The 57671-nt window shown below is 61.3% G+C and carries 43 protein-coding genes (2 of these 43 only partly in view); 20 read left to right on the forward strand and 23 right to left on the reverse strand.

From position 1 onward, the window contains the following. Positions 1 to 292: the final stretch of a class II fumarate hydratase gene (gene fumC / locus B9Z47_RS13315; protein ID WP_369912299.1), read on the forward strand. Its footprint begins 1127 nt before the window's first position; the window shows 292 of its 1419 coding nt (coding positions 1128–1419); its start codon lies beyond the left edge, outside the window; it ends in the stop codon at positions 290 to 292. On the opposite strand, the gene B9Z47_RS13320 is transcribed toward fumC, so the two are convergent. The 5 genes from B9Z47_RS13320 to B9Z47_RS13340 form a co-directional block, all read right to left on the reverse strand. Further along, a complete protein-coding gene (locus B9Z47_RS13320) occupies positions 293 to 676 on the reverse strand; it encodes a hypothetical protein (RefSeq protein WP_158271688.1) in 384 nt (127 codons plus the stop codon). It abuts the gene before it with no gap. Positions 677 to 761: 85 nt separating this feature from the next. Further along, positions 762 to 2006: an MFS transporter gene (locus B9Z47_RS13325; RefSeq protein ID WP_108331723.1), complete on the reverse strand. Its 1245-nt coding sequence runs from the start codon at positions 2004 to 2006 to the stop codon at positions 762 to 764. 230 nt (positions 2007 to 2236) lie between these two features. Beyond that, positions 2237 to 4207 carry a molecular chaperone HtpG gene (gene htpG, locus B9Z47_RS13330; protein WP_108331724.1) on the reverse strand — a complete coding sequence of 657 codons (1971 nt, stop codon included), beginning with the start codon at positions 4205 to 4207 and terminating at the stop codon, positions 2237 to 2239. Between the two features lie 211 nt (positions 4208 to 4418). Beyond that, positions 4419 to 5327, reverse strand: coding sequence for a pseudouridine synthase (locus B9Z47_RS13335; protein ID WP_108331725.1), 909 nt, complete (start codon positions 5325 to 5327; stop codon positions 4419 to 4421). 162 nt (positions 5328 to 5489) lie between these two features. Beyond that, complete coding sequence (locus B9Z47_RS13340; RefSeq protein ID WP_108331726.1) at positions 5490 to 6200, reverse strand: Crp/Fnr family transcriptional regulator; 711 nt, start codon at positions 6198 to 6200, stop codon at positions 5490 to 5492. A 170-nt stretch (positions 6201 to 6370) separates the two neighbouring features. On the opposite strand from B9Z47_RS13340, the gene B9Z47_RS13345 reads away from it, so the two are divergent. The 8 genes from B9Z47_RS13345 (at position 6371) to B9Z47_RS13380 (ending at position 15974) form a co-directional block, all read left to right on the forward strand. Next, positions 6371 to 8317 carry a long-chain fatty acid--CoA ligase gene (locus tag B9Z47_RS13345; protein ID WP_108331727.1) on the forward strand — a complete coding sequence of 649 codons (1947 nt, stop codon included), beginning with the start codon at positions 6371 to 6373 and terminating at the stop codon, positions 8315 to 8317. Then, a complete protein-coding gene (locus tag B9Z47_RS13350; protein WP_108331728.1) occupies positions 8314 to 9096 on the forward strand; it encodes an ABC transporter ATP-binding protein in 783 nt (260 codons plus the stop codon). The genes B9Z47_RS13345 and B9Z47_RS13350 overlap by 4 nt, the downstream gene beginning before the upstream one ends. A 12-nt stretch (positions 9097 to 9108) precedes the next feature. Continuing rightward, positions 9109 to 10038, forward strand: a complete 930-nt coding sequence (locus B9Z47_RS13355; protein ID WP_108331729.1) for a branched-chain amino acid ABC transporter permease — start codon at positions 9109 to 9111, stop codon at positions 10036 to 10038. 11 nt (positions 10039 to 10049) lie between these two features. Next, positions 10050 to 11126, forward strand: coding sequence for a branched-chain amino acid ABC transporter permease (locus B9Z47_RS13360; protein ID WP_108331730.1), 1077 nt, complete (start codon positions 10050 to 10052; stop codon positions 11124 to 11126). Between the two features lie 83 nt (positions 11127 to 11209). Beyond that, positions 11210 to 12547 (forward strand): ABC transporter substrate-binding protein, encoded by a 1338-nt coding sequence (locus B9Z47_RS13365; protein ID WP_108331731.1) that lies wholly within the window; start codon positions 11210 to 11212, stop codon positions 12545 to 12547. 137 nt (positions 12548 to 12684) lie between these two features. Further along, a complete protein-coding gene (locus B9Z47_RS13370) occupies positions 12685 to 13494 on the forward strand; it encodes an ABC transporter ATP-binding protein (RefSeq protein WP_108331773.1) in 810 nt (269 codons plus the stop codon). A gap of 53 nt (positions 13495 to 13547) precedes the next feature. After that, positions 13548 to 14804, forward strand: coding sequence for a phenylacetate--CoA ligase family protein (locus B9Z47_RS13375; protein WP_108331732.1), 1257 nt, complete (start codon positions 13548 to 13550; stop codon positions 14802 to 14804). Between the two features lie 183 nt (positions 14805 to 14987). Next, on the forward strand, positions 14988 to 15974 hold the full coding sequence (locus B9Z47_RS13380; RefSeq protein WP_108331733.1) for a tripartite tricarboxylate transporter substrate-binding protein: 987 nt from the start codon (positions 14988 to 14990) through the stop codon (positions 15972 to 15974). Between the two features lie 66 nt (positions 15975 to 16040). On the opposite strand, the gene B9Z47_RS13385 is transcribed toward B9Z47_RS13380, so the two are convergent. The 6 genes from B9Z47_RS13385 to B9Z47_RS13410 form a co-directional block, all read right to left on the reverse strand. Continuing rightward, positions 16041 to 17027, reverse strand: a complete 987-nt coding sequence (locus tag B9Z47_RS13385) for a glucokinase (RefSeq protein ID WP_108331734.1) — start codon at positions 17025 to 17027, stop codon at positions 16041 to 16043. A gap of 5 nt (positions 17028 to 17032) precedes the next feature. Continuing rightward, positions 17033 to 17461, reverse strand: coding sequence for a biopolymer transporter ExbD (locus B9Z47_RS13390; RefSeq protein ID WP_108331735.1), 429 nt, complete (start codon positions 17459 to 17461; stop codon positions 17033 to 17035). Positions 17462 to 17498: 37 nt separating this feature from the next. Next, positions 17499 to 17912: a biopolymer transporter ExbD gene (locus tag B9Z47_RS13395; protein ID WP_108331774.1), complete on the reverse strand. Its 414-nt coding sequence runs from the start codon at positions 17910 to 17912 to the stop codon at positions 17499 to 17501. 66 nt (positions 17913 to 17978) lie between these two features. Then, positions 17979 to 18785 (reverse strand): MotA/TolQ/ExbB proton channel family protein, encoded by an 807-nt coding sequence (locus tag B9Z47_RS13400; protein ID WP_108331736.1) that lies wholly within the window; start codon positions 18783 to 18785, stop codon positions 17979 to 17981. 72 nt (positions 18786 to 18857) lie between these two features. Further along, positions 18858 to 19520, reverse strand: a complete 663-nt coding sequence (locus B9Z47_RS13405; RefSeq protein ID WP_108331737.1) for an energy transducer TonB — start codon at positions 19518 to 19520, stop codon at positions 18858 to 18860. A 127-nt stretch (positions 19521 to 19647) separates the two neighbouring features. Next, positions 19648 to 21534, reverse strand: coding sequence for a glucokinase (locus B9Z47_RS13410; RefSeq protein WP_108331738.1), 1887 nt, complete (start codon positions 21532 to 21534; stop codon positions 19648 to 19650). A gap of 264 nt (positions 21535 to 21798) precedes the next feature. On the opposite strand from B9Z47_RS13410, the gene B9Z47_RS13415 reads away from it, so the two are divergent. The 4 genes from B9Z47_RS13415 (at position 21799) to B9Z47_RS13430 (ending at position 26585) form a co-directional block, all read left to right on the forward strand. Then, positions 21799 to 23196 carry an MATE family efflux transporter gene (locus B9Z47_RS13415; protein ID WP_108331739.1) on the forward strand — a complete coding sequence of 466 codons (1398 nt, stop codon included), beginning with the start codon at positions 21799 to 21801 and terminating at the stop codon, positions 23194 to 23196. A gap of 97 nt (positions 23197 to 23293) precedes the next feature. Next, entirely contained in the window at positions 23294 to 24532 is a 1239-nt protein-coding gene (locus B9Z47_RS13420; RefSeq protein ID WP_108331740.1) for a sensor histidine kinase, read from the forward strand. After that, positions 24520 to 25323 (forward strand): LytTR family DNA-binding domain-containing protein, encoded by an 804-nt coding sequence (locus B9Z47_RS13425; protein WP_233253797.1) that lies wholly within the window; start codon positions 24520 to 24522, stop codon positions 25321 to 25323. The genes B9Z47_RS13420 and B9Z47_RS13425 overlap by 13 nt, the downstream gene beginning before the upstream one ends. A gap of 62 nt (positions 25324 to 25385) precedes the next feature. Beyond that, on the forward strand, positions 25386 to 26585 hold the full coding sequence (locus tag B9Z47_RS13430) for a cation:proton antiporter (RefSeq protein ID WP_108331741.1): 1200 nt from the start codon (positions 25386 to 25388) through the stop codon (positions 26583 to 26585). Positions 26586 to 26741: 156 nt separating this feature from the next. Here the strand turns inward: B9Z47_RS13430 and B9Z47_RS13435 are convergent, their stop codons facing one another. The 8 genes from B9Z47_RS13435 to pulA all read right to left on the reverse strand — a co-directional run bounded on the left by B9Z47_RS13435 (position 26742) and on the right by pulA (position 38933). Next, positions 26742 to 28328, reverse strand: coding sequence for a glycoside hydrolase family 13 protein (locus B9Z47_RS13435; protein ID WP_108331742.1), 1587 nt, complete (start codon positions 28326 to 28328; stop codon positions 26742 to 26744). 127 nt (positions 28329 to 28455) lie between these two features. Continuing rightward, complete coding sequence (locus tag B9Z47_RS13440) at positions 28456 to 30174, reverse strand: alpha-glucosidase (protein WP_108331743.1); 1719 nt, start codon at positions 30172 to 30174, stop codon at positions 28456 to 28458. Between the two features lie 33 nt (positions 30175 to 30207). Beyond that, complete coding sequence (locus tag B9Z47_RS13445; RefSeq protein ID WP_108331744.1) at positions 30208 to 31353, reverse strand: ABC transporter ATP-binding protein; 1146 nt, start codon at positions 31351 to 31353, stop codon at positions 30208 to 30210. A gap of 39 nt (positions 31354 to 31392) precedes the next feature. Further along, a complete protein-coding gene (locus B9Z47_RS13450) occupies positions 31393 to 33033 on the reverse strand; it encodes an alpha-glucosidase family protein (protein WP_108331745.1) in 1641 nt (546 codons plus the stop codon). A gap of 22 nt (positions 33034 to 33055) precedes the next feature. Continuing rightward, entirely contained in the window at positions 33056 to 33892 is an 837-nt protein-coding gene (locus B9Z47_RS13455) for a carbohydrate ABC transporter permease (protein WP_108331746.1), read from the reverse strand. Beyond that, complete coding sequence (locus B9Z47_RS13460) at positions 33889 to 34803, reverse strand: carbohydrate ABC transporter permease (RefSeq protein ID WP_108331776.1); 915 nt, start codon at positions 34801 to 34803, stop codon at positions 33889 to 33891. Before B9Z47_RS13460 ends, B9Z47_RS13455 begins: the two co-directional genes overlap by 4 nt. Positions 34804 to 34809: 6 nt before the next feature. After that, positions 34810 to 36066, reverse strand: a complete 1257-nt coding sequence (locus B9Z47_RS13465; protein WP_108331747.1) for an ABC transporter substrate-binding protein — start codon at positions 36064 to 36066, stop codon at positions 34810 to 34812. A 5-nt stretch (positions 36067 to 36071) separates the two neighbouring features. Further along, positions 36072 to 38933, reverse strand: coding sequence for a pullulanase-type alpha-1,6-glucosidase (gene pulA / locus B9Z47_RS13470; protein ID WP_233253798.1), 2862 nt, complete (start codon positions 38931 to 38933; stop codon positions 36072 to 36074). A gap of 194 nt (positions 38934 to 39127) precedes the next feature. Between pulA and B9Z47_RS13475 the strand changes: the two genes are divergently transcribed. From B9Z47_RS13475 to B9Z47_RS13490, 4 genes are all read left to right on the forward strand, one after another. Continuing rightward, entirely contained in the window at positions 39128 to 40729 is a 1602-nt protein-coding gene (locus B9Z47_RS13475; protein WP_158271689.1) for an alpha-amylase family glycosyl hydrolase, read from the forward strand. Continuing rightward, positions 40729 to 43227, forward strand: a complete 2499-nt coding sequence (locus B9Z47_RS13480) for an alpha-amylase family glycosyl hydrolase (RefSeq protein ID WP_158271690.1) — start codon at positions 40729 to 40731, stop codon at positions 43225 to 43227. The genes B9Z47_RS13475 and B9Z47_RS13480 overlap by 1 nt, the downstream gene beginning before the upstream one ends. A gap of 171 nt (positions 43228 to 43398) precedes the next feature. Next, the gene (locus B9Z47_RS13485) at positions 43399 to 44625 is read left to right on the forward strand and encodes an alpha-amylase family glycosyl hydrolase (protein ID WP_233253799.1); all 1227 of its coding nucleotides are present in this window, start codon (positions 43399 to 43401) and stop codon (positions 44623 to 44625) included. Positions 44626 to 44702: 77 nt separating this feature from the next. Beyond that, positions 44703 to 45077 carry a VOC family protein gene (locus B9Z47_RS13490; protein ID WP_108331751.1) on the forward strand — a complete coding sequence of 125 codons (375 nt, stop codon included), beginning with the start codon at positions 44703 to 44705 and terminating at the stop codon, positions 45075 to 45077. 148 nt (positions 45078 to 45225) lie between these two features. On the opposite strand, the gene B9Z47_RS13495 is transcribed toward B9Z47_RS13490, so the two are convergent. The 3 genes from B9Z47_RS13495 to B9Z47_RS13505 form a co-directional block, all read right to left on the reverse strand. Further along, the gene (locus B9Z47_RS13495; protein ID WP_108331752.1) at positions 45226 to 47250 is read right to left on the reverse strand and encodes a prolyl oligopeptidase family serine peptidase; all 2025 of its coding nucleotides are present in this window, start codon (positions 47248 to 47250) and stop codon (positions 45226 to 45228) included. A gap of 61 nt (positions 47251 to 47311) precedes the next feature. Beyond that, the gene (locus tag B9Z47_RS13500) at positions 47312 to 48832 is read right to left on the reverse strand and encodes a tryptophan halogenase family protein (RefSeq protein ID WP_108331753.1); all 1521 of its coding nucleotides are present in this window, start codon (positions 48830 to 48832) and stop codon (positions 47312 to 47314) included. 84 nt (positions 48833 to 48916) lie between these two features. Further along, the gene (locus B9Z47_RS13505; protein ID WP_108331754.1) at positions 48917 to 51679 is read right to left on the reverse strand and encodes a TonB-dependent receptor; all 2763 of its coding nucleotides are present in this window, start codon (positions 51677 to 51679) and stop codon (positions 48917 to 48919) included. 371 nt (positions 51680 to 52050) lie between these two features. Between B9Z47_RS13505 and B9Z47_RS13510 the strand changes: the two genes are divergently transcribed. From B9Z47_RS13510 to gtfA, 3 genes are all read left to right on the forward strand, one after another. Then, positions 52051 to 53283, forward strand: coding sequence for a lipopolysaccharide assembly protein LapB (locus B9Z47_RS13510; protein WP_108331755.1), 1233 nt, complete (start codon positions 52051 to 52053; stop codon positions 53281 to 53283). 294 nt (positions 53284 to 53577) lie between these two features. Then, entirely contained in the window at positions 53578 to 54891 is a 1314-nt protein-coding gene (locus B9Z47_RS13515; RefSeq protein ID WP_108331756.1) for an MFS transporter, read from the forward strand. 52 nt (positions 54892 to 54943) lie between these two features. Continuing rightward, the gene (gene gtfA, locus B9Z47_RS13520) at positions 54944 to 56416 is read left to right on the forward strand and encodes a sucrose phosphorylase (RefSeq protein WP_108331757.1); all 1473 of its coding nucleotides are present in this window, start codon (positions 54944 to 54946) and stop codon (positions 56414 to 56416) included. Between the two features lie 192 nt (positions 56417 to 56608). Here the strand turns inward: gtfA and B9Z47_RS13525 are convergent, their stop codons facing one another. Further along, positions 56609 to 57671, reverse strand: partial view of a TonB-dependent siderophore receptor gene (locus B9Z47_RS13525; RefSeq protein ID WP_108331758.1) — the 3' portion only. 1229 nt of this gene lie beyond the right edge of the window; only the last 1063 of its 2292 coding nucleotides appear in the window; its start codon lies off the right edge, out of view — the gene reads right to left on this strand; the stop codon is at positions 56609 to 56611.

Below are 57671 nucleotides of genomic sequence, written 5' to 3' on the forward strand. Positions count from 1 at the left end.
GCGTTTGCTCAGCGATGGCATGCGCAGTTTTGAGCGCTATGGCGTGCAGGGCCTGCACGCCAACCCGCCACGCATCGCCGACAACCTGCACAAGTCGCTGATGCTGGTGACCGCCTTGGTGCCGCATGTGGGCCACGACCGTGCCGCTGAAATCGCCCAATGGGCTTTTCAGCATCAAAGCACGCTGACCGAGGCCGCAGTTTCATTGGGTTATGCCCGGCCGGAAGACCTGGCGCGCTGGCTTGACCCAGCGTCCATGCTGGGCGCGGCCAATGCCAGCGACTGGCCTTGATCAGGGCTTGGGTTTGGACTCGGGTTGCAATTGTTTTTGGGGGTCGTAAATCACCCCACCAACGCCCACACCGCCGCCCACATTCACGGGGCCGGATGTGCCCATGCCCACGCCAGCGCGTCCGGTGACTTGGCCTGCCCCGTTCACGCCCACACCGACGCCGACAGGCCCGGAATGCGCGTTGACCCCTGCGCTGATGCCGCCCGTGCCCACGTTGACGCCCAGCGACACCCCCGGCAGGATGGGCACGCCAATGTTCACACCCGCGCCGGTTTGTACGTTGGTGCAACCGAACAAGCCCACCAACAGGATCAACAGGCCCAAGCGTTGGGGCCAGCGTGTTTGCAAGGGGAAAGTCGAATGCAATGAGTTCATACGCAGCATTGAAACATTCTTTGCCAGGACGAGTGCAAGCAAATGTGTATGGCGCGCAGGCTCGGCCATGGGGCTCAGCCTGCGCTGAGCGGCCTCAAGCGCGAGCGGCTGCGCCGCGTTCAGCCTGACGCACCCGCCAGAACAACCAGCTGGCGATGCACAGGTTGAGAAAATTCCATGCGATGCCATTCAAAAAGGCGGCGTGGTAACTGCCCGTCATGTCAAACACCCAGCCCGACATCCACCCCCCCAAGGCCATGCCCAGCAAGGTCGCCATGATCACCGAGCCCACGCGGGCACCGGCCTCTTTGGGGTTGAAGTGTTCGCGGATGATGATGGCGTAGGCGGGCACGATGCCGCCTTGAAACAGGCCAAACATGGCCGAGACGATGTACAGCGGCACCATGCCGTCAAAGGGCAAAAACATCAGCAGCGCCACGCCTTGCAAAAACGAACCCAGCAGCAAAGTGCGGATGCCACCCATGCGGTCACTGATCACACCAAACACCAAACGGCTGACGATGCCGCTGGCCAGCATCAGCGAGAGCATTTCGGCTCCGCGTGCCGCGCCAAAACCCAGGTCGGTGCAATAGGCCACGATGTGAACCTGAGGCATGGACATGGCCACGCAACACGCCATGCCCGCCACAAACAGCAGGCCTTGGGCATGGGCGGGTTGCAGACCAAAGGGGCGGCTGCGGTCCACCTCCGGGGCATTGGCGTTGGCCGGGGTCAGGGTCACCAGCGGTGGGCGCTGGCGCATGCGTGTGGCCAGTAAAAACATGCCCACGCCGCAAAAAATGCCCAGCAAGATGTAGGTCTGACGCCAGCCCAAAGTCTCGACGCCGTGCTGAACAATCGGCGGCCAGATCGTGCCCGCGATGTAATTGCCGCTGGCGCAAATCGCCACCGCAATGCCCCGGCGGCGGTTCCACCACAAGGCGGTGTCGGCCATCAGGGGGGCAAAGGTCGACGAACTGCCCACCAGGCCCATCAAGCCGTGCGCCAGACCAAACGCCCAGATGCTGCCCGACATGCCCGCCCACACAAACCCACCGCACACGGCCAACGCGCCGACCCACAGCACCGGCATCAGGCCGTGCCGGTCGGCCAGGCGACCGGTGATGAGGCCACCCAGCCCCAGGCAGATCATCATCAAGGTGTAAGGCAGCGAGGCATCGGCCCGGCCCACGCCAAACTCGGTCTGCACCGCAGGCAGCACCACCGAGACGATGTACATGCTGCTGTTGCCCAGCACCACCAGCCCCAAGGTGGCCAGCAAGCGCCAGGCAGCCTGGCGGGAATCGATGAGGGCAGGGTCGGCGGGTTGGGTGTGCATTGCACCAATTTAGCGCATGGCCGGGCCAGGGCTTGTCTTGTGGGTTACTGGCATGGGTTGGCGTATTTTTTACGTATCCAAGTTTGAAACTTCGATCGGTAAGAAGCCAGGCCAGCAAAGGGTTTGCAGCGCATCAGAGACAACAAAGCCCCGCCAAACACAGGTCTGGCGGGGCTTCGGACGGGGCATGAATCCCGGATTGAGCCCGGGATGACACACACGGCTGACGATCAGCTCAGCAGCGCATTCACCCGCTTCACATAAGCCGCCGGGTCTGCCGGCAAGCCGCCTTCGGCCAGCAGGGCCTGGTCGAACAGGATGTGGGCCAGGTCGTGGAAGTGGACCGAGCCATCGAGCTTTTTGACCAACGCGTGCTCAGGGTTGACTTCGAGCACGGGCTTGACTTCAGGCGCTTGTTGACCGGCCTGCTTGAGCATCCGGGCCAGTTGCATGCTCATGCCGTCGTCGGTCACCACCAGGCAGGCGGGGCTGTCCACCAGGCGGCTGGTCACGCGCACGTCTTCGGCTTTGTCTTTGAGCGCTTCTTTCAGCTTGGCCAGCACGGGCTTGAAGGTTTCGGCCGCGTCTTCGGCGGCTTTCTTTTCTTCTTCGTCTTGCAGCTTGCCCAGGTCAAACGCGCCTTTGGCCACACTTTGCAGCGGGGTGCCGTCGAACTCGTGCACAAAGTTGAGCGCCCACTCGTCCACGCGGTCGGTCATCAGCAAGACTTCAATGCCTTTTTTCTTGAAGACTTCGAGCTGCGGGCTGTTCTTGGCGGCGGCCAGCGTGTCGGCGGTGATGTAGTAAATCGCGTCCTGGCCGTCCTTCATGCGGGCTTTGTAGTCCGCAAAGCTGACGCTCACGGTGTCGCTGGTGGTCGATGCAAAGCGAAGCAGTTTGGACAGGCGGTCTTTGTTGGCAAAGTCTTCGCCCAGGCCTTCTTTGAGCACCGCCCCGAATTCGGCGTAGAACTGGGTGTACTGGCCGATCTTGGCTTTGTCCTCGTCGCTTAAGACGTCCGTCACGCCATCGGCACCAGCCTCGGGGGCCTTGTCGTGTTTGGCCAAGTCTTCCAACATCGACAGCACACGCTTGGTGCAGCCTTCGCGGATGGCTTTCACGTCGCGGCTTTCTTGCAGCAGCTCGCGGCTCACGTTCAGCGGCAGGTCGGCCGAGTCCACCACGCCTTTGACAAAGCGCAGGTAGCTGGGCATCAGCGCTTCGGCTTCGTCCATGATGAACACGCGTTTGACGTAGAGCTTGATGCCTGCCTTCTTGTCGCGGTTCCACAGGTCTTGCGGGGCTTTTGATGGGATGTAGAGCAGTTGGGTGTATTCGGTGCTGCCTTCCACGCGGTTGTGCGTCCAGGTCAGCGGGGCTTCAAAGTCGCGGCTGATCTGTTTGTAAAAGTCGGCGTACTGCTCGTCGGTGATGTCTTTCTTGGGGCGGGTCCACAAGGCGCTGGCTTTGTTGATGGTTTCCCACTCGCCGGTCTTGACCATGCCGCCGGGTTGGCGGCCGGCTTCTTCGTTGCTCGGGTCGATCAGCTCGCCGTCTTGCCACTCTTCCTTTTCCATCAAGATGGGCAGGCTGATGTGGTCGGAGTATTTGCCGACGATCTCCTTGAGCTTCCATGTATTGGCGTACTCCAGCGCCTCTTCGCGCAGGTGCAGGATCACGCTGGTGCCGCGTTCGGCGCGGTTGATGGTCTCGACCTCAAAGTCGCCCGTGCCACCGCTGATCCAGCGCACACCTTCAGCCGCTGCTGCGCCCGCACGGCGGGTCTCGACGGTGATTTTTTCGGCCACGATGAAGCCCGAATAAAAGCCCACACCAAACTGGCCGATCAGCTGCGCGTCTGATTTTTGGTCGCCGCTCAGCTTGCTCATGAAGTCCTTGGTACCGCTCTTGGCAATCGTGCCCAAGTGGTCAATGGCTTCTTGCGCCGTCATGCCTATGCCGTTGTCGGTGATGGTCAGTGTTTTGGCGGCTTTGTCGAAGGACAGGCGCACCTGCAAGTCGGGCGCGTCTTCGTACAGGGTGGTGTTGTTGAGCGCTTCAAAGCGCAGTTTGTCGCAAGCGTCCGAGGCGTTGGAGATCAGCTCGCGCAAGAAAATTTCTTGGTTGGAATACAGCGAGTGGGTGACCAGGTGCAGCAGTTGCGCGACTTCGGCCTGAAAGGCATGGGTTTGTTTGCTCATAGCGGTTTCTAAAAGTTCAAGGGTCAAAAGGACAGATAACCAAAACGGTGTTCATCTGGGGGCAGGCGTTTGGAATTCAAGGGTCGCGGATGTGCTCGACAGGATCGCCTGGTTTTTGTGGGAGGCTGCCCCTGCGGCCGAATGCTTCAAGTGGGCGGGGCGCACATTCGCGAGCAGGGGCTCGCTCCCACAAGCCCAAACCCGTCGGGCGTCAGAACGACTCGTTGGGTCCCAAATACCGCCAAGTCCCCGCAGGCATTTGGCCCAGCTGCACGCCGCCCATGCGGATGCGTTTGAGGCCCACGACTTTCAGGCCCACTTGCTCGCACATGCGGCGAATCTGGCGCTTCTTGCCTTCGGTCAGCACAAAGCGCAACTGCTCGGGGTTTTGCCAGTCCACCTTCGCGGGCTTGAGCGGTTTGCCATCCAAGCTCAGGCCGTGGCGCAGGCGCTCCAGTTGTTCTTTGGGGAAGACGGCTTGCACGTTGGCGCTGACGCGGTCGAAGTCGCCAATGGTGGTCAGCTGCTGGGCCTTGCCGCCATAGGTGGCCGATGCCGCCGAGGCTGCAGCGGTGTTTTCGTGGCCGGTGTAGGCCACGCGCACCAGGTATTCCTTTTCCATCTCCGAGTCTTCGCCGATCAGCTGACGGGCCACGCGGCCGTCTTGCGTCAGCACCAAAAGACCTGTCGAATCAATGTCGAGCCGCCCGGCCGGGGCCAGGCCACGCAAGTGGGGCGGTGTGAAGCGCATCTTCGATGGATCACCCGCCCAGTGGCTGCGCGGGTTGATGAGCGTGATCGCGGGCTCGTGCCCGTCTTCGGCCTGACCGCTCACATAGCCCATGGGCTTGTGCAGCAGGATGGTCACTTGCCGGTCTTGCTGCTGCTCTGCGGCTTTGTCGATGGTGATGCGGTCCGACAAGCTGACCTGCTGGCCCATGCTGGCGGGCTGTCCGTTGACAAAGACCCAGCCTTGTTCGATCCAGGCGTCGGCTTCGCGGCGCGAGCACATGCGCAGCTCGGCCATGCGTTTGTTCAGGCGCGAGGTGCCGCTGGGTGCGGCCGTTTCGCCCTTGCCTTCGGGGCGGGGGGCGCGTTTGAATGCGGGGGGCTGGGTCATGGGTGTGTAGGGTCAAAAATGGGGCCAAATCGGCAATGACCTCATTTTCCCTCTTTTGTGGGAGGCCGCCCCTGCGGCCGAATGTTGAATGGGGCCAAGAGCTTTGAATCAGTGACCGTGGTGAACGAGCCTTCGCGAGCAGGGGCTCGCTCCCACAGGGGATTACTGAAATTGCTCGGTGCGCAGCCCCTGCAAGTCCAAAATTCGCAGGCCGCCGTACTCCACCCGAATGAGCTGACGCGCTTCGAGCACGCGCAGCGCTTCATTCACCCGTTGGCGCGACAGCCCCACCAAATAAGCCAGCTCTTGCTGGGTGATGCGCAGCACCTCGCCCACACCGGAAAACAGCACCGGGTTGAACAAGGTGGCCAAGTTGCGGGCCAGGCGCAGTTCGGGGTTGTTCATGCGGTCCAGCTCGCGGGCGGCGATGAACTGGCCCAAGCGTTCGTTGAGCTGGTTCATGATGAAGCGGTTGAAGCCCAGCGAGTGGTCGATCAGCCAATGAAAGGTGTCCACCGGCAAGCCCGCCACCACGCTGGCGCGCAGGGGCTGGATGTTGTAGCGGTAGGCCTCGCGCTTGAGCGCTGTGCCTTCGCCAAACCAGCCGCCCGGCGGTACGCCGGTGAAGGTCATGGTCTGGCCACTTTCGTTGTCGCTGCTCATCTTGAGCAGGCCCGAGATCACGCCGAACCAGTAGGTCACGGGACGGCCCACGCGGCAAACATAGTCGCCCACCTGCGGGTCGCTGACCACCAGTTGGGGAGCGATGCGGGTGCGCTCTTCGGGGGTCAGCAGCCCCCACCACGGGATCTCGTCCAGCTCGGCGGGGGTGGGGGAGCGTCGGCGCTGGTAAACGCTGGGTTCAAGGGCCATGGGTTGAAAGACAAGATGTCAGGAAGTGGTCAGTTGTGCTAGGGGTCTTCCCTGAATTGTCGTCGAAACGACAACTTGACGTCAAACTGGGCCATAGCATCCGTTCTCGAATCAAGACGCATCCGTGTGGGTGTGCCGTTTCAGTTCAAGTTTTGGAGACAGGTCCGGTCATGCAAACAACGTTTCCCCGATTGATGCTCAAGCATGCCGCAGAGCGCCCAAGCGCGCCTGCGTTGCGTGAAAAGGAATACGGCATTTGGCAAACCACGAACTGGGCGGACTTGGCCAGCTTGGTCGAGTCGGTGGCTTGCGGTTTGCACCAGGCGGGCTTGCAGCGTGGTGAGCACTTGATCGTGGTGGGTGCCAACCGCCCACGGCTTTACGCCACCATGCTGGCTGCGCAGTCACTGGGCGCGATCCCTGTGCCGCTGTACCAGGACGCTGCTGCCGCCGAATGCGTGTTCCCCATCACCAACGCCGAGGTGCGGTTTTGCGTGGTCGAAGACCAAGAGCAGGTCGACAAGATGCTGGAAGTGCGCGAAAAGTGCCCGCAGCTGACGCACATTTATTACGACGACCCACGCGGTCTGCGCAAGTACACCGAAGACGGTCTGGGCTCGCTCGAAGAGCTGATCGCTGCAGGCGCGGTGTTTGCCAAGCAGCACCCCCAATTTTTCTCTGAAGAAGTCGAAACAGCCCAATACACCGATGTGGCGGCGATGTTCTTCACCTCGGGCACCACGGGCAACCCCAAGGGCGTGGTGCACACGCATGGCTCTTTGACCGACCGTGCCGAAGCCGGTGCCGAATTTGACAAACTGACCAACGCGGAAGACGTGCTGGCCTACATGCCTCCGGCCTGGGTGGGGCAAAACATTTTCAGCTACGCGCAGTGGTTGGTCTGCGGCTATGTGGTCAATTGCCCCGAGTCGGCCGCCACGGTGACCATCGACCTGAAAGAAATTGGCCCCACCTATTACTTTGCGCCGCCCCGTGTGTTCGAGGGCATGCTCACCAGCGTGATGATCCGCATGGAAGATGCGGGTGTGTTCAAGCGCAAGATGTTCCACGCCTTCATGGACGTGGCCAAAAAAGTGGGCCCCGCCCTGATGGATGGCCAGTCCGTGGGCTTGGCGGACCGATTGATGTACGCGCTGGGCAACCTGATGGTCTATGGCCCGCTGCGCAACAACCTGGGTTTCAGCCGCGTGCGTGTGGCCTACACCGCGGGCGAGGCGATTGGCCCGGACCTGTTCACCTTCTTCCGCTCCATTGGCGTGAACATCAAGCAGCTGTATGGTTCGACAGAAACGGCTGTTTTCGTCTGCCTGCAGCCCGACAACGAAGCGCGCGCCGACACCGTGGGGGTGCCTTGCAAGGGCGTGGAGATCAAGGTGGCCGACAACGGCGAGATACTGGTCAAGTCGCCTGGTTTGCTCAAGGAGTATTACAAGAACCCGGCCGCTACCGCCGAGGTGCTCACGGCCGACGGCTGGTACCACACCAGTGATGCGGGCTTCATCGACTCGCATGGTCACCTCAAGATCATTGACCGCGTCAAAGACGTGGGCCGCATCCAGGGTGGCGCGAACGACGGTGCCATGTTTGCGCCCAAATACGTCGAAAACAAGCTCAAGTTTTTCCCGCACATCAAAGAAGTGGTGGCCTATGGCGACCAGCGCGAAAAAGTGTGCGTGATGATCAACATCGACTTTGACGCCGTGGGCAACTGGGCCGAGCGCCGCAACCTGCCTTATGCCGGTTACACCGATCTGGCGCAAAAGCCAGAGGTTTACCAACTCATCCAGGAGTGCGTGGAAAAGGTCAATGCCGATTTGGCCGAAGACGCCTTGCTGGCCGGTAGCCAAGTGTCACGCTTTTTGATCCTGCACAAAGAGCTGGATGCCGACGACGGCGAGTTGACCCGCACCAACAAAGTCCGTCGCGGCTTCATTGCCGACAAATACAAACCCCTGGTCGATGGCCTGTACGAAGGCAAAACCGAGCAGTTCATCGAGACGGTGGTGAAGTTTGAAGACGGTCGCAGCGGCAGCGTGAGCGCGACCTTGAAAATTTCCGACGCCAAGACATTCACACCCGTGAAGGCAGCAGCATGACCAAAAAAATAGGTGACGTCATCCTCGACGTCAAGAACATCAGTTTGCGATTCGGTGGCGTCAAGGCGCTGACCGACATCTCGTTCAATGTGCGTGAACACGAAGTGCGCGCCATCATCGGGCCCAACGGTGCTGGCAAGAGCTCGATGCTCAACTGCATCAACGGTGTCTACACGCCGCAAGAGGGCTCGATCACCTTCCGTGGCCAGACCTTTGACCACATGAACAGCCGCCAGGTGGCCGAGATGGGCATTGCCCGTACCTTCCAGAACCTGGCGCTGTTCAAAGGCATGAGCGTGATCGACAACATCATGACCGGCCGCAACCTGCGCATCAAAAGCAACCTGTTCATGCAGGCCTTGCGCCTTGGCCCCGCTCAACGCGAGGAAGAAGAGCACCGCGAATTCGTTGAACACATCATCGATTTTCTGGAAATCCAGGCCTTCCGCAAAACACCGGTGGGGCAACTGCCCTACGGCTTGCAAAAGCGCGTGGACTTGGGCCGAGCCTTGGCCATGGAGCCGCAAGTATTGTTGCTCGACGAGCCCATGGCCGGCATGAACATGGAAGAAAAGCAGGACATGTGCCGCTTTATCTTGGATGTGAACGACGAGTTCGGTTCGACCATCGTGCTGATCGAGCACGACATGGGCGTGGTGATGGATATTTCGGACCGTGTGGTGGTGCTGGACTACGGCAAAAAAATCGGCGACGGGACTCCCGAAGAAGTGCGCAACAACGAAGAAGTGATCAGTGCCTATCTGGGCACCAGTCACTAAGGAGAAAAAGACATGGCATTTTTCCTGGAAGCTCTTTTGGGCGGCCTCATGGCCGGCATGCTCTATGCGCTGGTGGCGCTCGGCTTTGTGTTGATTTTCAAGGCATCTGGCGTGTTCAATTTCGCGCAAGGCGCGATGGTTTTGTTTGCGGCTTTGGCCATGGCCCGGTTTTCCGAGTGGATTCCCGGCTGGTTGGGCATCGACGACAAATTTTTGGGCAATCTGATCGCCTTCGCGCTGTCAGCTGTTGTCATGTTCGCACTGGCTTGGCTGATCGAGCGCTTGGTGTTGCGTCACCTCGTCAACCAAGAAGGTGTAACTTTGCTCATGGCCACGCTGGGCATTACTTACTTTCTCGACGGCTTGGGCCAGACGATTTTTGGCAGTGACATTTACAAAATTGATGTGGGCATGCCCAAAGATCCGGTGTTCTTGTTTGACACGGTCTTTGAAGGTGGCGTGTTGGTCAACCTTGAAGACGTCTATGCCGCGTGCATTGCGGCTTTGTTGGTGGTGGTGTTGTCCTTGTTTTTCCAAAAAACCAGTACCGGTCGTGCCTTGCGTGCTGTGGCCGATGACCACCAGGCCGCCCAGTCGATCGGCATTCCACTCAACCGCATTTGGGTGATCGTCTGGTTTGTTGCGGGGCTGACGGCATTGGTGGCGGGCATCATCTGGGGCTCCAAGATGGGCGTGCAGTTTTCGCTGACCACTGTGGCTTTGCGCGCTTTGCCCGTGATCATTTTGGGCGGACTGACCTCGGTGCCTGGTGCCATCATTGGGGGGTTGATCATTGGTGTTGGCGAGAAGCTGTCGGAGGTTTATATCGGCCCCATGGTCGGCGGCGGTATTGAAATCTGGTTCGCTTACGTGCTTGCCTTGGTGTTCTTGCTGTTCCGTCCGCAAGGCTTGTTTGGCGAAAAAATCATTGACCGCGTGTAAGGAGAAAAAAGATGTTTTACAGAGAAAACGGTCAATTCAAAACTACATACCGCAAAGACCAGCAGATCTTTGCGATTGCGCAAGACCGGTGGGCCATTTTGGCGTTGGTCGCATTCGCATTCATTGGCGTGCCGTTCCTCGTCGATGAATACATGTTTCGGGCCATCCTGATTCCCTTTCTGATCTTGTCGCTGGCCGCTTTGGGTGTGAATATTTTGGTGGGCTATTGCGGACAGATCTCGTTGGGTTCGGGCGCATTCATGGCCGTGGGGGCTTACATGGCCTACAACACCTACATCCGGATTGAGGGCATGCCCCTGATCTTGGCCTTGCTCTCAGGTGGTTTTTTCGCCACCTTGGTCGGCATTTTCTTTGGTGTGCCGAGTTTGCGGGTCAAGGGCTTGTACTTGGCCGTGGCCACGTTGGCAGCACAGTTCTTTTGCGATTGGGCTTTCTTGCGTGTGGGTTGGTTCACCAACAACAACGCATCAGGGTCTGTGTCCGTGTCCAATTTGAACGTGATGGGCATCGGCATCAATACACCGCTGGAAAAATACCTTTTCTGCCTAGCTTTCTTGGTGGTCTTTGGGTTGCTGGCTAAAAACTTGGTGCGTTCGGCCATTGGCCGCGAGTGGATGGCCATTCGAGACATGGATGTGGCCGCAGCCGTGATCGGCATTCGGCCGGTGTACGCGAAGCTCAGCGCCTTTGCCGTGAGTTCTTTCATCGTCGGTGTGGCCGGTGGCCTGTGGGGCTTTGTGCACCTGGGTTCGTGGGAGCCAGCGGCTTTCTCCATTGACCGGTCGTTTCAGTTGTTGTTCATGGTCATCATCGGTGGCATGGGCTCCATCATGGGAAGCTTCTTTGGTGCGGCTTTCATCGTGGTCTTGCCGATTTTTCTCAACCAGTTCCTGCCCTGGGCGGGTGATCTGGTGGGTGTCAGTATCTCGACAGCTGCCGTCTCGCATACCGAGTTCATGATCTTTGGTGCCCTGATTGTGTGGTTCCTGATCGTGGAGCCTCATGGCCTGGCCAAATTGTGGTCGGTGGCCAAGCAAAAGCTTCGTCTGTGGCCCTTCCCGCACTGATGAATCAGCAATGCAGGGATGCTAAATTTTTTCAAAGTGTTTTACCCCAAGTGCTTCCCATTTTTTTTAACAGGAGACAAACCATGAAGCTTCGTCAAATTGTTCTGGCCACTGCGGTGGCGGCTGCCGGTCTTGCCAGTGCGCTCGTCAGCACCGTGGCCACGGCCCAAACCAAAGAGCAGTTTTTCCCGGTGCTGGTGTACCGCACTGGCGCTTACGCGCCCAACGGCGTGCCCTTTGCCAACGGCTACGTCGATTACCTCAAGCTGGTGAATGCACGCGGCGGCATCAATGGCGTCAAACTCAGTTTTGAAGAGTGCGAAACTGGTTACGCCACAGACCGTGGCGTGGAGTGCTATGAGCGCTTGAAAGGCAAGAACGGTGGCGCCACCGTGTTCCAGCCGCTGTCGACCGGAATCACCTTTGCGCTGACCGAAAAAGCGCCTGGCGACAAGATCCCTCTGATCACGGCAGGCTATGGCCGCAGCGAATCGGCTGACGGTGGTGTGTTCAAGTGGAACTTTCCCTTGGCTGGTACGTACTGGGTGGCTGGTGACGTGATCGTTCAGGACATTGCCAAGAAAGCTGGTGGTGCTGACAAACTCAAGGGCAAGCACATTGCGCTGGTTTACCACGACAGCCCATTTGGCAAAGAAGCCATCCCGATCTTGCAAGAGCGTGCCGCCATGCACGGCTTCAAGCTGAGTTTGTTGCCCGTGACCCACCCCGGCGTGGAGCAAAAATCCACTTGGCTGCAAATTCGTCAAAGCCGCCCGGACTACGTCGTTAACTGGGGTTGGGGCGTGATGAACTCCACTTTGCTCAAGGAAGCGCAAGCCACCGGCTACCCCCGCGAGAAAATCTATGGCGTGTGGTGGGCGGGTGCCGAGCCTGATGTCAAGGACGTGGGCATGGGTGCCAAGGGTTACAACGCCATCACCATGCAGCACGGTGCCGAAAAAGGCGCGGCTGTTGTGAAGGAAGTACTGGATAAATTGCACGCCAAAGGCCAAGGCACAGGGCCCAAAGATGAAGTGGGCGATGTGCTCTACATGCGCGGTTTGTTCAGCGCCATGTTTGCAGTGGAAGGCGTGCGTCAAGCCCAGGAGAAATACGGCAAGGGCAAAGTCATGACCGGCGAACAAGCGCGCTGGGGTTATGAAAACCTGAACCTGACCCAGCCCAAGCTCGATGCATTGGGTTTCAAAGGCGTGTTGCGTCCCGTCTCCACTTCGTGCGCTGACCACATGGGTGCCAATTGGGCGCGTATCCACACTTGGAACGGCAGCAAGTGGGAGTTCTCCAGCGACTGGTACCAAGCCGATGAGCAGATCATCAAGCCCATGGTGAAAGTTGCTGCAGACAAGTACGCCGCCGAGAAAAAGATCACACGCCGCACCCCTGCGGATTGCCAGTCCTGATCGGTGAACAGCCCGCTGCGCAAGCGGTGGGCAGCAGCTGCTCAGTGGTTGGCACCACTGAGCAGTTGCCAAATGAAACCCTTGCGTGCAGCGGTTTCATTTGGCTTGAACCCCAGAGTAAAGAAAAGGCAAAGTCCATGAACGACAAAAACATTGTTCTGAACGTCAATGGCATCGAAGTCATTTACAACCACGTCATCCTGGTGCTCAAGGGCGTGTCCCTGCAAGTGCCCGAGAGGGGCATCGTGGCCTTGCTGGGCGGCAACGGCGCTGGCAAAACCACCACGCTGCGGGCCATCTCCAACTTGCTCAAGGGCGAGCGGGGCGAAGTGACCAAGGGCAGCATTGAGCTGCGTGGCGAGCGCATCGAAAACCTCTCGCCTGCCGACCTTGTGAACCGGGGTGTGGTGCAGGTCATGGAAGGCCGTCACTGCTTTGCCCACCTGACCATCGAAGAAAACCTGATGACCGGCAGCTACACCCGCACCGACAAGGGCGAGATCGCGGCCAATCTGGACAAGGTCTACAACTACTTCCCGCGCCTGAAAACGCGTCGCACCTCGCAAGCTGCCTACACCTCGGGCGGCGAGCAGCAGATGTGCGCCATTGGCCGTGCCCTGATGTCCAACCCCAACATGGTGTTGCTGGACGAGCCCTCAATGGGCCTGGCCCCGCAGATCGTGGAAGAGGTGTTCAACATCGTGAAAGACCTCAACGAGAAGGAAAAAGTGACTTTCCTGATCGCCGAGCAGAACACCAACATGGCCTTGAAGTACGCCGACTACGGCTACATCATGGAGTCCGGTCGCGTGGTGATGGACGGCGCGGCCGAAGAGCTGCGCACCAACGAGGACGTGAAAGAGTTTTACCTGGGCATGGGCGGCGGCGAGCGCAAGAGCTTCAAAGACGTCAAGAGCTACAAGCGCCGCAAGCGCTGGTTGGCTTGAGGCCTGGATGCCCACACTTTCCTTTCTTACCGCAGTACCCCAGAAAGAAAACCATGTCCCAGCACTTTGATGCCTTGGAAACGCGCGCCCCAGAAGTCCGTGAAGCCGCCTTGATGGCCGCTTTGCCCGCGCAGGTGGCGCATGCCAAAGCCCACGCTCCTGCATTTGCCGAGTTGCTCAAGGATGTGGATGCCGCCAGTGTCAACAGCCGCGCGGCGCTGGCCCAATTGCCCGTGATCCGCAAATACGAATTGCTCGAACGCCAGAAGGCTGCACGTGCCGTCGGCGGTAATGTGTTCGGCGGTTTCAGCACCCTGGGTTTTGGCCCGGGCATGACCCGCGTGTTTGCCAGCCCTGGCACGATTTACGAGCCCGAAGGCACGCGCGCCGATTACTGGCGCATGGCGCGCACCATGTTTGCGGCGGGTTTTCGTCCCGGTGAGCTGATCCACAACTGCTTCAGCTACCACTTCACCCCTGCTGGCTCCATGATGGAAACGGGCGCACATGCTTTGGGCTGCACGGTGTTTCCGGGTGGCATTGGCCAGACCGAGCAGCAAGTGGGTGCCATGGCCGAGTTACAACCTGCGGGTTACATTGGCACGCCTAGCTTTTTGAAAATCATCATCGAGAAAGCCGCCGAGATGGGCGTGGCCTTGCCCAGCGTGCGCAAAGCGCTGGTGTCGGGCGAGGCCTTTCCGCCCAGCCTGCGCGACTGGATGATGGCGCACGGGGTCGATGCCTACCAGTGCTACGCCACGGCCGATGTGGGGCTGATCGCTTACGAAACCGCTTCGCGTGAAGGCCTGGTGCTTGACGAAGGCGTGATCGTCGAGATCGTGCGCCCCGGCACCGGAGACCCGGTGCCCGAGGGCGAGGTGGGCGAGTTGGTCATCACCTCGCTCAACCCGGATTACCCGCTGATCCGTTTTGGCACGGGCGACCTGTCGGCCATCCTGCCCGGTACCTGCCCCACGGGCCGAACGGGGCAGCGCATCAAAGGCTGGATGGGCCGTGCTGATCAGACCACCAAGATCCGGGGCATGTTTGTGCACCCCGGTCAGGTGGCCGAGATCGTCAAACGCTTTCCGGAGGTGAGCAAGGCGCGCCTGGTGGTGACCGGCGAGATGGCCAATGACCAGATGGCCTTGCATGTCGAGACCGATCATTTGAGTGACGAGGCCCTCAAGGCCCGAGTGTCGGAAGCGGTGCGCGATGTCACCAAGCTGCGCGGCGAGGTGCATCTGGTGAAGTCCGGTAGCCTGGCCAATGATGGCAAGGTCATTGAAGACGCGCGCAGTTATCAGTGAGGCCGGTCGGACTGCGGTCATGCGCTGAACGCTGCCGTCTTGTGTCTGGCGCTATGGCTTCACACCGGGGCGCAATGTCCCCATGAAATCAGGGACTAGGCCAGTCGGTCGTTGGCTGTTTCCCCTAATTTCATGACACTCTGGATGCTTTTAAAATATCCGAACATTTATAGGAGTGTGTACATGAAGCATTGGATTGCCCTCGCCGCTTTGGCCGCTGTTTCTGCTGGCGCCCAAGCCCAGACTTATCCTGGTTCCAAGCCGGTGTCGATTGTGGTGCCGTTCACGGCCGGTGGACCGACCGACCGTGTCGCCCGCGACTTGGCCGAAGCCATGCGCAAGCAGATTCCCGGCAGCAATTTCGTGGTCGAAAACGCTGCAGGTGCTGGCGGCACCATCGGCGCGAGCAAGGTCGCCAAGGCCAACCCCGATGGTCACACTTTGTTGTTGTTCCACATCGGCATGGCCGCCACGCCAGCGCTGTACCGCAAGATTTCGTACAAGCCGCTGGAGGACTTCGAGTTCCTGGGCATGGTCAACGACGTGCCCATGACCCTGATCGGCAAGCCCCAGCTGCCCGCCAACACCTACCGCGACTTTGAAAACTACATCCGCGCCAACGCGGGCAAGCTGAACATCGCTCACGCGGGGCTGGGTTCTGCTTCGCACATTTGCGGCCTGCTGTGGCAGTCCACCTTGCAGACGAAGGACGCGATGACCACCATCCCGTTCGGCGGCACAGCCCCCGCCATGACCGCCCTGATCGGTGGCCAGGTGGATGTGATGTGTGACCAGACCACTAATACCACGGGCCAGATCGAAGGCGGTCGCGTCAAGGCTTTTGCGGTCACCACCGCCAAACCCCTGGCCGGTCACCCTGTGCTCAAGCACTACCCCAGCTTGCAGGAAATGGGCCTCAAAGGCTTCAACCTGACCATCTGGCACGGTTTGTATGCGCCCAAAGGCACGCCCGCAGCGATCACCAAAACTTTGAATGACGCTTTGAAGAAAGCCCTGAAAGACCCCGAGTTCATCAAGAAGAACGAAGGCTTGGGCGCTTTGGTGGTGACGGACAAGCGTGTTGAGCCCGACGAGCACAAGAAGTTTGTGGCCGCCGAGATGGTCAAGATCAAGGCTGCCGTGGATGCTGGTGGCAAGTACGCTGACTGAACTGTTGTTCCGTGGTTCTTGAATGCAAAAGCCGCCTTGTGCGGCTTTTGTTTTTGACAGGTCGGGTCAGCGGTCGTCAAGAGCGCGTGTTGCCCCCAGCAGTGCGGGTGATTCTTGTGCCTGAATGACCCACACCGGAATGTCGCTCAGGTAAGTTGCAAAACGCCCTTTGGCCTCAAAACGTTGGCGGAAACTGGAGGTCTCAAACCAGCCCAAAAAGCGTGGCACGATGCCGCCGCCAATGTAAACCCCGCCACGCGCACCCAGGGTCAGCGCCAGGTCGCCGGCCACCGTGCCCAGAAAGCCCGCGAACATGTCCAGACAGGCCAGGCTAAACGGGTCACGGTCCTTGAGGGCGCGCTGTGAAATTTCTCTGGCAGTTAGCGGTGCAGCTGCTGAACTTTGTGCCACTGGCGCAGCCGATGGTCCATGTTCCTGTGCCATTGCCTGGTACAGATCAACCAAGCCCTGACCCGACAACACCCGCTCGGCCGAGGCATGGCCGTATTTTTGCTGGATGCGCTCGATGACCCGGAACTCTTGCGCCGTCTGCGCCGCCAGCGTCACATGCCCGCCTTCGCCCGCAATGGGCAACCAGTGCGCACCCGAGGGCATCAAACCGGAAACCCCCAGTCCCGTGCCTGCGCCCAGCAAAGCCACCGGCGCATGGTCCAGCGCAGCGCCGCCGCCGATCTGGATTTTCTGGTCGCTGGTCAATGAAGGCAGAGCCAGGGCCAAGGCGGTGAAATCGTTGATGACTTTGAGCCGCTGCAAGGACAGGCGTTGTTGCAGGGCATCGATTGAAAACGACCAGTGGTGGTTGGTCATCACGACCTGATCACCGGTGATCGGGTTGGCAATGCCGATGCCTGCGGCGGCAGGGGACGACAAGCCTGTGATCTGCAGGTAGGCCTCAATCGCTTCGGCGATGCCCGGGTATTGGGCGCAGGGCAGCACCTGGGTCTGCGTGAGTGGCGCGCCTTCGCTGGCTTGCCAGGCAAACCGCGCGTTGGTGCCGCCCACATCGCCGAGTAAACGGGGAAACAACGGCATGGTGCTCAGTTCACAAACTGCTCGGACCCCACAATGCCCAGCTTGGTCAGCCCAATGCGCTGCGCACTGGCCATCACCCCCGCTGTCGCCTCGTATTTCGCCTTCGCATGCGAGCGGATGTGCAGCTCCGGCTGCGGCTGCATCGCCACCGCCTCCGTCAACTTCGCCTCCAGCTCCGCACGGCCCGCCACCGGCTTGCCGTTCCAGTTGATCACACTGCCCGCATCCACATCGATGCGGATCACCACCGGCTCCACCTTCTTGGCCGCGTTGCTGGGCAGCGGCATGTCCAGGTTCACCGCATGCAGCTGCGCCGGGATCGTGATGATCAGCATGATCAACAGCACCAGCATCACGTCAATCAGCGGCGTGGTGTTCATGTCCACCATCACCTCTGGCTCGTCGCTGCCGCTTGTTCCTACATTCATTCCCATGTCGTTCTCCTTGGCGTCTGGCCGTTCAGTTCACAGCTCAATTCGACGGCTCTGTGATGAAGCCCACCTTGACGATGCCAGCGCGCTGCACCGCATACATCACCCGCCCCACCGATTCGAAGTCACTTTGACCGTCTCCCCGGATTTGCACTTCCGGCTGCGGTTTCATCACCGAGAACTTCTTCATCCGCTCCAGCAAGTCCGTGCTGTTTTTGATCGGCGTGTCGTACAGGTAAATCTTGCCCGCCTTGTCCACCGAGATGATCACGTTCTCCGGCTTGGTCTCCCGGATCACGTTCTTCTCTTTGGGCAGGTCCACCTTGATCGATGTCGTCACCACCGGGATCGTGATCAAAAAGATGATCAACAACACCAGCATCACGTCCACCAGGGGCGTGGTGTTGATGGCGCCGATGATCTCGTCATCGGCTTCGCCTACGTTCATGGCCATGATGGCTTCTCCTTTGAGCAGGCGCAGCCAGGGGGCGCTTGGCTCCCCCGCTTTGCCCAATGGGATTTACTTCTTGGCCGAGCCCAGCAGCACAGCGTGCAGGTCAGCGCCGAAGGCGTTGACTTGTTCCATCACACCCTTGTTGCGGCGCACCAGCCAGTTGTAGCCCAGCACCGCAGGCACAGCGACGGCCAGACCAATGGCGGTCATGATCAGCGCCTCGCCCACGGGGCCTGCCACCTTGTCAATCGAGGCTTGGCCCGACATGCCGATCTTGACCAGCGCGTGGTAGATGCCCCAGACGGTGCCAAACAGACCGACAAACGGTGCAGTCGAGCCCACGGTGGCCAACACCGCCAGACCGTCTTGCATGCGGCTTTGCACGCTGGCAATGGCGCGCTGGATGCTCATGGTCACCCATTCGTTGAAGTCCACCGCACCCAGCAAGCCGGTGTGTTTGGAGGCGCCTTCCAGGCCTTTTTCTGCAATGAAGCGGAAGGCCGAGTCTTCGGCCAGGGTGTCTTTGCCTTGGGCCACGGTGTTGGCGCTCCAGAAGGTTTCCTTGGCAGCAGCGGCCTGCTTGTTCAGTTTGGACTGCTCAGCCAGCTTGGTGAAGATGACGTACCAAGAGCCCATGCTCATGATGACCAGGATCAGCAAAGTGCCTTTGGCCACGAAGTCGCCCTGCGCCCACAGCGCGCCCAGGCCGTAGGGGTTGTCTTCGGCGGCAGCAGCGGCGGCACCGGCTGCAGCGGCCACAGGGGCGGAGGCCGCCGCAGCGGCGTCAGCGGCTTGCGCCATCACGGAGCCCGCAAAGAACAGGCCGGCCAGCAGGCTTGCGCCCAGGATGAGGTTTTTGGAAGGTTTGAACATGGTGAGGTGCTCCTGCAGTGTTCTTTAAAAATCGGTTGAATCAAAAATTGAAGGGAAACAGGCCCGGGGACCTTATTCCAGACGCCAGGTGTATTTCATGCTGGCCCAACCCTGCTCGGGCTTGCCGTCCACAGTCGCTGGCTTGAACGCGCAGCGCGACAAACCGGCACGCGCCGCTTCATCAAGGCGCTTAAAGCCCGAAGACTTCTCGACCTCGGCCTGGATGACCTTGCCATCCACACCGACCAAAAAGCGCAGGCTCACGGTGCCTTCTTCTTCTAGGCGGCGCGAGGCGCTGGGGTAGTCGGGTTTTTCGCAGTTGGCCGAGTTGACCACGGCCGCCACACGCACGGGCGCAGCCACTGGAGCCTGCGCAGCCGGTGCGGCCGGTGCGGGTGCGGTGACCACGATGGGTGCAGGCGGCTGGGGGGCGGCCGAGACGGCGGCAATGGCGTTGGCGGGCGCGGGCGCTGCAACAACCACTTCCACCGGGGGCACGTAGGCAGGCGGTGGCGGAGGCAAGTTTTTGGGCGGTGGCGGCGGAGGCGGTGGGGGGATGTCGGGTTTGGTGTCTTCGAGCAACACCGCTTCGACGGGGCCTTTGATCTTTTTGACGACGGCGCGGGCCAGGCCCGAGCTGATCGCCCAAAAGAGCAAGAGGTGCAACACCACCACCAGCCCCAGCCCTATCAGGTGCTTGGTCGGCTTTCTTTGCCGGCTGGCGTAGTCGTCCATGGTTTGATTTCTCCTTAGTGAAGCCCTCACCTGACCGGTGCAAGCCTGCTGCATTGTAATTTGATTACAGAAAAATCAAAGTCAGAAGAAACAAAACTACATGAGGGTAATCCCTGAATTCACGGCTTTACTGACTGTGTGAAATCGAAGGTCGCAGGGGCGATGCCGTGCGGACCCCCTGGACCGGCAGGCTGCGGGGCGAATCCGCTTCGCTCACATCCAACACCCTAGCCTGGGCGTTGCGGCCTTGCTCGGACAGGCGCATCTCGATGCCGACCACGAGGATGTCGACCAGCAACAGGTGCAGCACCCGGCTGATCATGGGCAAGTGGGTGGCGACATGTTCGTTGTGTTCGGCCACCAGCGCGGCATCGGCCTTTTTGGCCAGCAAGGACTGGTTGGCCGTGATGGCGATCACGGGCGCGCCCAGTTCGCTGATGTTGTGCTGCAAGGCCATCAGTTCGGGCAGGTTGCCGCCACTGCTGATGAACAGGGTGGCGGTGTCGCGGGTGACCAGTTTGCTCACCAGTTGCTGCAAATGCGGGTCGGTGTGCACACCGCAGGGGATGCCCAGCCGCAGGAACTTCATTTGCGCGTCCTGCGCCACAGAGGCGTAATTGCCCACGGCAAAAATCTCCACGCGCTTGGCCGCCATCACCAGATCAATGGCTTTGTCGATGGGCTCGCGCTGCAGCTCATTGCGCAATTGCAGCACCGCGTTGGCAGTGTTGCCCAGCACCTTGGAGCCCAGTTCCAGCACCGAGTCTTCTTGCGTGACCTGCGAATGCGTGATCGGCACCGACACGCTCAGGCCCGAAGCCAGCCGCAGCTTGAAGTCCGACAGGCCCTTGCAGCCGACCGAGCGGCAAAAGCGGATGACGGTGGGCTGGCTGACCTGCGCCGCTTGCGCAATGTCATGGATGGGGTCGTTGAGCACCGAGCGCGGTTGCGACAGCACCAGCTCAGCCACCCGTTGCTCAGCGGGTGACAGCTGGGGCCGCAGGCGGCGGATTTGCGACAGGATGGCCGAACCGGCCGAGTTGCTCAGGGTGCGCAGCTGCGCTTCCAGAATGGCCGAGACGCCCAAAAACGTGGGGTTGTCCGCGGTGATGACATAGGTCGGGATGTGCTCGACGTATTGCCGGAACCGGCCTTTGTCTTCAAAGCGCTGGCGAAAGCCTGACTGGTCGAAATAGGCCCCCAGACGCGGCACGATGGAGCCGCCGATGAACACCCCACCCGTGGCCCCCAGCGTTACGGCCAGGTTGCTGGCCGCTGTGCCCAGCATGTTGCAAAAAACATTCAGCGCAGTGCGGCACAAGGCGTGGTGTTCGTCCAGCGCCAGACGGGTGATTTCCGGGGCGTTGAGGTCGGTGATGGCCTGGCCTTGCGCCTGGGCCAGCGCCTGGTAAATCAGCTCCAGACCCGAGCCTGAGACCAGCCGCTCAAAGGACACATGGTCAAACTGTTTCAGCGCATGCTGCAGCACGGTGATCTCGTTGTCGTCGCGTGGCGAAAAACTGGTGTGACCGCCTTCCGAGCCCAGGGAAATCCAGCCGTCGCCTGACGGGATCAGGCCCGAAACCCCCAAGCCGGTGCCCGAGCCGAGCAAGCCGATCACGCTGTTTTTGACGGGGTGTCCGCCGCCGACCTGGCGTACCGCGTCGGTGCCCAGCCGGGGCAGGGCCATGGCCAGTGCGGTGAAGTCGTTGACCACCACCAGCGTGTCCAACCCCAGGGCCTGTCGGGTTTGTTCGATGGAAAACTGCCAGTGGTAATTGGTCATGCGCACCTGGTCGCCATCCACCGGGGTGGCAATCGCGATCGCTGCGTGTTCCACCGTCAGGGGGTGGACCGACTCCAGATAAGTGCGGATGGCGTGTTCCAGGCTGGGGTGGTCCGCGCAGCGCAAGGACGCCTGGTGGCTGTACTGGTCGCGTTCCAGTTCGATGGCAAAGCGCGCATAGACCCGGCCAATGTCGGCGATCAGGCGAGGGGACTCAAGGGCAATCATGTCGGGCAAAGTCTCGTTGGTGAGGCGTTCAATGGCGCTGGCCTGTAATTCAATTACGCTGCAAATTCAGGGGTGCGGCGGCGTTTTGGTAACCCGTTTGATCCGCCACAAGGCCGAAATGACGTCAAAACCCTTCACAATTGACAGACTGCAGGCCATGCGCCTTGCATTCTAGGCGCAATGCCGCAATGGCTGTGTAGTATTGCTACGGCCTTTTCACGGCTGTTCATGGGCCGTTTGACGACTTCGCGGCCCACTTTCCTCATGAACTCATCCCCTGTCACGCCCACCCGCCCGCCGACCCGCCCGGCCATTGCCAGTCTGGTGTTTCCGCTGTTCATCGAGCTGTCGCTCGGGCTGGTGGTGGGCATGGTTGGCACGGCGCTGGCGGCGCGCATGTCCGATGCGGCCGGTGGTGCTTTCGCGCTGTCCAACCATGTGTTTGGCCTGCTGTTCATGATCTTCCGGCTGGTAGGCGCTGGCGTGAGCGTGGTCATCACGCAAAACCTGGGGGCCGGGCACCGCGCCGAGGCCGACCGGGTGGCCCGCGCCGCGCTGGCCTCGGGCACCTGGATGGGCGGGCTGGCCGCTGTGCTGGCCCTGTTGGGTGCGCGCCCGCTGCTGCAGCTGCTCAATGCGCCCGCCGATGTGCTGCTGTTGGCCGCACCGTTTTTGCAATCGCTGGCCCTCGCGCTGTTGCTCGATGCCTGGAACGCCTGCATGGCCGGGGTCATGCGGGCGCATTTGCGCAACCGCGACACGCTGGCCGTGATGATCGCCATGCACGCCACTCACCTGGTGCTGGTCTGGCCGCTGATGACTGGCTGGGGCCCGCTGCCTGTGCTGGGTTTGCCGGGCTTTGCGGTGGCGGTCATCGTCAGCCGTCTGGTGGGCATGGGCTTGCACCTGTATTTGTGGCGGGCACGGCTGGGACTGCGACCGCTGTGGGCCGACTGGTGGCGGGTGCGTTGGGCACAACTCAAGCCGGTGCTGCACATCGGGCTGCCCGGTGCGGCCGAAAACCTGTCCTGGGAGTCGGCCTTCATGGTCAGCGTGGCCGCTGTGGGCCTCATGGGCACGCAGGCGCTGGCCACCCAGACCTATGTGCTGCAGTTCAACATGTGGATTTTGATCAGCGCCGTGGCCATTGGCATCACCGTCGAAATGGTGGTGGGTCACATGGTCGGGGCCCGGCAATTCCGGCAGGCACACGACCTGGTGCGCAAAGCCCAGAAAATCGGTTTTGCCGTGACCCTGGCCGTGGCCTGCGTGCAGGCGCTGCTGGGCCGCTGGTTGCTGGGTTTGTTCACGCAAGACTCGGAAATTTTGCGGGTGGGCAGCCAGCTGATGTGGTTGTCGATCCTGCTGGAAACAGGCCGCACCTTCAACCTGATCGTGATCTCGGCCCTGCGTGCCACGGGCGATGCCCGCTATCCGTTTTATGCCGGAGCGGGCTCCATGGCGGTGGTGCTCGCGGGCGGCAGCTGGCTGCTGGGCGTTTACTGGGGCTGGGGCCTGGCCGGTGTCTGGCTGGCCTATGCGGCAGACGAGTGGATACGCGGTTTGCTCATGTGGCGGCGCTGGCTCACACAAGGCTGGGTGCCACATGCCCGCGCCACCCATGCGCGCATGCGGCGGCAGCAGGCCATCCCGCCGGTCTGACTGTTCGTCGCAGGGCATGGCCGTTCGTCGCACGGCCTGCGCTGTGGCCGCGCGGTCGGGGCACGATGGCGGCCTGTGATTCAATCGGAGACCGACCATGACCGCCTCTTTGCCGCCTTCCCCCACCGAACCTGTGCAGCGCCCCTGGGTGAATGCCGCTTTGCAGGTGGCCGATGCGCTGGCCAGCTGGAGCTGGTGGAAATTCACCGGTGTTTCCCTGCTGATCCTGATCGCTGGCAGCATGCTCGACGACTATCTGGTGCCGCCTGTGCGGCAGCCTGTGGCTGTGAAAACGACCACACAAAGCGAGGGCCCGGGGGCTGACCGGGTCGCCATCAATGTAGGCACCGGAGGCTCGGTTGTGATTCAGGCCGAGTCCCGCAGGGCGGCCTCAGAGCCGGCTCAAAAAATCAAAATCGATATCGGTGACCAGGGGGTTCACATTGACGGCCTGGACCCCAAAGACCAAGAAGCACTCCAAAAAGCATTCGCGGGTTTTGGCCGCCATTTTTCCGGTTCACAAGCAGGCGATGGCACGCAGGTGCAGGCGGCCGTTGCAGACGCCAGTTGGGGCGCCGGTATGGGCTGGCGCGAAGAGCCTTTTGTCGGACTGGCCAAATTGCTGGTGGTCAGCCTGCTGATCCTCAAGGTGATCGGCTCGTCCAAACGCAGGGAACTTCGCGCCCAAGCCGCTGCGGCTGCAGCCGAGCAAGGGCGCGAGTCGGCCCGGCTGGAGCAAGAGTTGGCCGAAGCCCGTTTACGCCAAATGCAAACCCAGATCGAGCCGCATTTCTTGTTCAACACCCTGGCCGCCTTGCAGCAGCTGATCGCCAGCCAGCCAGATAAAGCTGCTGAGATGAACCGCCATCTGATCGATTGGTTGCGTTCGGGCTTGCAGCAAATGCGCCAGGAACACAGTACCTTGGCTGAAGAAGCGCAATTGCTGGGCGATTACCTGCACATCATGAAAGTTCGCATGGAAGGCCGATTGCAATGGCAGATCCGCTTTGCGCCGGAATTGCGGGGGGCGCAGATCCCCAGCCTCTTGTTGCAACCCTTGGTTGAAAACGCCATTGCCCATGGCCTGGAGCCCCGCGCTGAAGGCGGCAGCATTGACATCCATGCCGAGCACATTGACCAGCGCTTGCAGGTGGTGGTGGAAGATGACGGTGTCGGCTTTCAGTCCTCGGCAATGCAGCGCCCGGGCCAAGGCTTGGGGCTGGACAGCGTGCGCAGCCGCCTGAAGCTGCGCTATGGCGACACCGCCAGCCTCCACATCACGGCCCGCGACGGCGGCGGCACCCGCATCACCTTGAGCTTGCCATGGCCCGCATGATGATGACGCCTGCCGTAGCGCTGCCCCTGCGTGCTGTGCTGGCCGATGACGAGCGCTTGCCCCGCGAGCAGTTGCGGGCCGCATTGGCCCGTGCGTGGCCTGAACTGGAGATCGTGGGTGAAGCCAGCCACGGCGCGCAGGCGCTGCACATGATCGACAGCCTGCAACCCGATGTGGCATTTTTGGACATCCGCATGCCCGAGATGAGCGGGTTGGATGTGGCGCATGTGGTGCGCACCCTGCCTCGGCCTTGCGCTGTGGTGTTCCTGACCGCGTTTGACGAGCACGCACTGGCCGCTTTTGACGCGCAGGCCGTGGACTATTTGCTCAAACCGGTGGACGAGCAGCGGCTGGCGCAAACCGCTCAGCGCCTGCGCGAACGCCATGCGCAACCACAGTCCGCCACATGGGACATGGCCCGGCTCCAGGCAGCTTTGCAGCCGACCCCATTGCCCTTGGCCACCCCGGCACTCAAATGGATTCAAGCCAGCGTGGGCAGTGCGGTGCATTTCATCGCGGTGGACGAAGTGCTCTGGTTTCGCAGCGACGACAAATACACCGTGGTGTGCACCGCGCAACAGGAAGCGGTGATCCGCACGCCCTTGAAAGAGCTGGCCCAGCAACTGAACCCCGACCATTTTTGGCCGATCCACCGCAACTGCATCGTCGCCGTGGGGGCCATTGAAAAATCTGAACGCGATGCCTTTGGGCGCACCCGGCTCAAGGTGCGCGGCATGGAAAAATGGCTGGAAGTCAGCCGCAGCCATGCGCTGCGCTTCAAAGGCATGTGATACCGCAGGTGCATGCCACCTGCCGGGGCGGGTGCATGGGTCTCCTCCTAAAATCGCCCGCCATGAACACCACCGAAATTTTTCTGATTGCCATGACGATCATTTTCAGTGTGCCCTACTTGGTCTGGCGGCTGGGGCGCACCGACTACTTCGCGCCCTTGGTGGTGGTGCAAATCCTCACCGGCATCCTGCTGGGGCCTGGCATCCTGGGCAAGCTGTATCCGGACTACTACCAATTCGTATTTTCGGCCCCCGTCATTCAGTCGCTCAACGGCATCGCCTGGTGGGCCGTCATGCTGTTTGTCATGATCGCGGGCATCGAGCTGGACTTGCGCCAGGTTTGGGCGCACCGGCGCGAAAGCAGCATCACCGCGGGCCTGGCCCTGGGCATGCCGCTGGTGTTGGGTTGTGTGGCGGCGGCCTGGATGCTGGGCATGGCGGGCTGGATCGGCCCCAAAGCCCTGAGCTGGCAATTTGTGCTGGGGGTGGGCATGTCCTGTGCGGTGACCGCCTTGCCGATTTTGATTTTGCTGATGGAAAAACTCGACATCCTGCGTCAGCCGCTGGGCCAGCGCATCCTGCGTTATGCCAGCCTGGACGACATCGCCATCTGGGGCGTGCTGGCGCTCATCCTGATGGACTGGGCGCGTGTGGGGCGGCAGGTGGCTTTCCTGGTTGCATTTGGCCTGGTGTGCGTGTCGTTTCGCCGGGGCATGCGGCGCTTGCCCGAGCGTGACCGCTGGTATGCCGCGCTGATCTGGCTGGCCCTGGTGGCTTTTGGGGCCGATTGGGCAGGTCTGCACTTCATGGTCGGGGCCTTTTTGGCCGGGGCCGTGATGGACAGCGACTGGTTCGATCAAGACAAGATGGACCTGCTGCGCCACCATGTTTTGCTGGCCCTGATGCCGGTGTTTTTCCTGTCCACCGGCCTGCGCACCCACTGGGATGTGGGCGGCGCGGCCGTGTTTTTGGTGGCCGGCGTGCTGCTGGTGGCGTCGGTGGCGGGCAAGTTGCTGGGCGTGCGGCTGGCGGGCCGCATCCTGAACTGGCCTGCGGGCGAGGCCAGCATCATCGGCTGGCTGCTGCAGACCAAGGCCCTCATCATGATCATCTTTGCCAACATCTTGTTGGACAAACAGATCATCACCCACGAGACTTTTACCGCCTTGCTGCTGATGGCCGTCGCCAGCACCATGCTGACGGTGCCGGTGGTCGCGCCGCAGCTGCAAAAACTCAAGGGGCTGATTTCGCGGGCGAGCTGACGCGGCAACACACAGCCTAGGCACGATGGATCCGGCCTTGTGAAGTCGTCAATGGACGACGGTGTTGTCGGTCGGTGCTTTGGCGCAGCTTGCTTGTCGGGGCTGAAGCCGCCGACGGGATGGCGGCGCTCAAACTTCATACTTCACAGCACCCCTTCAGCGCACTCTCTTGTACCGGCTGTACCCACCCAAGTTGCGCTCTACCGGTTGCAGCACCATCACACTTTGTGCGGGCACGGTGACGGTGATCAGGCCGGGGCCCATGGTGGTCACGGCTTGGCGGGGGTCGTCGGCCAGCAGGTTCACCAGGGGGGTGTCGTCCATCAGGGCGGCATTGGCCACCATGATTTTTTCGGTCACGGGCGTGTTGCCGGGGTTGGCCAGCACGATGCGCGTGTCCAGCGCTTTGTCGGTGTGGCGTTCAAAGGCGAACAGGCGCTCAGCCTCGATGCGGCGGTAGTCGCCCACGCGCAGGGCGCGGTGCCCTTGTTGCAGTGCAATCAGCCGTTTCATCCAGACCAGTTCGGCTTGGTCGGGCAGCACTTGGTCCCAGCGCATGGGGCCGCGGTTTTCCGGGTCGCCGCCGCCGGTCATGCCGACTTCGCTGCCGTAATACACATTGGGTGAGCCCGGCAGGGTGAATTGCAGTGCTTGCACCAACCGGCGCTGGCGCGTGTCGGGCAGTTGGGTGTGGATGCGGGGAATGTCGTGGTTGTCGATCACGTTCCAAGACTTGAGCAGCGGCTCGATGCCTGCGTCACGCACCAGGCGTTCGGTCATGCGGGTGGCGGCGGACGTGCTCAGTTCGCCTTGGGCCAGGCCGAGGATGATTTGCCGCAGCGTGAAGTTCATCACCCCGTCCATCGAGCGCAGCCATTGGTCGGGGTAGTTGACGATCTCGCCCACGATGAGTGCGTCTTTTTTCTCTTGGCGGGCTGCATGGCGCAGGTCTTGCAGGTAACGGTGGCCCAGCTCGAAGGCAGTGTCGAGCCGCCAGCCGTCGGCCCCGTCGCGCAGGTAGCCGCGCAACACCGAGTCGGGCGCTTCATACAGGTACTGGCGCACGGGCGGGTGTTCCAGGTTGAGTTCGGGCAGGTTTTGGTAACCGGTCCAGACCCGTGCCCCGCCTTTGTATTGCGGGCCAATGGCAAACCAGTTGCGCCAGGGGCTGCTCGGCTTGGCTATGGCTTCTTTGAAGGACGGGCTGTTGCGGCCCATGTGGTTGAACACACCGTCCAGCACCACCTTCATGCCGCGCTGGTGCGCTTCGCGGGCAAATTGTTTGAAGTCTTCGCGGGTGCCGAATTCGGGGGAGATGGCCTTGAAGTCGAGGGCGTCGTATTTGTGGTTGGTCCAGGCCAGGTGGATGGGGTTGAGGTAGACCGCCGTGGCCCCGAGTTGCTGCACATGGTCCAGCCGCGAGCGGGCGCTTTGCAGGTCGCCACCCCAAAAAGCCAGCTCCTGGCTGTTGAGTTTCTGGTCGGGCAGATCCACGCCGCGCTGCGGCACTTCGTGCCAGTCGTGCAGCACTTTGGGGGCCGGGTAGAGGTGCTTTTTGGCGGCCAGATTGGCCGAGGGCACAAAACGGTCCACCAAGATTTGGTAGACCACGGCGCCATTGCGCCAGTCTTTTTCTCGGGCTTCGTAGGCCGAGGCGTTGGCCGCTGTATCGGACCATGCTGGGCATGCACTCAGCCAGGCGGTGATCAAGGTCAGGTGTCGGATGTGGAGGGTGTTTCGCATGGGGGGGGGCCCTGTGAGGGGCGGCTATGGCGGCCAATCGGCCCAATCGGTCATCTCGGCCAAAGGGCCGGCCTAAATGGTGCGATGTGGACCGATCGGTTTCATCGGGCCTGCTGTACCGAGCGGGTCAAGCGGGCGTGTGGGGCAAGCGGTAAGCCCGGGCTTCCCAGGAGGCCAGGGTGTCGGGGGCCATGGGCCATTCTTCAAAGGGGAGGTTGCCGATCAGGGGGATGGCTGCGCGCAGATCGGGCAGTTCTGTCAGCGGCAGGCGCTGGAACTGGCCGCTGAAGTTGCACAACACCACCACGCTGTGTTGTTCGTCCGAGCGCAGGTAGGCAAACACATGGGGGTGTGCGGGCAGCAGCAGCGTGTAGCGGCCATGCACCAACACGGGCCATTGCTTGCGCAGGGCCAGCAGTTGGCGATAGTGGTGAAACACCGAGTCGGGCTGGTCCAGCGCCGCTTCGGCGTTGATGTGGTCGTGGTTTTTGTTCACCGCCAGCCAAGGCGTGCCGGTGGTGAAGCCGCCATGGGCCTGTGCGGTCCACTGCATCGGGGTGCGGGCGTTGTCGCGGCCTTTGGCGTGGATGCTGCGCAGCACCTTGTCGGGGGACTGGCCTTTTTCCTGGGTGGCCACCCGGTACATGTTGCGGGTTTCGATGTCTTGGTAGTGCGCGATGTCGGGCCAGGCCACATTGGTCATACCGAGCTCTTCCCCCTGGTAGATGTAGGGCGTGCCCTGCATCAGATGCAGGCAGGTGGCCAGCATCTTGGCCGAGCGTTCGCGGTATTGAGGACCGTCATCGCCCAAACGCGAGACGATGCGCGGCTGATCGTGGTTGTTCCAGTACAGGCTGTTCCAGCCCCGGCCATGCAGGCCGTTTTGCCAGCGGCTCAGGCTGGCTTTCAGGTCGGGCAGGTGCAGGGCCTTGAGCGCCCATTTGCCTTTGCCCGGTTGGCTGTCCAGGTCCATGTGTTCAAACTGGAACACCATGTTCAAGGCCCCGGTGCCGGGGTGGGTGATTTCGGCGGCTTCTTCCACGGTGGCACACGGTGATTCGCCCACGGTGATGCTGTCGTAATGGTCCAGCACTTCGCGGCGCATCTCGCGCATGAATTCGACAAAGCGCGGGCCGTGTTTGACCATCTCGAAGGCGGGTTGCAAAAAGCCTCGCTGCACCACCGGGGCGTCGGGCAGGCTGCCATCCGCACGCCAAGGCTTGGAGATCAGGTTGATCACGTCCATGCGAAAACCGCGCACGCCTTTTTTGAACCAAAAGTGCATCAGGTCATAGACCTCGGCGCGCACCTTGGGGTTTTCCCAGTTCAGGTCGGGCTGCTTGGGCGAAAACATGTGCAGGTAATACTCGCCGGTGGCCTCGTTCAAGCTCCAGGCCGGGCCGCTGAAAGCCGACTCCCAGTTGGTGGGCTCACGACCATCCACGGGTTCTTGCCAGATGTAGTAATCGTGGTAAGGGTTGTCACGCGAAGACCGTGCCTGGCGAAACCATGCGTGCTCGTCCGAGGTGTGGTTGACCACCAGGTCCATCATGAGCGCCATGCCGCGTTCGGTCATGCCTGCCAGCATGGCGTCAAAGTCGGCCATAGAGCCGAACTCACCCATGATGGCGCGGTAGTCGCTGATGTCGTAGCCGTTGTCGTCGTTGGGCGACTGGTAAACCGGCGAGAGCCAGACCACGTCCACGCCCAGCGTTTTCAGGTGGCCCAGCTTGCCCGTGATGCCCGGGATGTCGCCGATGCCATCACCATTGCTGTCGCAAAAGCTGCGGGGGTAAATTTGGTAGACGGTGCTGCTTTTCCACCAGGCTTGATCGGATGAATTCATGACGGACAAAGACGCAAGGACAAAAGTGGTGGCTTATTCAGGCAGTTCCACGGTGCGGTGGCAGGCGATGCCCTGGCTGTCAAACAAGTGCATCTGATCGGGCTGCAGGCGCAGCGTCAGGGCCGAACCAGCGGCCAGTGCGGCGCTGCCTTCGACTTTGACGGTGGCGATCGGCTGGCCCGGAATCTGCACGTACAAAAGCGATGAATCGCCCAGGCGTTCGATGTGCTGCAAGCTGGCGGCCACGGCTGTGCCTGCGCCCACGCTCGCACCTTCTTGGTCCAGCGGGATGTGCTCGGGGCGAATGCCCACTTGCACGGCTTCACCGGCCTTCAAGTGGCGGGCGTCCACAGCCACAGTGAGCGTTTGGCCGCCCACGTTCACTGTGGCGTGCGCGGCTTCGGCGCTTTGCAAAGTGCCTTGGAGCAGGTTCATCTTGGGCGAGCCGATGAACTCGGCCACAAACAGGCTGGCCGGGCGGTGGTACAGGTTCATGGGCGAGCCCACCTGCGCCACGCTGCCACGCTCCTGGATGAGGGCACCGGTGTGCAGCAGCACGATCTTGTTGGCCAAGGTCATGGCCTCGACCTGGTCGTGCGTCACATAGATCATGCTGGCCGAGCCCATGTCTTTGTGCAGCTTGGCGATCTCCAGCCGGGTCTGCACGCGCAGGGCGGCGTCCAGGTTGGACAGCGGTTCGTCAAACAAAAACACCTTGGGTTGCTTGACGATGGCGCGGCCAATCGCCACGCGCTGGCGCTGGCCACCCGACAAGGCTTTGGGCAGGCGGTCCAGCAACGGGGTCAGCTGCAAAATCTCAGCCGCTTCCTTCACCTTGCTGTCGATCTCGGCCTTGTTGGCCCCCAGCACGCGCAGGCCAAAGGCCATGTTTTCGCCCACGGTCATGTGCGGGTAGAGCGCATAGCTTTGGAACACCATGGCCACGCCGCGCTGGGCGGGGGGCAGGTCATTCACGCGCTGGCCGCCGATCAGCAGCTCGCCCGAGCTGATGTCTTCCAGGCCCGCCACCATGCGCAGCAAGGTGGATTTGCCGCAGCCCGAGGGGCCGACAAACACACAAAACTCGCCATGCTCGATGGTCAGGTTGGCGTTGTGGATGGTCATCGGCAAATGGGGCGCGTAGCGCTTGCAGATGTTCTTGAATTCGATGCGGGACATGGGGTGTTCTCCAGCGCGGTGTGTGGTGGGTGGGCCGGTTCAGGCCAAGTGCAGGATCAGGCCGCCAAACGGCTCGAAGGCCAGTGCGTTGTCCGCGATGCTGCCGCCCGTGAGGCCCGGCAGGGCCAGCACTTGAGCGGGCTGCATGTCGGTGGGCAGGGTCAGCGTGGCCGTCTGGTCGCTGAAGTTGAAAGCACACAGCACGCGTTGGCCCTCGTGCTCGCGCACAAAGGCCATCACCTGCGGGTGCACCGGCAGCAGGGTTTGCTCGCCGTGGATGAGTGCGGGTTGCGTGCGACGCCATTGCAGCAGCTGGCGATAAAAGTTCAGGTGCGAAGCCACGTCTCGCTCTTGCACATCGGCCGCCAGCGGGCGGTAGGCCTCGGTGTAGGGCAGCCAGGCTTTGGTTGTGCCGTCGCCAAAGCCGATGTCGGCCGCTTGGCTGGCCCAGGGCATGGGCGTGCGGCAGCCGTCCCGGCCTTTGTATTCGGGCCACATGGCGATGCCCGGTGGGTCTTGCAGGTCTTCAAAGGCGATGTCGGCTTCGGGCAGGCCCAACTCGTCGCCCTGGTACAGGCAAGGCGAGCCGCGCAGGCACATCTGGAAAGCGGCCGCCAGGCGCAGCTTTTGCAGGTTGCGCTCGGGGCCACCCCAGCGCGAGCCGACCCGCTCCACATCGTGGTTGGCCAGGGCCCAAGACGGCCAGCCGCCTTGGCTCTTGTCGGCAAACTTCTGCATCAGGCCGTGCAAATAGGGGGCGCTTGAATCCTTGCCCAGCAAGTCAAAGCTGTAGGCCATGTGCAGCTTGTCGCCATCGCTGGTGTAGGCGGCCATGGTGGCAATGCTGTCGTCGGTGCCGATCTCGCCCACCATGGTGGTGTTCGGGTACTGGTCCACCAGGGCGCGCAGTTTCTTGAAAAATTCAAGGTTCTCTGGGCGCTCTTTGTCATACACATGCCACTGCCAGCCGTAGGGGTTGACGTCGGACACGGTGTTGTCGCCTTCCTTGGCTCCGCCCCGGCCGGGGTTGTTGCGCAGTTCCTTGTCGTGAAAGTAAAACGGTGCGGTATCCAACCGGTAGCCGTCCACACCCAGCTCCAGCCAGAACTTGACGGTGCCCAAAATGGCCTCGACCACTTCCGGGTTGTGGAAGTTCAGGTCAGGTTGGCTGGCCAAAAAGTTGTGCAGGTAGTACTGCTTGCGGCGGGTGTCCCATTGCCACGAGCTGCCACCGAACACGCTCAGCCAGTTGTTGGGCGGGTTGCCGTCGTCCTTGGCATCGGCCCAGACATACCAGTCGGCTTTGGCATTGGTTTTGGAGGCGCGGCTTTCGACAAACCAGGGGTGCTGGTCCGAGGTGTGCGAGAGCACCTGGTCGATCATGACCTTCAGTCCCTTGGCGTGTGCGGACTCCACCAGGGTGCGGAAATCGTCCAGCGTGCCAAACAGCGGATCGACATCGCAGTAGTCGCTCACGTCGTAGCCAAAGTCCTTCATCGGGCTCTTGAAAAAAGGCGACAGCCAGATCGCGTCCACGCCCAGGCTGGCCACGTAGCCGAGTTTGGCGGTGATGCCCGGCAGGTCGCCCACGCCGTCGCTGTTGCTGTCGGCAAAAGAGCGGGGGTAGATTTGGTAAATGACGCCGCCGCGCCACCAGTTGTTGTTCGGTGCTTTGCTCATGGTGTTTGCAATGAAAAAAAGTTCAGCCTTTGACCGCGCCAGCCGTCAGGCCCGACACGATGCGTTTTTGGAAGACAAAGACCAGCAGCAGCAGCGGCACGGTGACGATCACCGAGCCGGCCATGATGGTGCCCCAGGGGATTTCAAACGCGGTGGCCCCCGCGATCAGCGAGATGGCCACCGGCACGGTGCGCTCGGTGTCGTTGACCACAAAGGTCAGCGCGAACATGAATTCGTTCCAGGCACCGATGAAGGCCAGCAGCCCGGTGGACACCAGCGCGGGCCACAGCAAAGGCATGAACACTTGGAAGATGATGCGGATCGGTCCGCACCCGTCCATGATGGCCGCCTCTTCGAGTTCGCCCGGCAGCTCGCGCATGAAGGTGGTCAAAATCCACACGGTGAAGGGCAGGGTGAAGATGGTGTAGGGCAGCACCAGGCCGAGCGCTCGGTTGTACAGGCCCAGCGACTGGATCAGCTCGAACATGCCCGAAAGCACCGCCACCTGCGGGAACATCGACACGCCCAGGATGCACACCAGCAGCAAGCCTTTGCCCTTGAAGCGGATGCGGCCCAGCGCATAGGCAGCGGTCACGCCCATCAGCATGGCAAAGCCCACGGTGAGAACCGCCACGGCAATCGAGTTGAGCAGGCTTTTGCCGAAAGGCTGCACCCCTTCAAATAAGGCCAGATAGTTGCGCAGGTCGGCGTTGCTCGGGATCAGCTGCGAGTTGAACAGCGCCGTGCCGGTTTTGAGCGAGGTCGAGATGGCGTAGATGAATGGGTAGACCGACAAGACCACGACGATGGCGGAGATCAGGTACAGCAGCGCTGTGGCCAGTTTGGAGCGGTGGTTCATCGGGCGTCCTCGGCAAGTTTCACGCGGGCCAGTCGCAAGAAGACAACGGCCGTCAGCATGATGATCAGAAACAGCGAGGTGGAGGCGGCCGAGCCGTAGCCCATGTTGCCGTACTCCACCATTTCGCGGCGCACAAAGCCCGACATGCTGATGGTGGTGCTGCCGTTGGCGGTCAGCACATAAATCAGGTCAAACACCCGCAGCGAGTCGAGCAGCCGAAACACGATGGCCACCAGGAGAGGCTGGCGGATCAGGGGCAGCGTGATCTTCCAGAACACGCGCAGCGGGTGCACGCCGTCCACACGGGCCGCTTCGTAGCAGTCCTTGGGCACAGTTTGCAGCGCAGCCAGAATCAACAGGGCCATGAAGGGCGTGGTCTTCCAGACATCGACCATGACCACCGTCCACAGCGCATAGCTGGGCTCGGCTGTCCAGGCGATCTTGTGGGCGATCAGACCGGCATTCACCAGCATGTTGTTGATCACGCCAAACTGGTCGTTGAGCATCCAGCCCCACATCTTGGCCGACACGATGGTCGGGATGGCCCAGGGCACCAGCACGGCGGTGCGCACAAAGGCCCGGCCCTTGAAGTCCTGGTTGAGCAGCAGAGCCAGGCCCAGACCGGTCAGGGTTTCCAGGATGACGGAGACCACGGCGAAGCTGAAGGTGTTGCGGATCGACACACCCCAGTCGCCGGCCCAAAAGCCTTCTTCGTCGTTGGGGTTGAAGAACAGGCCGTATTCACCGAAGTAGTTTTCCAAGCCGACAAACTGGCCTGCGGCGATGTCGTTGATGTTGGTGTCGGTGAAGCTGAACCAAATGGAGCGGGTCAGCGGCCACACCGCCACGATCAGCATGAGCACGATCATGGGGGTGAGGAAGAGCCACGCGGTGCGGATTCTGGAGTTCATGGGCATTTACCAGTGTTTGCGGCGGATTTGCTTGAGGCGGGATTCGAGCTTCTTGACGGCTTCTTCGCCCGTGGCGCGTTTGGACATGACCTCGTGCGCTGCGTTGTAAAAACTCTGGCTGACCTGCGGGTATTTCAGGCCGGTGGCGGTGGTGGGGCGGGCCACGCTGTTGGCAAAGACCTCCGACAGGCTCGACATGAAGTCGTTGGCGCTCACGATGTCCTTGTCCTGGTAGAGCGCGGGCAGCGTGGGGTTGAACGAGCCGCCAATTGCCCGCGCTTTTTGCACCTGGGCGCTGGTCATGTACATCACCAGATCGGCGGCAATCGCCGCGTTTTTGCTGTATTTGGACACCCCCAGGTGCCAGCCGCCCAGCGTGGCGGCGCTGGGCTGACCGGGCAGTTTGGCGATGCCCACTTTGCCTTTGACCAAGCTGTCATCTTTTTGCAGCAAGGCCCAGGCGTAAGGCCAGTTGCGCATGAACAAGGCGTTGGCGTTTTGGAACACGCCGCGCGCCTCTTCTTCTTCGTAGTTGAGCACGCCCACCGGCGCGATGGTGCCGATCCAGGACGCGGCCATGTTGAGGGCCTTGGCGGCTTGTGCGTTGTTCACGGTGATTTGCCCTTGGGCATCGACCACGGTGCCGCCGCCGCTGCCGCTGACCCATTCGAGCGCATTGCAGCTCAGGCCCTCGTAAGCCTTGCCCTGGAACACATAGCCATGGAAATCCTTGTCGCCTTTGGCGCGCTCACCGGCCTGCACTTTTTGCGCGATGGCCGTGAGTTCTTCCCAGCTGGTGGGCACTGGCAGCTTGTATTGGGTCAGCAGGTCTTTGCGGTAATACAGCAGGCCGGCGTCGGTGTACCACGGCATGGCCAGCAGGCGTCCGCCCACGGTGTTGTTGGCCACGATGGCCGGAAAGTGCTGGTTTTCCAGCCCTTTGCTGAACGGCTTGAGGTCCTGCAAATGGTCTTTCAAAACCCCGGGCCAGGCGGTGTCGACCTGCAGCACATCGATGTCGCCGGATTGGGCGGCAAACAGCTGGCGGTACAGCGCCAGCTTTTCGGTTGGGCTGCTGGGCGGTGAAAAGTTCTTGATGCTGTGGCCGGTTTTGGCGGCCCATGCATTGGCGTGCTTGAGGCAGAACTCCACATCGCTGCCGCTGGGTCCGCAGGTGATGGTGATTTCCACCGCCTGGGCGCTGTGGCCCAAGCCCATGGCCAGCAACAGGCTGGCCAGTGTTTTGGAGAGTGTTTTTTTCATGGATCTCATGGGTGGGTCTTGGCTGCACCTGCGACGCTGGCGCTGGGCAAAACCCAGGCCATGGCGGTGCGGGCAGGCACTTCAAACTGTCCTGTGGCCGGGTCAAAGCGGGCCGCCACGGCCGGACGTCGGTCGGCGGCCTGCGCATGCAGGTGCACCGGGTGCAGGCTCAGGGCCTGTCCGCGCTGCGCGCTGTCGGCCACGGTGTGGGCGCGGGTGTCCACATTGATCAGCAGCACCATGGCGTCAAAGTTGGCACCCTGGAGCACATGGCCATTGAGCGCTTTGCCGTCCAGGTGGACGGCAATCACCGCCGGGTTTTGCGTCGGGCCAACGTTGAAAAAGCGCAGCCGCTGTTCGATGTCTTGCGCTGTGGGCAAGCGCAGCAGCGTGCTGCTGGCGCGGATCTTGAGCAGGTCGCGGACAGCGTCCCGCGCAAAAGCGATGTCGGCCGGGGTGGGCTGCAGGGCCGGGTCGGCCAGCAGCTCGCGCATCAGGGGCCAGAGGTGGCCGTTGTCCTGGGCGGGCGGCAGGCCGGTGCCGAAATGGTTGTGCTGGTAAGTCCAGTCGAGGCGGTTGAACCAGTCGCCCGAGTCGTAGCTGTTGCCGTCGAGCGACTTGGAGCGCAGGATGTCCTGCCCTGCATGGAAGTAAGCCACACCCTGACTGAAGGCCACCAGGGCCGAGCCGAGCACCTGCACGCGGGCGCGCTCTGCGGCGCTGGTGCTTCGGGGCAGCTTGAACGCCAGGCTGTCCCAGAGCGTCATGTTGTCGTGGTTTTCCACATAGTTGACCACTTCGGAGGGCGCTTGCGTGTAGCCGGTGGGCTGGTCGCCGTAGGGGATGTCCTGCAGGGTGCGGCGCTCGCCGGTGAAGGTGGTCATGGCATAGCTGCGCAGCGAACCGGCCAGACTGGCGCGCACCTGGTCGGCGACTTTCATCAGCGCTTGTGGCGTTTGTTCGGGTCTGGCCTGGGTGTTGGGGTTCAGCACCAGACCACTGATGTAACCCTGGTCGGCCTGAATGCGTTCGGGTGTGTCGCTGGCACTGCCGCCGCGCACCGCGTCGCGCAGCCGGTCGTTGAAGGTGCCAATGCCTGTGCCGTTCAGTGAGAGTTGCGAGGCTTGCACAAAGCGGACTCCGTGGGCCACTTCGCCAAAGTTCCAGCCTTCGCCGATGAAGTCGATGCGCCTGCCTAGGGCGCTGTGGAGCCGCTTTTGCATGCGCACCATGGCCGAACGTGGCTGATGCCCCATCAGGTCAAAGCGGAAGGAGTCGATTTTGTAGTGGCGCGCCCACAGCAGCACCGAGTCGGACATGAGCTTGTCCATCATGATGTGCTCGGTGGCGGTGTTGTCGCAGCAGGTGGAGCGCTCGACCACGCCTTGCGCGTTCAGGCGCTGGTAATAGCCCGGCACGATGCGGTCAAGCACCGACTGCGCATGCTGGCCCGAGGCCGAGGTGTGGTTGTAGACCATGTCCATGCCCACCCGCAGACCGGCACGGTGCAGGGCCAGCACCATCTGGCGAAACTCGACCACGCGTCGGCGGCCATCGTGGGCGGTGGTGGCGTAGCTGCCCTCGGGCGCATTGAAGTGCAGCGGGTCATAGCCCCAGTTGAAGCAGTCTTGAGCGGCCACGGCTTTGACGGCGGCTTGCTGGCTGTCGCTGGCCGCATGGCCCGATAGGTGTGGCGTGATGTGTGGCGTGACGCAGCCGGTTTCGGGCACGCTGGCCAGATCAAACACCGGCAGCAAATGCACATCGGTCATGCCCGCACGGGCCAGCGCCTTGAGGTGTTGCATGCCGCGTGACTGGCCATGCGTGAAGGCCATGTATTTGCCCTGGTGTGCGGGGGGCACGCTGTCGTCGCTGATGGAGAAATCCCGCACATGCAATTCATAGACCGCCATGTCGGTGGGCTGGCTCACGGTGGCGGGGGGGGCATCGTTGGCCCATCCAGCAGGTTGCAGGGCGGGGTCGTTCAGGTCGAGCAGCTGGCTGCGCTTTGAGTTGGCATTCAGGCTGACGGCATACGGGTCGGTCACCCGGTTGCGCACCCGGCCCACGCCCGGCACATGCACGGTGACGGCGTATTGGTAATAAGCCCCTGTGGCGCTGGCGGGCAGGGTGCCTGACCAGACGCCGCTGGCGGCGTCACGCTGCAAAGTCTGCAGGCTGCTGGCCAGTGCGTCCGGTCCGGGGTAGGTGCACAGCTGCACCTGTTCGGCGGTGGGCGCCCACAGACTCAGCTGCGTGCGAGGCCCCTGCATGCGCGGGCCCAGCACCTTGCGTGCGGCAGTGGGTGCAAACAGGGCGTCCAGTGCACCGGGCAACTGCACGCGGGTCGAAGCGACCACCTTGCCCTGTGCGTTTTCTTGCACCAGCACCATTTGCCGGGTGTGCAGCTCACGCAGGGCGGCCGGGTTCATGGGCGGCAGTTGCAGCACCACCCCGGCCCCGGCAAACCCGAAGCGCCGGGTCAGATGCGGGGGCAAGGCCTCGGTCCGCGTGTTCAGGCTCAGGCGTTCTTCAACGCCCACCGCGGCCTGGCCGACAGGCGCTTGCAGCAGGCCCGCACGCGACACCAGCAGGCTGAAGCGGTGGCCCGAAGTGGTGTCGGCCATGCCCGGCCAGATCAGTTGATGGCCATCGAGCCAAAGGGCTTGCGCCGTGGTGCTCCAGGGGTTGGCTTTCAGCACGGTGGCCTGTTGCGGGTTGTCGCAGACCGCCGCGGTGGCTGCGCGGTCTTTCTCAGCAACCCCGCCCATTTGTGCATGCACGGCCTGAGACACCAGCAGCGCGCACAGAGCCGCCCACACCGCCTTAGGGCGGCCTGTGACCATGATCGACAAACAAGAAGGCATGTGAAAAATGAGGTGGTACCCGGAATGGCTTGAATTATCGTAATAAAACTACAAAAATGGACAAAACAGAACGCTTAACTAGGGTAATTACTTAGACTTTGACCTGCGTAAGTGGTGAAAATCTGTAGCTTTCCTACATTTCACGGTCATTCCACCGTGGCGCATCGGGCGCTGCGCGGACGCCGATGCCATCCATGCCCTGTCTGTCTCGTTTGTTCTGTGGGTCCAAAGTCCTTGTGGCTTGCGTGTTGGCGGCTGCTTTGTCGGCCCCATTGGCCGGGGCACAAGTCCCTGTTGACCTCAGCCCCGTGCCCGCGCAGTTGCGCCCCAGTGCCTTGTCCGAGGGCTGGCAGCACGGCGCGTTCATGGAGATTTTTGTGCGCAGCTGGCGCGACGGCGACGGCGACGGCGTGGGCGATTTGCGCGGCCTGACCCAGTCGCTGGACGATCTGCAAAAGCTGGGTGTGCGGGGCCTCTGGCTGATGCCCATCACCCGCAGCGCCGACGGTGACCACGGCTATGCCACCACCGACTACCGCGACATTGAACCGGCCTACGGCACGCTGGCCGACTTTGACGAACTGATCCGGCAGGCCCATGCCCGGGGCATCGGCGTGATCATGGACTATGTGGTCAACCACAGCGCAGACACCCATCCGCTGTTCGTGCAAAGCGCGCGCGACCCGGCAGGGCCTTACCGCACGTGGTTTGAGTGGCGGCAGACGCACCCCGAAGGCTGGGACATCTGGGGCCGCGATCCGTGGGTCAGCACCGGTCAGGGCAGTTATCTGGCCACCTTTGGTGCGCCCATGCCCGACTTCAATTTGCGCCACCCGCCCGTGGTGGCCTACCACCAGGACAGTCTGCGTTTTTGGCTCAACCGGGGGCTGGACGGCATGCGGCTCGATGCCGTGCCGCACCTGATCGAAAACAGCGCCCAAGACTGGAACGACCAGCCCGAAAGTCGCCAGCTCACGGGTGATCTGACGCGCCTGATCAAGTCCTATCCGGGCCGCTATGTGGTGTGCGAAGCCACCGCCCAGCCGCGTGCGTATGCCAACACCGAAGTCTGCGGTGGCTCGTTTGCCTTTGGTCTGGAGAGCCAAATCGTGCCGGCCGCGAAAGGTGACGAAAAAGCCATCCGGGAGGTGGCGCAGTATTTCGTGTCGGCACCCCACACGCTGGCCACGTTTGTCTCCAACCATGACCGGTTTGCCGGACAGCGGCTGTGGGACCAGGTGGACGGCAACGAAGCGCAGTACAAGCTGGCCGCTGCCACCTATTTGCTGTTGCCGGGCACGCCCTTCATTTATTACGGTGAAGACATCGGCATGGCCGGGGCGCAGGGCCTGACGGAGGACCCCAAACTCCGGGGGCCGCTGAGCTGGGCACCCGATGCCCGAACCGGCGGGTTCACCACCGGCCAGCCTTACCGGGCATTGGCCACCAATGTGGCCACGCACTCAGTGCAGGGCCAGCAGCGTGACCCGCAATCGATCTGGTCGTTCTACCGCGACATGCTGGCGCTGCGCAACAGCCGCGTGTCGATCGCCCGGGGCAGCTACGAGTTTGCCCAGACGCAGGGGCAGGCCATGGCCTACCAGCGGCGCTTCGGCAAGGAGCACAGCCTGGTGGTCATCCATTACGGACAGCAGCCCGCGACCCTGACGATCGAGGGGCTGGCCCCCGATGCCAGGTTGCGACCGCTGTACCCTGCGGGCGCTGCACGCCGCCTGTCATCGCGTCAGCTCACCGTGCCCGCCCAGTCGGTGCAGGTGTTTGCTTTGGAGGAATGATGGTCTGGATTTTTCGAGTGAGCCTGACGGCCTTGGGGGCTCTGATGGCCGGTGCCTTGGGGTCCAGCGCCATGGCCCAAGGGGTTGCGCCGACCAACTTGGCGCAGGGCACCAACGTGACGTGCACGGCCGCACCGGCGGACATGTTGCCCATTTACCTGCGCGGCAGCATGAACGGCTGGACAGCTCAGGACGATTTCGAGTTCGTGTGGGACTGCAACGCCTGGTACCTGAATGTGAACCTGCAAGGCGAGCACGAGTTCAAACTGGCCGATGCGCAATGGCGTGTTGGCCACAGCTGGTCCACGGCCCAGCCTGCTGCAGGCCCGGATGCCTTGCTCATGGCCCCCGACAAGCCGGGTGTGGCCGGGGCCAAATTCCGCTTTTCAGGGGCGCATACCTTGCGGCTGAGCCGGCAAGAGGGTCATGTGCTGTTGCAGGTGCAGGCCCCGCATTTTGTCGATCCGCGTCAGCAGCCGGTCACCGATCCGGTGGCGCTCAGCCTGCGCCACGATTCGCGTGATCTGGCGTACCGCAGCCCGTTCGGTGCGGTGCCGCAAAACCAGACGGTGCGCTGGGCACTCAGGGCCTTGCCGGGCGTGGAAAAAGCCACACTGGTGCTCGATGTGCGCCGCCTGGAAGGCAATCAGGAAGTGCTGGACTACCGCCACCTCACGCGCATCGAGATGCAGCGCACACATGGCGCTGCGCATCAAGGTGCGCATCAAGGTGCAGGGGCGGGCACGCACGAACTGTTCAAGGCGAGCTACCGCTTCAAGGACAAGGCGATTCATGGTTATTGGTTCGAGGTGGTGATTGGTGGCGTGAAGTACGTCTACCAAAACAACGCCGAGCCGATCCACTGGACGCAGGAAAAAGGCAGTGGCGGTGTGGGGCAGGTGAGCCTGCCCATCGCGCAAGAGCGGCGGGTGCGGCGCTTTCGCATCACGGTGTACGACCCCGCGTTCAAGGTGCCCGCCTGGGCGCAGGATGCGGTGTATTACTTCATCTTTCCTGAGCGCTTTCGCAACGGCAACCTGGCCAACGACCCGAAAGTGGGTGAGCGCCAGTACCAGAACCACGGCATTGAAGTGCATGGCCGTTGGGGCGAAGCGCCTTTCAAGCCGGGCACGGGCGATGGCTCGGACGCGCATTACAACAACGACTTTTTTGGCGGCGATCTGCAAGGCATCATCGACAAGCTCGATGACATCCGTGACCTGGGTGCGAATGCGATCTACATGACGCCGGTGTTCAAGGCCGCCAGCAACCACAAGTACGACACGGCCGACTACCACCAGATTGACCCGGCCTTTGGCACGAATGCCGACTTCATACGCCTGACCCGCGAAGCCGCCAAGCGGGGCATCCGCATCATCCCCGATGCCTCGCTCAACCATGTGGGGGCCGATTCGCGCTACTTCGACCGCTTTGGCCACTACAGCGCGCAGGGCCTGGGGGCATTTGCCAACGGCCGCATCCAGGCCGACTCGCCCTATGCCAGCTGGTTCACTTTCGATGCCGCGCAGACCGAACCCGACCGGCAGTTCAAGGGCTGGGTGGGTGTGAGCGATCTGCCCGAGTTGAACAAGGCATCGCCCAGCTGGCGACGGTTTGCGTATGGCGACCGTGATTCGGTCACCCGCACCTGGCTGCGCAGGGGCGCTGCAGGCTGGCGCATGGATGTGGCCCCCTGGGTGCCCGATGACTTCTGGCGCGAATGGCGTCTGGCGGTCAAGCAGACCCGGCCCGACGCAATCACCATCGCCGAGACCTGGTTCGATGCGTCCAAATACTTGTTGGGCGACACCTTCGATTCGACCATGAACTACGTGCTGCGCAATGCCGTGCTGGACTTCGCCAACGGCAGCGATGCGCGCAAGCTGGTGGCCAACGTCGAGCACCTGCGCGAGGCCTATCCCCGGCAGGCCTTTCATGCGCTGATGAATTTGTTGTCAAGCCACGACCAGGCGCGTGCCCTGCATGTGCTGGGCGGCCCGTTCGGGGCTGCGCCCGACGTCATGCAACAGGCCAAACAAAAACTGCGACTGGCCACGCTGGTGCAAATGACACTGCCCGGCTCGCCCACGGTGTACTACGGCGATGAGGTGGGCCTCAGCGGTGGCGATGACCCCTACAACCGCATGCCTTACCCCTGGGCCGACCAGGGCGGGCAGCCCGACCTAGCCTTGCGCAGTGACTTCAAGGCTTTGCTGCAACTGCGGCACCAGCAAGCCGTGCTGCGCCGGGGCACTTTGCAAGCCCCGCTGGTGAGCACGCCGCATCTGGTGGTGTTGGCGCGGCAACACGGATCGCAAACGGCCCTAATGGCCTACAACAACAGCGAGCAGCCCCAGACCGTGACGGTCGATCTGCCTGCGGCCCTGCGCGGCAAGCGCGGGGAGTTGTGGTGGGGCTCCGGTGTTGTTGAACGGCAGGGCCAGCGCATGACCTTGACCGTCCCCCCCATGGGGGGCTGGGTCTGGGGCACGCGATGATGCAATCCGTCATTGCGAGGAGCTTGCGACGCGGCAATCCAGTGGCACCACTGCGAATTCAACAGCAAGGACTGTGTAGCGTCTTTTCTGGATGGCCGCGCTCCCACGGCCTATGACGTGTCAATGGCCGTTGCCACCCCCTCCATTTCTCATTCATTTCAAACCATCACCATGAACCTCTTCCCCCACGTTGACTGGTCACGCAACGCCAGCATTTACGAAGTCAATGTCCGCCAGTACACCGCCGAGGGCTCGCTGAACGCGATGGCCGCACACCTGCCGCGCTTGCAAAAAATGGGGGTGGACATTTTGTGGTTCATGCCGATCCAGCCGATAGGTCAACGCCATCGCAAAGGGGGCTTGGGCAGTTACTACGCCATCAGCGATTACACGGCGGTCAACCCCGAATTCGGCACGCTGGCCGACTTCAAGTCCTTGGTGCAGCAGGCCCATGCGCTGGGCATGAAGGTCATTTTGGACTGGGTGGCCAACCACACGGCCTGGGACCATGTCTGGACACAGCAGCACCCTGAGTGGTACCTGAAGAACGAGCAAGGCGAAATCCACAGCTACCTGTACGACAACGGCACCGAGATCGAAGACTGGTCGGATGTTTGCGGCCTGGATTACAAGAACCCGAGCTTGTGGCCGGCCATGACCGAGGCCATGCTGTACTGGCTGCGTGAGGCCGATGTGGACGGCTTTCGCTGCGACGTGGCGGGTTTGCTGCCCACACCCTTTTGGGAGCAGGCGCGGGTGCAGATGGAACAGATCAAGCCGGTGTTCATGCTGGCCGAGTGGGCCGATCCGGGTTTGCATGCCAAGGCGTTTGACATGACCTACGACTGGTCGCTGTACGAAGTGCTCAAGAAAATCGCCCGGGGCGAAGGCGATGCCCGGGACCTGCGCACGTATCTGGAGCAGCCCGAGGAGCTGTATCCGGTAGACGCCTACCGCATGACCTTCACCGCCAACCACGACACCAATTCATGGCACGGGCACGACGCGGCGCACTACGGCGCAGCGTTTCGTGCCGTGGCGGTGCTGGCCGCCACGCTGCCCGGCATGCCGCTGGTCTACAGCGGCCAGGAGTCGGGGCTGAACAAACAGCTGCAGTTTTTCGAGAAGGACGCCATTGACTGGGGCACGTACGAACATGCCGATTTTTATGCCGACTTGCTTGCGCTGAAAAAAGCGCACCCGGCCTTGCAAAACGGCGCGACCGGCGGCCCTGTCGACATCATGGACACGGGCCACACGGGGGTGTTCCGTTTCCAGCGCGTCAGAGACGGTTGCCGCATCCAGGTGACGGTGAACTTGACGGGGCAGGCCCAGCCTTTGCCCGAGGGGACGATGCTGGCGGGCTGGGCCTGGGAGATGGTTCAAGGCAGCTTGTGAATCGATGCCGTCATCGTCTATGGTGCACTTCGCCACGCCGAGCAAAAATTCGAATCATTTGAATAGGAAATGTCTTCATGTCTCTTGTTGATGTGGCGATTCCAGTGTTACCCAGTCGCTCAATTCCTGACACTGTTGCCTTTTATGGCCGATTGGGTTTTGAAGGGGGACCACACGCGTTCAATGGCGATTACGCCATCCTGAGCTGCCAGGGCATTGAAATTCATTTTTTCAAACACACGGCCCTGAGGCCTTTTGAGTCCTCAGCAGGTTGTTACATTCGTGTCCAAGAGGTCGATCCTTTTTACAGCGTTTGTTTGGGCTTGTCATTGCCAACGATGGGGATTCCTCGTTTAGAAAAACTTGAAAACAAAGCTTGGGGTCTTCGAGAATTTGCCTTGGTGGACGCGGACGGTAACTTGATTCGGATTGGGCAAATCTTGGCCCTGTAAGGGGCAACAGCCTCCGGGGTCAAGGTGGAAAGTCTTGAATCAAGTGACGGCATTTTTTTGAACCTGGCTGAACCCGCCAGGCTTTGATCCTTCTTCAAGCCGTCCATCAAGATTTTTGGACGCTTCGATGACCCTGGCCAAAAGCATGTCAGGGTTGCTGTTTCAGATTTTTGTTCAGAAACTTCTCCACCCGCTGCCAGAAGTCGGCTTGCGCCTTGAGGTCCACTAAGCCGTGGCCTTCATCGGGGTATTCCACCCACTCGACTTGGGGGTTGTGGGCCCGGAGGGCATCGCGCATTTTTTCGCCATGCACCAAGGGCACGCGCTCGTCCTTGCCGCCATAGGCCATGAGCAGCGGGCTCTTGATGCGGGCGGCCTGGTGCAAGGGCGAGTGCGTCCGCAGCATGTCGGCATCCTTGATCGAATCACCCATCAGGCGGGGCAGGCCATAGGTCTTGGCCTGGTCGGTGGTGTCGCTCCAGTTCACGCTGTAAAGCAGTTGCGGGTCGGTCACGCCCACCCAATTGATGCCGCAACGGAAAAGGTCCGGGTCATTGACCAGGCCCATCAGGGCGGCATAGCCGCCGTAGCTGGCCCCCATGATGCAGATGCGTTGGGGGTCGGCAATGCCTTGTGCGATGGCCCATTTGGCTCCGTCGGCCAAGTCGTTTTGCATGCCCTGGCCCCATTGCTTCCAGCCTGCGCCAAAGTGCTTGCTCCCGAAACCTGCACTGCCGCGAAACTCGGGTTGCAGCACGGCATAGCCGCGTGAGGCGAGGAACTGCGCGTCGGCATGCCAGCCCCAGCTTTGCCCGCGCACCCAAGGCCCGCCGTGGGCGTACACCAGCAGGGGCAGGTTCTTCTTGGCGCTGCCTGCGGGCAGGCTCAGCCAGGCGGGGATGCGCAAGCCGTCGCGGGCGTTGTAATGCACGAAGTCCATACCGGCCATGGCCTGCCCGCGCAGGTCGGGGCGCGCATCACCCAAGCGGATGAATTTTTGGGTGTCCCGGTTGAAGACCAGCGTGATGCCCGGGTTGCGGTCAGAAAAGCTGTGCACCAGCACATGGGGTGAATTGGAGTGCACCCCGGTGGACAGCTCATTGACGGTATGGGGCAAGGCCTTGTCGATGGTGTCCTGCAAAGCCTGTGCGGGCGGATGCGTCCATTGCGTCACGGGTGCATCGACGGTGTAACGCCAGCCCTGCACTTGCCCCTCGCTGACCACCGGCCTAGGGTACAGGTCAAACGCCTGGCTGTGCAGCACCGGTTTCTCGCTGGGTTGGTTTGTTTCAAAGCTCCAGGTGTAGAGGCCCACCGTGTTTTGCCCTTGGTTGCTGATGACGTAAAGCGTGCCCAGCGCGTCCATGTGGGTGGGGTAGAGGGTGCGGGTCAGGCTGTCCATGGTAGCCACGGTTTTCCAGACCTGGCCCGGTTCGCGCAGCCACATTTTCAGTCGCCCATCGCGCGCTTCGGTGGCTGCGCGCAACTCATTCTGTGCGTCAAAAACCCAGTGCGCCGCATGCTGCGGTGCATCGACTTCGCTCCAGCGGCCGTTGACGGTGTTGAGTTTGCGCACGCGGCGATAATCCGCGCCGAATTTTTTGTCGTAGGCCTCGGTCACGGTGACCCAGATGTCGTCACCGGTTTGGCGGGCGGAGGTCCTGAGCAGTTGGGTCGATTGCGGCAGCAACTCGGTGCTGTCGCCGTTTTTGACCCGACTGCCAATGGTCTCAGCCAGTTGTCGGTAGCGCTCACCATTGGCATCCACCGCAAACAAGCCTGCATTGATGTCGCGCTGCCCTGCAGGTTTGAGCCAAGCCGCCAGGTTGAACACCAGCCGCTGGTCATTGACCCAGGCGAACATACCCACCGATTCGTTCTGGAACGAGGCCACCACCGTCGGGGTCTGGGTGGCCAGGTCCATTACGACCAGTTTGGCCCGGCTGTCCTTGACGCGCAGTTTGAACGCCACCTTTTTCCCGTCGGGTGACAGAACGGCATCGTCAAACTGGGGTTCCTGAAAAAAAGCTTCGACCGGTACGGTGGCCCGGGCGGTTGTGGTGATTGCAGTGATTGCGGTGGTTGGGGGCATCTGTGCGGCAACCCCCAGCGGCAGCAGTGCGGCCGCCAGTTGCAGCGCACGTTGGCACCATGTCCTGAACGATGGTTTCATGTTTCCTCCCTGATTGAAAAAATGGCGCGGCGGATCTGTGCCCGCTCGCGCCCGGCTTGACTCACATGTTCATTTTTGGGGCCGCGCAGTGCTGCGCGATGAAGTCGGCATGGTCTGGCATCACGCTCACGCATTTGGCAATGACCTCGCGCACGCTCTCCAGGTACTCGTGGATGCTGTCTTCCGATTGCAGATCCACCAGAGGGTGGTAACTTTGTGTGCGCAGGTTTTGCCCTTCCATGACTTGCAGCCAGCCGTCTTCGGCAAACAACTCGTTGTCCACGCGCAGCACACGCCCGGTGGTCTTGTACAGGTCGATCTTGTGCTGCAAGGTGTCCGGAATGGCCATGTGGGCGCAGGCTTGCCAGAAGGCCGAGTCGTCGCGCTGGTTGACGTGGTAGTGCAAAATGACGAAGTCGCGCAGGCGCTCCATCTGGAAACGGTTTTGCCGGTTGAACTCGGCAATCTGCGTGGGGTTGAAGCCTTGGTCGGGGAAGAACTCCACCAGCTGCGAAATCGTGTTCTGGATCAGGTGGATGCTGGTCGATTCCAGTGGCTCCAGAAAGCCGCTGGACAGGCCGATGGCCACCACGTTCTTGTTCCAGGCCTGCTGGCGCATGCCGGTGGTGAAGCGGATGGGGCGGGGATCGGCCAGGGCCTTGCCGTCCAGATGGGCCAGCAGCACCGAAGCGGCTTCATCGTCGCTGATGTACTGGCTGCAATACACAAGGCCGTTGCCAGTGCGGTGTTGCAGCGGAATGCGCCATTGCCAGCCGGCCTGATGGGCGGTGGAGCGGGTGTAAGGCGTGAGTGTGGAGGCCGACGCGCAGGGCACGGCCAAAGCGCGGTCGCAGGGTAGCCAGTGTGTCCAGTCTTCAAACCCGGTGTGCAGGGTTTGCTCGATCAGCAAGCCCCTGAAACCTGAGCAATCGATGAACAGATCGCCTTCGATCCGCTCGCCGTTTTCGAGCACCACAGCATCGACATGCGCGTCGCTGGGGCGCTGGCTGACCTGGGTGATCTTGCCTTCGGTGCGCAGCACGCCGCGCTGCTCGGCCAGCTTGCGCAGGTATTTGGCATACAGGCTGGCATCAAAGTGGTAGGCGTAGGCGATGTCGTTGAAGGGCGAGTTTTGCACGCCATCGGGTGTGGGCATGAATTTGTTGGCCAGCGCGGCCATGCGGGTGATGGCGTAATTTTCAAGCGGTGCGGCTTTGCCCAAGCGGCGCATTTTTTGCCAGTACTGGTCAAAGCGGGTGGTCCACAGGTCCTGCCCGATCTTGCCGAAGCCGTGCATGTAACGGTCGCCCTGTCGGCCCCAATTCACGAATTCGATGCCCAGCTTGAAGCTGCCCATGGTTTCGCGCATGAATTCGGCTTCGTCGATGCCCAGCACCTTGTTGAAGCGCTGGATCATGGGGATGGTGGCTTCACCCACGCCCACGATGCCGATCTCGTCCGACTCGATCAGCCGGATCGGGTAACGACCTTTGAGCATGGTGGCGAGTGCGGCAGCGGTCATCCAGCCGGCGGTGCCGCCGCCCACAATGACGATGGATCGGATCAGGGGTGCTTGTTGCATGTCGGGCTCATTTGCAAAAAAGGGGGCGCCGGGCCCCCTTTGATTTTGTCACCCCGGCATGCCAGGGTGATGGTTGCAGGACGATCAGAACTTGTAGTTCATGCCGATCTGGTAGGTTTTTCCGAACTTGGTGCGCTGCACCACGTTGTCCGGCGTGCCGTTGTAGCGGATGAACTCGGCGTTGGTCAAATTGTTGCCTTGCAGCAGCACAGACAGGCCTTTGAGCGAACCGGTGTTGAACTCGTAACCAGCTTGCAAATCCACCAGGGTTTCGCCTTTGACGAATGTCAGCTGACGGTTGTCCTGGTAGTCCAGGATTTCACCCAGGAAGTCCGAGCGCTTCTTGGCACCCAGCGACACGGAGAAGCCATTCTTCTCGTAGTAGGCGCGCAGGTTGGTCACACTCTTGGACAGGCCGGGCAAGGGCAGGTTGGTGGCCTTGTCGGTGTCCGCCGAAGTCAGGCCAGCACGGGGCAGGCTGACCGCGCTGTTGGTGGTGGAGGTGTTGGCCATCAGACCAAAGCCGTCCATGGCCGGTGTGAGCATGCTGAAGGGCACGTTCAACGACAGTTCCAGACCCGAGATGCTGCCGCCGGAGCCATTGACCGGGGTGGTCATGGTGCCCAAGGTGGTGCCATAGGCCGCAGGGTTGGTGATGAAGTTGCGGAAATCCGCCACAGTGCTTTGGCGCACGATGTAGGTGTCCAGGGCCTTGTAGAAACCGGCCACGCTCACGTAACCTTTTTTGCCGAAGTATTTTTCATACGACAGGTCAAACGACTTGGCGCGGAAAGGCTCCAGGTTGGGGTTGCCGCCCGAGCCGTTCCAGCCAGCGGGTTTGCTGGAGTCCGCACCGGTGTTGTACGACAGATCCAGGTTGCCCGCCATGTCGATCATATTGGCACGCGACAGCACTTTGGCTGCACCCACACGCACCATTTGGTCGTTACCCACGTCAAAATTCAAGTTCAAACTGGGGTTGAAGTCGTTGTACTTGTGTTTTTGGATGACGGTGGAATAAGTGCACGAAGGCTGGTTTTTCTCGCCCGCGCAGGCCACGCCATCGATGTTGTAACCGGTCGATGTCTGGTTGGAGCTGACCAACTGGCCGCCCACGTTGCCTGTAAAGCTCAGGCCCATGAGTTTGCCCTCGAGGTCGCCCTTGATGTAGGTGGTGGTGACCTTTTCGTTGATCTTGAAGTTCTTGTTTAGGATCGCGGTGCTGGTCCAGGGCGTCAACTGGTACACGCTGCCGACGGTGCCCACGGGGTCAAATGCGGCCACATTGATGCCGGTGGCCAAAGCTGTGGCAGAGGCTGTGCCGGGCATGGTGGCTGTGCCGTAGGGGGCGCCACCGGGAATGACCACAGCGCCTTCGGCGGTTGTGCGGGTTTTGTCGCGGTCAGAAAAATGCAGACCCACTTCCACGGCAGTCAGCATGCCCATGTCCAGGTTGCGGGCACCGCTGAAGCGCAGGTTGTCCACTTTGTCCTTGGTGGTGGGCGAGGCGTAATAGCCCGCCTGGGGGGTGGATGCGCCGCCGCCCCAGCCTTCGACGTCGGTCAGCTTGGCCACATTGCGGTCGGCGTAGTTGAAGCCGGTGGTGTACTTGGCACCGGAGAGATTTTTGCCATCAAACCCAGTCCAGGAAATGGTGTCCAGCGCGGTGGCGTTCCCGGCTTGGCCTGCGGTGGTTTCGAAGCGGGTGTGCTGGCGTGTGACCTCCGAACGGCCCAGGTCGGCCATGGTCTTCCATTCACCCAACTTGAATTTGGTGTTCCAGCCGATGGAGTTGAGTTTGTCGTCACCTTGGGTGTTGTCGTTGCGCACGACACCCTTGAAATTGTTGTACGTGCCTGCTGTGGCCACGCCATTGTCAATGGTCGCGTTGGACAGCACACCATCCGGATCGTAGCCACCTGCACCCCCGGGAAGAGCACCCTGAATACCGGTGGTTTTGGCGCTGAAGGAGTTCTTCGAGGTGAACAGGTCCAACGAGGTTTCAAAGTCCTTGTTGGGCTTGAATTGCACGGTGGCCATCAGGCCTTCACGATTGGCAGTGGTGGTCTTGTTGAAGTCGTTGAAGCCGTTGGGCACCACAACATCCTGGCCTGTGACGGGGTCTTTCTTGGTGGCGGTCCCCCAGCTGCCGAAGTCGGACTGCACAGCGCCAACGTCTTTTTGCTTGGAGTAGCCCAGTACCACGCCGATGGTGCGGTCGGCAAACTGGTCAATGTAGGAAAACGATTGCCGGTTGCCAGAGCCATTTGTGGGCGAGCCGGAGTCAATGCCGGTGCTTTGCTTGCGCACGTTGACCACCATGGTGCGCTTGCTGAAGTCCAGCGGACGCACGGTCTTCATGTCGATGGTCGAGGCCAGGCCTTGGTCCACCAGCGAAGCATTGGGGGTTTTGTGGATGACGATGGAGCCCAGCAGTTCGGCGGGGAACTGGTCAAATTCGACGCCACGGCTGTCACCGGTGGAGGCTTGGCCACGGCCATTCAAAGTGGCACCGTTGAAATCGGGTGACATGCCGCGAACGCTGACGTTCTTGGCGCGGCCGGTAGCGGCATCACGCTGGGCGGTCACGCCGGGCAAGCGGGCGATCGACTCCGCCACCGTGGCATCTGGCAATTTGCCAATGTCTTCGGCCGAGATGGCTTCGACCACGCCTTCGGCGTTTTTCTTGACCGAAATGGCGCTCTCGATGGATGCGCGGATGCCGGTCACGATCACGTTGTCGGCAGCTTGTTGGGCTTGTGCGGCACCGGCTGCCATCAGCAGCACGGCGCAACCCGCTGCGACAGGGCTGACCCTGAAGCCGCGTTGTGGAGTCGTTTGTTTCATGTGTAAACCTCGGAGATGAATGAAGAAGGGCACTTACCCGTTTGTAGGTAAGCACGCTGGAATTTTGTAGTAAAACTAGATGTTCGTCGTACTGGTGAAAACCCTGTGGTTTGGGTGTTTCCTGCATAAATTGCTGAATTTTTCAGCAAAAACAACCGATTACATCCGTTTTTTCTTGTTTTGGCGTGTGCGTGGTGTTGTTGTTTTGTATCAAAATTACAATCCGTCATGTCTTGGTGTTGTGGCTTTGTAGTTTGGATACACCTTGCGGGCCTGTTTTTGACCGAAAGGTTCATTCGGGTTACCAAAAAGGGTTGCCCATCACAGGCCAGTGGCATTTCTGATCACAATCACGCGAGGAGCAAACCCCCATGAACACCCAATCTTCCCGCAAGGCCCATTGGGCCAACCGGCTGGTCCTGTTGACCGGCCTCTTGTTTTGCATGATGTCCGTGCAGGCGCAAACGCCTGCCCCGGCCACTTTGCGTGCCGAGGTGCACAAGCCTTTGGCGGCTGCTCAAGAAGCGCTCAAGAACAACCAGCCTGACCAGGCGCTGAGCCTGACCCGTGAAGCGCTGGCGGTGGCGCAGCTCACGCCCGCCGAGCGCGCGGTGGTGTTGCGCACCCAGGCGGTGGTGGCGCTGCGTGCCAAAAACTGGGATGTGGCCATTGAGGCGCTGGAGTTTCTGGTGAGTTCGCCCGAAGTGCCGGTGGCCGACCGCCTGCCGATGCTGGAATCGCTGATGAACGCAGGGCAGCAAAAGAAAGACAACGCGCTCGTGGTCAAGTGGGCGCGCCAATACCTCAAGGACGGTGGCCCCAAGTCGGTGATCCGTGTGGTGATGATCCAGACCTTGTCGGTCATGGGTGAGCACAAGCAGGTGGTGGACGAGATGCTGGAAAAGATCCGCCTGGATGCGGCGGCTGGTTTCAAAACACCCGAGCAGGAGTTGCGCATGCTGGCCGTGAGCTACCGCCAGCTCAAGGACAACGCCGGTTACCAGGCCACTTTGCGGCGTCTGCTGGAGGCGTATCCCTCCAAAGCCTATTGGGCCGAGGTGGTCCAGCGCCTGGCGCAGCAGACCAACCTGAATCCTCGTCTGGAACTCGACTTGTACCGCTTGCTGGAGCAAACCGACAACCTGGAAGAGGCCGGTGAATACAGCGACATGGCCCAGCAGGCACTCAAAGCAGGCTTGCCGTCCGAGGCGGTTCGGGTGCTGGCCAAGGGGTTTGAAGCCGGTGTTCTGGGTCAGGGCGCTGACGCTGCGGTCCACACCAAGCTGCGCACCGAAGCGCAAAAGAAAGCGCAGGAAGACGACCGCAGTTTCGCGCAGTTCGAGAAAACAGCCAAAGACAGTGCTTCGTGGGCGGGTGTGGGCGATGTGTATGCCTCTCGGCAAAACTGGACGGCGGCCAATGCGGCTTATGCCAAAGCCCTGGAGTTGGGCAGCTTGCGCCGCGAACAGGAGTTCCGTCTGCACTACGCGATCAGTTTGATCAAGGCCGGACAAAAAGACGCGGCGCGCCAGCAATTGACGGCGGTGCAGGGCGATGCCCTGGCGGTGGAGTTGGCCAGTTTGTGGGGGTTGCTGGCGCGTTGATGGGTTCTCAAGGCTGGATGGCCACGCTTCGCTCGCCATGACGGACACGCCGTCATGGCGAGGAGCTGCCTTTAGCCGCGAGGAGCGAAGCGACGTGGCGGGACGCGGCAGTCCAGTTGAGGCGCTTGTTCAGGTGGCGGTGCCAGATTGACCACATGGCTGGATTGCCGCGCTTCGCTCGCCATGCCGGTGATCCCATATCAGGTAAAACCCTATTGCAATCGATTGCAATAGCGGCTAAATTGCCATGATCTTTTATGTGCATTTATTTGCGCCCACTTTTTACAAAGTCCGATGACCACGCCATTGAACGTTTCACCGCCTCACTTGTCGATCTGGCAGATCGTGCAAATGAACATCGGTTTTTTGGGGCTGCAGTTCAGCTTCGGCTTGCAGCAAAGCAGCATGGGTCCGATCTACAGCTACTTAGGGGCCAACGAGGCCGAGTTGCCGCTGTTGACCTTGGCCGGGCCCGTCACGGGCTTGCTGGTGCAGCCCATCGTGGGGGCCATGAGCGACCGTTGCACCTCGCGCTATGGGCGTCGCACGCCGTTCTTTTTGATCGGGGCCATCTTGTGCTCGCTCAGCCTGTTGGCCATGCCCTACAGCCAGGCGCTGTGGATGGCGGCCAGTCTGTTGTGGATTCTGGATGCGGCCAACAACGTGACCATGGAGCCGTACCGGGCTTATGTGGGCGACCGCCTCCCCAAAGACCAGCATGCCAATGGATTCATCATCCAGAGCGCCTTCACCGGGCTCGCGCAGACGCTGGCCTACCTCATGCCGTCGCTGCTGGTGTGGTTTGGCATGAACAAAGATGCGGTGGGTGACAACCACATCCCGCAGATCACGCTGATCTCTTTCCTGATTGGTGCGGTGATTTCGGTGACGACCATCGTCTGGTCGATCTGGCGGGTGCCTGAGCTGCCTTTGTCGCCCGAGCAAAAAGCCAAACTGGCCGCACAAAAGCAGGGTCTGAAAGCCACCCTCACCGAAATCTGGGACGCCATCCGCGAGATGCCCGTGCCCATGCGCCAGATGGCCTGGATGAAGCTGTTTCAGTGGATGGCCATGGGTTGGTATTGGCAGTACGTGGCGTATTCAATCGCCCGCTCGCTGTTTGGCACCAACGACCCGACCAGCACCGGCTTTCGCGACGCGGTTCTGGTCAACGGGGAGGTGGGGGCGTTCTACAACGTGGTGTCCTTCATCTCGGCCTTGCTCATGGTGCGTTACACCAAGCGCTTTGGTGCACCCCGGGTGCATGCGCTGTGCCTGACACTTTCGGGCATCGGCATGTGGTTCCTGCCGCAGATCGATTCGTATGCCTTGTTGTTCTTGCCGGCCGTGGGCGTGGGCCTGGGCTGGGCCAGCATCATGGGCAACCCCTATGTCATGTTGGCGCGCAGCGTGCCGCCGGAGCGTACCGGGGTCTACATGGGCATTTTCAACATGTTCATCGTGATCCCCCTGTTGGTGGGCGGTGGCTTGATGGCGCTGATGTACGACACCGTGTTTGGTGGTGACCCGCGCCATGTGCTGATGACGGCCGGCGTGATGATGGTCTGTGCGGCCATCGCCACCTTGCGCGTCAAGGTGCCCGAGTGAGGTGCGGTGCGCGCAGGCTCACCCCAGAATTTGTTTTGTGAATGTTTGAAGTATGAAAAACAAGGTTCAATTGATCACCTACGTCGACCGCTTTGGCGGCGCGACATTGCCCCAACTGCAAGACCTGCTGGACGGCCCGTTGGCCGGCGTTTTTGGCGGGGTCCACCTCCTGCCTTTCTTCTACAAGATCGATGGGGCCGATGCCGGTTTTGACCCGATTGACCACACTCGGGTGGACGACCGTCTGGGCGGCTGGGATGACATCCAGCGCCTGACCGGCACCGCCGATGTGATGGCCGATGTGATCGTCAACCACATGTCGTCGGAGTCGCCCCAGTTTCAGGACTTTTCGCAAAAAGGCAGCGCTTCCGAGTTCGATGGCCTGTTCCTGACCATGGAATCGGTGTTCCCCGATGGGGCCACCGAAAAAGACCTGCTCGCGGTGTACCGTCCGCGCCCGGGCATGCCCTTCACGGTGACCACACTGGCCAACGGCGAGCGCCGCCTGTTGTGGACCACCTTCACGCCGCAGCAGATCGATATCGATGTGCACACCCCGGCTGGGCAGGCCTACCTTGAATCGATCCTGCAAAAGCTGTCGCAAAGCGGCGTGAGCATGGTGCGTCTCGATGCCGTGGGTTATGCCATCAAGAAGGCCGGTGCCAACTGCTTCATGATGCCCGAGACCTTCGAGTTCATCCAGGCGTTTGCCAAGCGCGGCCGTGAGCTGGGCCTCGAAGTTCTGGTGGAAATCCATTCGTACTACAAGCGCCAGATGGAGATCGCCAAGCAGGTGGACTGGGTGTACGACTTCGCCTTGCCGCCGCTGGTGCTGCACGCCCTGGAGTTCGGTCGCAGCGCCCCCTTGCGCGCCTGGTTTGACCAACGCCCCAACAACGCCATCACGGTGCTCGACACGCACGACGGCATCGGCATCATCGACATCGGTGCCGATGCCGCTGACCGCACGGGCAACCCCGGCTTGGTGCCACCCGAAGAGCTCGACGAACTGGTCGAGCGCATGCACCGCAATTCGCAAAACCAGAGCCGCCAGGCCACGGGTGCCGCCGCCTCCAACCTTGATCTGTACCAGGTCAACTGCACCTTCTTTGACGCCATGGGGCGCAACGAGGCGGCTTATCTGGTGGCGCGTGCCATCCAGTTCTTTGTGCCGGGCGTGCCGCAGGTGTATTACGTGGGCTTGCTGGCCGGTGAAAACGACATGGATTTGTTGGCCCGCACCCAGGTCGGCCGCGACATCAACCGCCACTACTATTCCCGCGAAGAAGTCCTGAGTGCTCTGCGCAAGCCCGTGGTGGCCAGGCTGCTGGACCTGATCCGCCTGCGCAACCAGCATGCCGCGTTCAACGGCAAGTTCAGCCACGCGTCATCGGCCGACCATATCCTGACCCTGTCGTGGACAGCCGGTGCCGAGTACGCCCGCCTGGATGTCGATCTGAAGTCCAAAACCGGCGTGGTGGTCTACACCACGGCGGCGGGTGAGCAGCAGTTCATGTTGGACTAAAGCATCCACATGCGGCTGATTCAGCCGTTAGCACCCAGAACAAGCCGGAGTGAATTTCCGGCTTTTTTGTGGGCTGACCAAAAAGCACGGTGGTCAGTGAAAATTCGGACAAGAAAAAAGACCGTCAAAAGACGGTCTTGAATGAGCCTTGATGAAAATGTCAGGCCAGCTTGCGGGCCTGACTGCGGTTCATCAGAAGTTGTACTTCAGGCCTGCTTTGGCGGAGCGACCGTTGATCGAACGGGCGGCCATCCGGCCATCGTTGATCTCTGTGTAACCCAGGGTATTGGTCAGGTTGTACACACCGAAGGTAGCTGTCAGATCTTTGCTGATGGCGTAATTTGCAAATGCATTGACCACGGTGTAGGCGGGCAACGTGGCTTCGTACGCCGAGCCTTGTGCGTCTTTGGCACTGCTGGAGCCCACAATGGTTGCACCGACGGTAAAGCTACCTTCGGTGTAGGTCGGGCTCAGCTGGTACACGACTTTGGCTTGGCGGTTGGGCGTCAAGCCGCTGCTGACGATCTTGGCATCGGTCAGAGTCAAACCGCCATTGATGCGGAAGGCCCCCATTTTGTAGCCAGCCTCAACTTCGATACCTTTGGCATCGTATTTGTTGGCTGTGCTCTTTTGCGTTGTTGCATCAAAGTTGCTTTCGTCGGTCTTGGCCTGGAACAAGGTCACGAACGTGCTCAGATTGCCACTGCGCATTTTCACGCCACCTTCGTACTGCTGAACGGTGTTGATTGGCACCACGCCTGCGCCACCGGCCATGGGGACAGCCGCAGAGCCGAACATGATGCGGTCAGCATTGAAGGCAACACCGTCGCTCACGCGAGCAAAAACTGCCATGTCCTTATTGAATTGGTAGTTGGCACCGAAGGAGTAAGAGGTGTGCTCTTTGGTGTAGTTGATGGCCTGGGCTTTGCCTGGGTTGAATTGCTTGGCGGCCACATCCACTTGGTTGTAAGAGCCGGAGGCCACTTGGCTGTCACGGCGCAGGCTACCGTCAAGCGACAAGGCACCTTTTTCCCAGCCAATCACAGCATATGGCGATGTGGTGTTGTAAGTTGCATCAATGGCGCGGGTGCAGCAGCCGCCCCAGACGTCAGCACCCAAAGCCGTTGCGCCATAGCTGTTGGTGCTGCTGTTGGCCAGCAAAGCCGGATTTTTATCCGTGGCTTGCATCAGGTACTGGTTGAAGTTCCAGGTCAAGCCGACCTTTTGAACGTTCATGAACAGACCGAATGTGGTG

The organism is Limnohabitans sp. 2KL-1 (genome assembly GCF_003063435.1).
Lineage (GTDB): Bacteria > Pseudomonadota > Gammaproteobacteria > Burkholderiales > Burkholderiaceae_C > Limnohabitans_A.

What these genes read in the sequence shown, in the direction of transcription:
- B9Z47_RS13320 (WP_158271688.1), bottom strand. Translation starts at nt 676, where the DNA reads ATGCTGCGTATGAACTCATTGCATTCGACTTTCCCCTTGCAAACACGC.
- B9Z47_RS13325 (WP_108331723.1), bottom strand. Translation starts at nt 2,006, where the DNA reads ATGCACACCCAACCCGCCGACCCTGCCCTCATCGATTCCCGCCAGGCT.
- htpG (WP_108331724.1), bottom strand. Translation starts at nt 4,207, where the DNA reads ATGAGCAAACAAACCCATGCCTTTCAGGCCGAAGTCGCGCAACTGCTG.
- B9Z47_RS13335 (WP_108331725.1), bottom strand. Translation starts at nt 5,327, where the DNA reads ATGACCCAGCCCCCCGCATTCAAACGCGCCCCCCGCCCCGAAGGCAAG.
- B9Z47_RS13340 (WP_108331726.1), bottom strand. Translation starts at nt 6,200, where the DNA reads ATGGCCCTTGAACCCAGCGTTTACCAGCGCCGACGCTCCCCCACCCCC.
- B9Z47_RS13345 (WP_108331727.1), top strand. Translation starts at nt 6,371, where the DNA reads ATGCAAACAACGTTTCCCCGATTGATGCTCAAGCATGCCGCAGAGCGC.
- B9Z47_RS13350 (WP_108331728.1), top strand. Translation starts at nt 8,314, where the DNA reads ATGACCAAAAAAATAGGTGACGTCATCCTCGACGTCAAGAACATCAGT.
- B9Z47_RS13355 (WP_108331729.1), top strand. Translation starts at nt 9,109, where the DNA reads ATGGCATTTTTCCTGGAAGCTCTTTTGGGCGGCCTCATGGCCGGCATG.
- B9Z47_RS13360 (WP_108331730.1), top strand. Translation starts at nt 10,050, where the DNA reads ATGTTTTACAGAGAAAACGGTCAATTCAAAACTACATACCGCAAAGAC.
- B9Z47_RS13365 (WP_108331731.1), top strand. Translation starts at nt 11,210, where the DNA reads ATGAAGCTTCGTCAAATTGTTCTGGCCACTGCGGTGGCGGCTGCCGGT.
- B9Z47_RS13370 (WP_108331773.1), top strand. Translation starts at nt 12,685, where the DNA reads ATGAACGACAAAAACATTGTTCTGAACGTCAATGGCATCGAAGTCATT.
- B9Z47_RS13375 (WP_108331732.1), top strand. Translation starts at nt 13,548, where the DNA reads ATGTCCCAGCACTTTGATGCCTTGGAAACGCGCGCCCCAGAAGTCCGT.
- B9Z47_RS13380 (WP_108331733.1), top strand. Translation starts at nt 14,988, where the DNA reads ATGAAGCATTGGATTGCCCTCGCCGCTTTGGCCGCTGTTTCTGCTGGC.
- B9Z47_RS13385 (WP_108331734.1), bottom strand. Translation starts at nt 17,027, where the DNA reads ATGCCGTTGTTTCCCCGTTTACTCGGCGATGTGGGCGGCACCAACGCG.
- B9Z47_RS13390 (WP_108331735.1), bottom strand. Translation starts at nt 17,461, where the DNA reads ATGGGAATGAATGTAGGAACAAGCGGCAGCGACGAGCCAGAGGTGATG.
- B9Z47_RS13395 (WP_108331774.1), bottom strand. Translation starts at nt 17,912, where the DNA reads ATGGCCATGAACGTAGGCGAAGCCGATGACGAGATCATCGGCGCCATC.
- B9Z47_RS13400 (WP_108331736.1), bottom strand. Translation starts at nt 18,785, where the DNA reads ATGTTCAAACCTTCCAAAAACCTCATCCTGGGCGCAAGCCTGCTGGCC.
- B9Z47_RS13405 (WP_108331737.1), bottom strand. Translation starts at nt 19,520, where the DNA reads ATGGACGACTACGCCAGCCGGCAAAGAAAGCCGACCAAGCACCTGATA.
- B9Z47_RS13410 (WP_108331738.1), bottom strand. Translation starts at nt 21,534, where the DNA reads ATGATTGCCCTTGAGTCCCCTCGCCTGATCGCCGACATTGGCCGGGTC.
- B9Z47_RS13415 (WP_108331739.1), top strand. Translation starts at nt 21,799, where the DNA reads ATGAACTCATCCCCTGTCACGCCCACCCGCCCGCCGACCCGCCCGGCC.
- B9Z47_RS13420 (WP_108331740.1), top strand. Translation starts at nt 23,294, where the DNA reads ATGACCGCCTCTTTGCCGCCTTCCCCCACCGAACCTGTGCAGCGCCCC.
- B9Z47_RS13425 (WP_233253797.1), top strand. Translation starts at nt 24,520, where the DNA reads ATGGCCCGCATGATGATGACGCCTGCCGTAGCGCTGCCCCTGCGTGCT.
- B9Z47_RS13430 (WP_108331741.1), top strand. Translation starts at nt 25,386, where the DNA reads ATGAACACCACCGAAATTTTTCTGATTGCCATGACGATCATTTTCAGT.
- B9Z47_RS13435 (WP_108331742.1), bottom strand. Translation starts at nt 28,328, where the DNA reads ATGCGAAACACCCTCCACATCCGACACCTGACCTTGATCACCGCCTGG.
- B9Z47_RS13440 (WP_108331743.1), bottom strand. Translation starts at nt 30,174, where the DNA reads ATGAATTCATCCGATCAAGCCTGGTGGAAAAGCAGCACCGTCTACCAA.
- B9Z47_RS13445 (WP_108331744.1), bottom strand. Translation starts at nt 31,353, where the DNA reads ATGTCCCGCATCGAATTCAAGAACATCTGCAAGCGCTACGCGCCCCAT.
- B9Z47_RS13450 (WP_108331745.1), bottom strand. Translation starts at nt 33,033, where the DNA reads ATGAGCAAAGCACCGAACAACAACTGGTGGCGCGGCGGCGTCATTTAC.
- B9Z47_RS13455 (WP_108331746.1), bottom strand. Translation starts at nt 33,892, where the DNA reads ATGAACCACCGCTCCAAACTGGCCACAGCGCTGCTGTACCTGATCTCC.
- B9Z47_RS13460 (WP_108331776.1), bottom strand. Translation starts at nt 34,803, where the DNA reads ATGAACTCCAGAATCCGCACCGCGTGGCTCTTCCTCACCCCCATGATC.
- B9Z47_RS13465 (WP_108331747.1), bottom strand. Translation starts at nt 36,066, where the DNA reads ATGAAAAAAACACTCTCCAAAACACTGGCCAGCCTGTTGCTGGCCATG.
- pulA (WP_233253798.1), bottom strand. Translation starts at nt 38,933, where the DNA reads ATGCCTTCTTGTTTGTCGATCATGGTCACAGGCCGCCCTAAGGCGGTG.
- B9Z47_RS13475 (WP_158271689.1), top strand. Translation starts at nt 39,128, where the DNA reads ATGCCCTGTCTGTCTCGTTTGTTCTGTGGGTCCAAAGTCCTTGTGGCT.
- B9Z47_RS13480 (WP_158271690.1), top strand. Translation starts at nt 40,729, where the DNA reads ATGGTCTGGATTTTTCGAGTGAGCCTGACGGCCTTGGGGGCTCTGATG.
- B9Z47_RS13485 (WP_233253799.1), top strand. Translation starts at nt 43,399, where the DNA reads ATGAACCTCTTCCCCCACGTTGACTGGTCACGCAACGCCAGCATTTAC.
- B9Z47_RS13490 (WP_108331751.1), top strand. Translation starts at nt 44,703, where the DNA reads ATGTCTCTTGTTGATGTGGCGATTCCAGTGTTACCCAGTCGCTCAATT.
- B9Z47_RS13495 (WP_108331752.1), bottom strand. Translation starts at nt 47,250, where the DNA reads ATGAAACCATCGTTCAGGACATGGTGCCAACGTGCGCTGCAACTGGCG.
- B9Z47_RS13500 (WP_108331753.1), bottom strand. Translation starts at nt 48,832, where the DNA reads ATGCAACAAGCACCCCTGATCCGATCCATCGTCATTGTGGGCGGCGGC.
- B9Z47_RS13505 (WP_108331754.1), bottom strand. Translation starts at nt 51,679, where the DNA reads ATGAAACAAACGACTCCACAACGCGGCTTCAGGGTCAGCCCTGTCGCA.
- B9Z47_RS13510 (WP_108331755.1), top strand. Translation starts at nt 52,051, where the DNA reads ATGAACACCCAATCTTCCCGCAAGGCCCATTGGGCCAACCGGCTGGTC.
- B9Z47_RS13515 (WP_108331756.1), top strand. Translation starts at nt 53,578, where the DNA reads ATGACCACGCCATTGAACGTTTCACCGCCTCACTTGTCGATCTGGCAG.
- gtfA (WP_108331757.1), top strand. Translation starts at nt 54,944, where the DNA reads ATGAAAAACAAGGTTCAATTGATCACCTACGTCGACCGCTTTGGCGGC.